This window comes from Cytobacillus gottheilii, from assembly GCF_900166665.1.
Taxonomy (GTDB): Bacteria; Bacillota; Bacilli; order Bacillales; family Cytobacillaceae; genus Cytobacillus; species Cytobacillus gottheilii_A.
On sequence record NZ_LT800494.1, the window covers coordinates 1384353 to 1442023 of the forward strand.

Here is a 57671-nt window from a genome sequence, read left to right on the forward strand (position 1 = left end):
AAAATTGATGGTGGAGGGAACTAAAGAAGGGGTTAAGTGCCCGCCAGCCGGGAAAATTGATGCTAAAGGGAACTAAAGAAGAGGTTAAGTGCCCGTCAGCCGAAAAAATCGGCGGTGAAGGGAACAAAAGAAGAAGCAAAGTGTCCGCCAGCTGTGAAATTCGATGGTGAAAGAAACAAAAGAAGGAGCATGTGCGCGTCAGCCGTGAAAATTGGTGTTGAAGGGAACCAAAGAAGGAGCAAATGGCCCGCCACCCCAAAAAATCCACCCCGACAGAAACAAAAAGCGCAGAAAAACACCCCCCATCCAAAATAAATGTATGATTCTCCCTCTTCTCTCTCACACTATCCAGTGAGGGGGCGACTTCAATGAATATCCCTATAAAGTGGTTTTACCGATTAGGGTTTTTGCTGCTTTTATTTATTGTTATTTTTGTTTTTTTAAAATTGAAGACATTATGGCATCCGGTGTTGGATATTTTTCTAGCTGTATTAATTCCGTTTATCATCGGTGCGTTTATTACATATTTGCTTCATCCGATTGTGGAGCGTCTGCATGAAACAGGGATGCATCGGGGTGTGGCCATTTGCATAATCTATATAATTTTCTTCGGAGGAATAGGATTCGCTCTGTATAAAGGAATTCCAGCCTTTATTCATCAGCTTAGAGACTTGGCGGAAAGTGCTCCGCAATTTAGCGAGCAATATCGAAGCTGGACTCAAATTATTCAGCAGAAAACTTCAATGTGGCCAGAAGGATTACAGACAAGAGTGGATAGCGGAATTACAGCGGCTGAGGAAACGTTAGACAAGTTGCTGACGAAGATCTTGGCTGTGCTGATGAATTTTGTCAATGATATTGTCATGATCTTACTGATTCCATTTATTTCTTTTTACTTGTTAAAAGATTATCCGCTCGTAAAAAAGGCGGTTTGGTATTTAACACCGCGCAGGTGGCGAAAAGAAGGACTGTTGTTTTTAAAAGATGTTGATAAGTCATTGGGCAGCTATATCCGCGGTCAGCTGCTTGTTTGTATCATCATAGGTTCCTTGTCAGCCATTTTGTTTTGGCTGTTTGGAATTAACTATTCCCTTCTTTTAGGTCTGATTATTGGCATAACTAATGTCATTCCTTATTTTGGTCCCATTATTGGAGCAGTACCGGCTGTCATCATTGCAGCAACCATGTCTACGAAAATGGTATTGATCGCCATTGGGATTGTGCTCGTTTTGCAGTTTCTTGAGGGTAATGTACTTTCCCCTTTCATTATGGGCCATAGTCTTCATATGCATCCGCTCGTGATCATGCTTGCACTTTTAGCAGGGGGAGAGGCAGCCGGAATCATCGGCCTGATTATTGCTGTTCCGATTCTGGCGGTCATAAAAGTCAGCCTTCTGCACGCCAAAAAGCATTTTTCAAAAAAGAGGGAGCGAGAGCCTGTGAAGCATTGACAAACCGCCTTTCTTATCGCTATAATGCGCTTATAAATGAATTTATACTGAAAACATATTGATGGAACAAGTATGTTATAGACCACTACATAGAGAGGGGATTCCATGGCTGGAAGAATCCCTGGGTGAAGGATAACAGAACGCTAATCCTGAATGCAGCTAATCCCTGCCGTTATCCGCGTTAAGGATCTGAGAGATAACAGAGGACATGCTCTGTTATTATCAGGGTGGTACCGCGAGTATAGTCCTCGTCCCTGTTTTGGGATGAGGGCTTTTTGTATTTTCAAAAGATTATAACTATGGAGGAATAAAGATGAAGAATTTATCAGGATCAGATATTCGCCGCCTCTTTTTAGAGTACTTTAAGGAAAAAGGGCATGCCATTGAACCAAGTGCTTCCCTTGTACCCCATGAGGATCCGTCCCTTTTGTGGATCAACAGTGGTGTAGCAACATTGAAAAAATACTTTGACGGCCGCGTAGTGCCTGAGAATCCGCGTATCACGAATGCTCAAAAATCAATACGTACAAATGATATTGAAAACGTAGGGAAAACAGCTCGTCACCATACATTCTTTGAGATGCTAGGGAACTTTTCAATTGGCGACTATTTTAAAGAAGAAGCCATTGAGTTCGCGTGGGAATTTCTTACGTCAGAGAAATGGATTGGCTTTGAAGAAGAAAAGCTTTCGGTAACGATTCATCCTGAGGATGATGAGGCATACAGCATCTGGCGTGAAAAAATCGGGGTTCCAGAAGAGCGCATCATTCGTTTAGAGGGGAATTTCTGGGATATCGGAGAAGGCCCAAGCGGTCCGAACACAGAAATCTTTTATGATCGCGGTCCAGAGTATGGAAACGATGAGAATGATCCAGAATTATACCCAGGCGGAGAAAATGAAAGATATTTAGAAGTTTGGAATTTGGTGTTCTCTGAGTTCAACCATAATCCAGATGGTACATACACACCGCTGCCAAAGAAAAATATTGATACAGGTATGGGTCTTGAGCGTATGGCCTCTGTTGTGCAAAATGTGCCAACAAACTTTGATACAGACCTCTTTATGCCAATCATCAATGCTACTGAAGAAATTTCCGGCGTGAAATATGGTGAAAACAAAGAGGCAGATGTGGCCTTTAAGGTCATTGCAGACCACATTCGTACGGTTGCTTTTGCGATTGGCGATGGAGCATTGCCATCCAATGAAGGTCGAGGCTATGTTTTAAGAAGGCTTTTGAGAAGAGCGGTTCGTTATGCGAAGCAAATTCAAATTAACCGTCCGTTCATGTTTGAGTTAGTTGACGTGGTCGGCGATGTGATGAAGGACTTCTATCCGCAGGTTTCAGAAGGAAAAGATTTTATCCAAAAAGTAATTAAAAACGAAGAAGAGCGTTTCCATGAGACATTAAACGAAGGATTGGCGATTCTTTCTACGGTTATAAAAGGTGAAAAAGAGAAAGGAAGTACGGTGATCCAAGGTTCAGATGTATTCCGCCTTTATGACACATACGGCTTCCCGGTTGAATTAACAGAAGAGTACGCTGAAGAGGAAGGCATGACAATCGATCATGATGGCTTTGAGCGTGAGATGGAACTGCAGCGGGACCGTGCACGTTCTGCTCGGCAGGATGTTGATTCCATGCAGGTGCAGGAAGGTGTACTTGGGGATTATAAAGAAAAGAGTGAGTTTGTCGGCTACGAAAATCTTTATAGCGAAGCAAACGTTTTGGCGATTATTAAGGATGGCCAATTCGCAGATGAAGCAGCAGAAGGTGACGAGGTTCAATTTATTTTAAATCAAACGCCTTTCTATGCTGAAAGCGGCGGACAAATCGCTGATAGAGGAACTCTGGAAGCTGAAGGAGTGACCGTACATGTAAAAGACGTACAAAAAGCTCCAAACGGACAAAATCTGCACCGTGCAGTCGTTTCAAAAGGAACGTTAAAGGTGAATAGTTCTGTGAAGGCAGTAGTGGATGCATTTAATCGCTCTAAGATTATTAAGAATCACACAGCTACTCACTTGCTTCATCAGGCATTAAAAGATGTTTTAGGAGCGCATGTAAATCAGGCAGGTTCCCTTGTTGAGCCAGATCGCCTTCGCTTTGACTTTTCACACTTCGGTCAAATTACGGCTGAAGAAATAGAAAAGATTGAACAAATTGTTAACGAAAAGATTTGGCATAGCCTTCAAGTGAATATTGAGAACAAAGGCATTGAAGAGGCAAAAGCAATGGGTGCAATGGCATTGTTTGGTGAAAAATACGGCAAAGTGGTCCGTGTTGTTCAAATCGGCGAATACAGCCTGGAGCTTTGCGGCGGATGCCATGTTCCAAACACATCTGTGATTGGCTTATTTAAAATCCAATCAGAAAGCGGTATTGGCGCAGGAACACGCAGAATTGAAGCGGTAACAGGTGAAGGTGCATATGCGTTGATGAACGAGCAAATCATTACCCTTAAAGATGCTGCTTCAAAATTAAAAACAAATCCAAAAGATGTTCCATCAAGAATTGATGTTCTTCTAGGAGAAATGAAGCAGATTCAACGGGAAAATGAATCATTAGCGGCTAAGCTGGGGAACATTGAAGCAGGAAGTCTTGTCGACATGGCGCAGGAAATCAATGGAGTCAAGCTGCTTTCCGCAAGAGTACAGGCTTCTGACATGAACAATCTTCGTAACATGGCGGATGACCTAAAGAAAAAGCTTGGTTCAGCGATTGTCGTTTTAGGCAGCGCAAATGAGGGGAAAGTAAATTTAATTGCTGGTGTAACAGAAGATCTGATTAAAAATGGATATCATGCTGGAAAGTTAGTCAAAGAAGTAGCTTCCCGCTGCGGTGGCGGTGGCGGCGGCCGTCCAGATATGGCTCAGGCAGGCGGCAAAGATCCTGAAAAGCTTGAAGAAGCACTGCAATTCGCGGCTGAATGGGTGAAATCCATTTGATCTTAGGCAAAAGTAGTGTAAAATGTAGGTAACCATCAGTGGTCAAGCTCTAGAATGTTGATTCTGTGCGTGACGACGAATATATCGCTCAAATGGTAAAGCGAGGTGTAAAAAATGAGCTCATTTGATAAAACAATGAGATTCAACTTTCCTGAGGAACCGATCGAACAGGATGTGAATGATGTCCTTTTCCAAGTGTATGGAGCGCTTCAGGAAAAAGGGTACAACCCAATTAACCAGATCGTCGGTTATCTGCTTTCAGGAGATCCTGCTTATATTCCACGCCATAAGGACGCACGTAATGTGATCCGCAAGCTGGAACGGGATGAAATTATTGAAGAACTTGTCAAATCATACTTGAAACAGCAGCGAGAGGGATAATCATGCGGACGATGGGATTAGATGTCGGCTCGAAAACAGTCGGCGTCGCAATAAGCGATGCGTTTGGATGGACAGCGCAAGGCTTAGAAACCATAAAGATCAATGAAGAAGAAAAGCAGTTTGGATTTGATCGTATTGGTGAAATTATTAAAGAACATGAAGTCAGTAAAATTGTTGTTGGCTTCCCGAAGAATATGAACGGTACTGTTGGCCCGCGCGGCGAAGCAAGCCAGTTCTACGGGAGCGAGCTTGAGAAGCTCTTCGGTCTGCCTGTTGTTCTATGGGACGAGCGTCTTACCACAATGGCAGCAGAGCGCGTACTTTTAGAAGCAGATGTCAGCCGAAAGAAGCGCAAGCAAGTCATTGACAAAATGGCTGCCGTCATGATTTTACAAGGCTTTTTGAATAGCCAAAATTAATGAGGTGAAAGAAAATGGATCACGGTGAAAAAAATATTACAGTAGTAGACGAAGAAGGCAACGAGCAGCTTTGCGAAGTGCTATTTACATTTAACTCAGACGAGTTCGGCAAATCATATGTTTTGTACTATCCAATTGGCGAAGAAGATGATGAAGAAGAAATTGAAATTCATGCATCTGCGTTCATTCCTAGCGATGACTATACAGATGGCGAGCTTCAGCCGATTGAAACTGATGAAGAGTGGGATCTTATCGAAGAGATGCTCAACACTTTCTTAGCAGAGCAAGAAGAAGAATAAAAAGAAAAAGCCTTCAGATTATATCTGGAGGCTTTTTTGTGCCTTCAGGAAATAAGTAGCAGCCAAGAAAAGTTTCTTTGACTTAGCTCATAGATAGAAGATTTAGGCAGTTTTCGCCACATTGATTTACGCTCTAGGATGCCCAAATCAACTGGTCTTTTGTCAAATAGAAAACTTGTCTAGATACAATAATCTTTTACAAAGAACAAAGTTTTAAAAAGGAAAGGGTGGTCGAAATTTGTTCATATCGACAAAAGATGCCTTAATTATTGGAGATTATTGTAATTTGTTCATGGGAATTGTAATAATTTGCGACTTCATTCCGAAAATATAGTATAATAATGCGAGATATGAGAGCAGAAGGGCACATCCTTGATTCTAAGAGGAAAGGTTTATAAAAAGAATAACAGCCGCCCGTTAAGTAGGAGGGAAAATCGTTTGTCATCAAATGAAACGAAAGATAAAAAATCATTTATTCGCCAAAAGTTGACTGAACGGCAAAGTGAAGCAAAAGTGGTAAGAAAGATTGTGTTTATCACAACAATTGTGTTAATTCTCATTATTGGAGGAATAGTTGGCGGAGGATATTTGTATATTAACTCAGCTATCAAGCCTGCGGATCCTGAAAACAATACAGAAAAGCAAGTTGAAATTCCAATTGGTTATTCTGTTACAGGAATTGCACAAGTATTAGAAGACAATGGAATTATTAAAGATGCTCGTGTTTTTAAGTATTATGTCAAGCTTAAAAATGAATCAGGCTTTATGGCAGGCACCTATGATATGAAGCCTTCAATGACTTTAGATGAAATTATCGGCAGTTTAAAAACAGGTTCAGTAATGGATGAGGTTGTATTCCAGATGACAATCCCAGAAGGAAAACAGCTTGAGCAAATTGCCGGCATTATTGGAGAGAAAATTGGCCAGGAAACAGAAGCTGTATTCGAACAGCTTAACGACCAAGCATTTATTGAATCATTAATGGCCGACTATCCAAATCTATTAACTGATGAAATACTAAATGAAAACGTCCTTTATCCGCTAGAAGGCTATTTATTCCCAGCAACTTATCCGTTCTATAAAGAAGATCCAACTGTAGAAGAAATGGTTACGGTGATGCTGGATAAAACCAATTCAGTTGTTAATGAATATGTAGGTGAGATGGATGCCCAGGGGATGACGGTGCATGAGCTGCTGACCATGGCATCATTAATTGAAGAAGAAGCAACAGAACAGGTAGACAGAGAATCTATCTCAAGTGTTTTTTATAACAGAATGGAAACGGGCATGCCGCTTCAGACAGACCCAACCGTTTTATATGCACATGGCGAGCATTTAGATCGAGTATTGTATGAACATCTAGAAATTGACTCCCCATACAATACGTATCAAAATACTGGACTAACGCCAGGTCCAATCGCAAATGCGGGTGTATCCTCTATAGAAGCTGCACTATATCCATCAGAAACTGATTACCTGTACTTCCTGGCAACAGGAACTGGCGAAGTGTTATTCTCTACTACATTAGATGAACATAACCAGAAGAAAGCAGAGCATATAACGAATCAGTAGAATACAATGAGTTTGGGAAATAAGGATTTAACACATCCATAGAACCGAATGGTAGGAAGGTCATCTTTCTATCATTCGGTTTTTTATTTATGATTATTAAATATATATTATTAACATGAGTGAAATGGAACGGAGGACACTCGACTCCTGTGGGCAATAGAGGAAAAGGTGAGACCCCGCAGAAGCTTTAGCTTCGAGGAGGCTCAGCTTCCTCCCCACGGAAAGCGAGAGTCCGAAGCGCAGGTGGAACGGACTTGTTAAAATACCCAAACCAAGATGTTGAATATTAATTTCGTTTTGTCCCAGCTACTTGTTTACATACATAGCGAGTATTTTTCATTTGCGTCCCTTGAATCACCAGCCCCTTGCACTTTTCTTGTTGTCTAGTTCCAGAGCCTAGCCCCTCGAGGTCTTAAGCCAATCCAGTCAAAAGGTCAAAGAACGACCTTCCGCCTGGCTCGTCTTAAGCTTGTCGGGGCTGACCGAGGCTCTTGCACTTTTCTTGTTGTCTAGCTCCAGGGGCTAGCCCCTCGAGGTCATAAGTCAATCCGGCCAGAAGGTTAAAGAACAACCTTCCGGCCGGCTCGCCTTATGCTTGTCGGGGCTGGTCAAGCCCCTTGCGCTTTTCGGAATTTATGGTAAAATAGTTGAGGTGTTTATAGAGTAGACGATAGCGTCAATCACGGTGTGGGCCGAATGGCTCGTTTTTTGCAAAAGTGCTGCTTTTGTACATGCTCCAGTGAACGCTATTTTTTCATGTCTAAATGGATAATAAGAGGTGAGGGCAGTTTGCAAAATGATAAGCTGCATACTTATATAGAAAAATTAACGAAGGAACGCTCTCCGCTGCTGATGGAAATGGAACAGTATGCAGAGGAAAATGGCGTTCCCATTATGGAATTGGTCGGAATTGAAGCATTGCTTCAGTTATTAAGAATTCAGCAGGCAAGCTCCATTTTGGAGGTCGGAACGGCAATTGGTTATTCTGCACTTCGAATGGCATTAGCTTTACCTGAAAGCAAAATTGTCACATTAGAAAGAGACGAAGAACGAATTAAACTCGCCAGGCAATATATCCAGCGATCAGGACGGGAAGAGCAAATCATTCAGCTGGCAGGAGATGCGCTTGAACTGGAGCAGGAGGTAGAGCATCATGGACCTTATGATGCCATCTTTATTGATGCGGCTAAAGGGCAGTATCAGCGATTCTTCGAAATGTATGCCCCATTTTTAAAAGATGATGGAGTCATTGTGACGGATAATGTTTTATTTAAAGGGCTTGTGTGTGAGGATGAGATTGAAAATAAGCGAATCCGCAGCTTAGTGAAAAAAATAAATGCGTTTAACGAATGGCTTATGTCACATGAAGATTACGACACTGTGATTCTTCCTGTTGGTGACGGAATTGCAATCAGTAAAAAGAGGTGAAGAATATGAAAAAGCCTGAATTATTAGTGACGCCTAAGTCAATTCAGCATATTGAAGAGTTAATTTCTGCCGGAGCAGATGCTTTTGTAATTGGTGAACAACGTTATGGTCTGCGGCTGGCAGCTGAATTTTCCAGAAAAGACGTGAAACAAGCAATCGAACTTGCACATGCTCATGGGAAAAAAGTGTATGTAGCCATGAATGCGATTTTCCATAATGACCGTGTAGCAGAGCTTGATGAGTATATCTCCTTTTTAGATGATGTACAAGCTGATGCTGTTATTTATGGAGATCCAGCTGTTCTGATGGCAGCGAAAGCAGCTGCGCCAAATATGAAGCTTCATTGGAATACTGAAACCACTGCGACGAACTGGTATACATGTAACTATTGGGGCAGAAAAGGGTCAAAACGAGCGGTTCTTGCCCGGGAAATTAATATGGATGCCATTATTGAAATTAAAGAACATGCAGAAGTGGAAATTGAAGTTCAAGTGCATGGCATGACAGCGATGTTCCAATCAAAGCGTTCCCTGCTAGGAAACTACTATGAGTATCAGGGGAAAGCATTAAAAGTTGAAAATAGAGCACAGGAAGAGAATATGTTCCTCCATGATAAAGAACGTGAAAACAAATATCCGATTTTTGAAGATGAAAATGGCACACATATCATGAGTCCAAATGATATCTGCATCATTGATGAGCTTCAGGAGCTAATGGAAGCTGGCATTGATTCTTTTAAAATTGATGGAATTTTAAAAAGTGAAGAGTATATTACTTTCGTAGCTGGATTGTACCGCAAAGCAATCGACATTTGCATTGAAGATCCGGACGCTTATGAAGACATAAAAGACGAGCTGCTGCAGCAGATTGAAGAAATTCAGCCGGCAAACAGATCGCTTGATACAGGATTTTTCTTTAAAGAAACTGTTTATTAACATAATTTTATAAGAATGTTGCTGTAACTGACCATTTGTTACCTGGAACGGAATGGCACGAGATTCCTGCGGAAGGAGTGGGAAGGTGAGACCTCGCAGGAGCTAGTGCCACGAGGAGCGCGCACCCGCCCTGCGGAAACCGAGCACCATGAAATGGGAATTAATTAGGAAGTATAATTACTGCAACAGCTTTTATTAGCAGAAGGAGGCAGCATATGACGACTTTGAGTGATAGAGTTTCAGAAATCGTCGATGGAAAGCGTGTCATTGTGAAAAAGCCAGAGCTTCTTGCGCCAGCAGGAAATCTGGAAAAACTAAAAATCGCTGTGCATTATGGAGCAGATGCTGTTTTTATTGGCGGTCAGGAATATGGCCTTCGTTCAAATGCAGGCAACTTTACGTTTGAGGAAATGAAAGAGGGCGTTGAATTTGCCCGCAAGTATGGTGCGAAAATATATGTAACAACCAATATTTTTGCACATAATGAAAATATTGATGGTCTTGAAGACTATTTAAAAGGATTACAAGAAGCTGGAGTGGCAGGCATTATTGTTGCAGATCCGCTTATTATCGAAACATGCCGCCGTGTAGCGCCGGATGTTGAGGTGCATTTAAGCACGCAGCAGTCACTGTCTAACTGGAGAGCCGTACAATTTTGGAAAGAAGAAGGCTTAGAGCGTGTCGTGCTTGCCCGTGAAACAAGTGCAGAGGACATTCAGGAAATGAAGGAAAAGGTTGATATTGAAATTGAAACCTTTATTCATGGTGCGATGTGTATTGCTTATTCTGGACGCTGTACGCTGAGCAATCATATGACAGCACGTGATTCCAACCGCGGCGGATGCTGTCAGTCTTGCCGCTGGGATTATGATTTATATCAGCTCGAGGATGAAAAAGAGGTTCCGCTTTTCACTGAGGTAGATGCACCATTTGCAATGAGTCCTAAGGATTTGAAGCTGATTGAATCGATTCCGCGCATGATTGAAATGGGCATTGACAGCTTAAAAATTGAAGGCAGAATGAAGTCTATTCACTATATTGCGACAGTTGTCAGCATATACCGCAAAGTGATTGACGCTTACTGTGCAGACCCAGAAAATTTTGTGATTCGGCCGGAATGGCTTAAAGAGCTTGATAAATGTGCGAACAGAGAGACAGCTCCAGCCTTTTTTGAGGGCGTGCCTGGGGTTCAGGAGCAAATGTTTGGCAACCATAGTAAGAAAACGAACTTTGATTTTGCCGGCCTTGTTCTTGACTATAATGAAGAAACACAAGTGGTTACACTGCAGCAGCGTAACTTCTTTAAACCGGGTGAAGAGGTTGAATTCTTTGGTCCGGAAATTGAAAACTTCAAGGTTGTTGTGGATAAAATTTGGGACGAAAAAGGAAATGAATTGGATGCAGCTCGTCATCCATTACAAATTGTACATTTCAAAGTGGATCAGCCCGTTTACCCGAATAACATGATGCGGAAGGAGATTTAACCAATGAATCGCAAACCAGTTGTTATCGGTGTAGCGGGGGGCTCCGGCTCTGGAAAGACAAGCGTTACAAAATCTATCTATGAAAGCTTTAAAGGGCATTCAATTTTATTGCTTGAACAAGATTACTATTATAAAGATCAGGGGCACCTTCCCTTTGAGGAACGCTTAAAAACGAATTATGATCATCCTCTTGCATTTGATAATGATCTGCTTATCGAACATATTCAAAAATTGCTTAATCATGAGGAGATCGCTAAACCGGTCTATGATTATGCGATGCATACAAGATCAGATGAATTTATCATGGTTGAACCGAAGGATGTTATTATTCTAGAAGGTATTTTAGTTTTAGAGGACGAACGCCTACGTAATCTCATGGATATCAAGCTTTTTGTTGATACAGATGCAGATTTGCGCATAATTCGCCGTTTGTTTAGAGACATTAAAGAGCGTGGACGTTCAATGGACTCTGTTATTGAACAATATGTGAATGTTGTGCGCCCAATGCATAATCAATTTATTGAGCCTACGAAGAGATATGCCGATGTGATTATCCCTGAGGGTGGTCATAATCATGTGGCGATTGACTTAATGGTCACAAAAATCAAAACAATTCTTGAACAAAAGTCTATTTTATGAAACAATAGCATAGAAAATGTAAGGAACATATTTTCTTAAAAGGATTGACACATCGTGTTAATGCTTTATAATGGATGAAATAATGCGCGCCCTTTTTAAAAGGACGCGCTCCTGTGCATTTTAACTAAAATGTGAACAGTGTACATACATTTTGACACAAATGCCCCTTTGGGTGTGTGAATACAGAAGGAGTGAAGATCTTGGCTACAGAAAAAGTATTTCCAATGACACAAGCTGGAAAAGAAAAGCTTGAACAAGAATTAGAACAATTAAAATCAGTAAAGCGTAAAGAAGTAGTTGAAAGAATTAAGATTGCCCGCAGTTTCGGTGATCTATCAGAAAACTCTGAGTATGATTCTGCAAAAGAGGAGCAAGCATTTGTTGAAGGCAGAATCACAACGCTTGAAAATATGATCCGTAATGCGAAAATAATTGAAGAAGAAGATATGAGCACAGATGGCGTTTCTTTAGGCCGTTCCGTTACATTCATTGAACTTCCAGATGGTGATGAAGAAACATACACAATCGTGGGAAGCGCTGAAGCTGATCCTTTCGATGGGAAAATCTCAAACGATTCTCCAATCGCGAAAAGCTTACTTGGACGCAAAGTTGGAGACGAAGTAACCGTTCAAACACCAGGCGGTGACATGAACGTCCGCATCGTTACCATTAAGTAAGCGGTTTTATTTTATTTTAATAAGTTTGAAAAAACAAAACCTCGTCAAAACTTTTGACGAGGTGTTTTTTATGTGGAGAAAAAGAGCTGTATTTATATTAGCTGCTTGTATAGTCCTGCTGTCTGTTTTGTTAGGAAGACTCGCACAGATCCAGTTGCTTCAAACTGAAAATTTTACAGAGAATGGAATCAATTTATTAGAGGCCAGTGTGCAGCAGAGATCACAAGAAATGATTCTGGATACCGGCAGAGGCAATTTTGTAGATCGTCATGGAGACCCGCTTACACATACATACAAACCAGTACTCATACTATTTCCTTTTTTAGCAAACATGGATTGGAATGTGAAGCAGGTTTCTGATATAACAGGAGCGTCTGAATATGCATTAAGATATGCGGTTGAACAGGCAAAGGAGCCAATTGCTTTTGGGAGTCCCAAGCCACTGGAGCTGACAAGTGTGCAAATGCAGCAAATCAACGAGCTGCAAATTCCAGGCGTTTTTGCGGTAGATAAGAAATATCATCTTCTGGATAATCCCGCTGAACAATTAATTGGCATTACCAGTATGAACAAAGAGGTTGTTCAGCAGCGATATCCTGACAAGCAGCTTTCTGAAGATACGATGGTTGGTGTAACCGGAATGGAGAAAAGCTTCGATGAGTTTCTGCTCCCAGAGGGAAATTCTAAGCTCGTTTATCATGTGGATGCCATAGGAGGACCATTGTTTGGGATCGATGTTAAATACGTTGAACCTGCAAACCCTTACTATCCGGTTAATATTCGGACGACACTTGATCATGATATTCAGGCTATAGCCGAAGAAGTTACAGACAAGCATGAAATACAGAGAGGCGGTTTAGTTTTAATCGATATTGAAACCAATTCTGTTCTTGCTTCAGTGTCACGGCCTTCTATTAATAAAAGTAACCCTTTTGAAGAAGAAACTGGGGGAACCGAAAATCTGATGGTGAAACAGCAAATTATGGGTTCTGTTTTTAAAACAGTTGTGGCTGCAGCAGCGATTGATTACCAACTGGCAGACTCCAGCCGCCTGTTTGATTGCAGCAAAACGATTACAGGAGAGCCTGATATGAATTATGATCATGGCATGCTGAATTTTAATGATAGTTTTGCGAGAAGCTGTAATATTACATTTGCCACACTAGCAAAAGAATTAAAAGAAATTGATCCGCATATATTGGAAGAGTATGCCGAAAAACTTTCTCTGACAGGCGGCGTTGGCTGGCATGGAGATATCTATCATTTTGAAGATTTTCATCAGCTGCAGGATGAAGATGAAGGCAGAGTGTTTTTATCAGATGATGCGAGAAAAGACAGTAATTTCGTCGGCTTAACAGGGATTGGTCAGCATGAGGTCCGCGCAACACCGCTTGCGGTTGCAAATATGATGGCAGCGATAGCGAGGGGCGGAAAAAAAGAAATGGTGCGAGTTGCTTCCGGAGTGGAATATAAAAATCATACGTCTCTGCTTGAATTTAAGGAGAAACCAATTGCTGGTGACAATCTCTCACCTTATACCGCAATCAATATGCAAAAGCTGCTTAGGGAGGTTGTGCTAGATGAAGAAGGAACAGGCAGATGGTTTCAAAACTTGCCATATGCTGTAGCTGGAAAATCGGGGACTGCTCAAACAGGTGCAATGTCAGGTGAAGTTGAGCTCCATAATAAATGGTTTGCGGGATATTTTCCATATGATCAGCCGAAATATGCTCTGGTAACAGTTAACTTGGATGTGCCTGCTGACTCAGGAGGGGTAAATCCGCTATTTGCTGAAATGGTGGAAAAGCTGTATGAATACGATCAGGAGAGCAGCTAATTTGAAAAAATGAAACTTTTGGACTGCCTTTTCCGTCATATATAAGTGCAGGAGAAGATTATAACTGGTGCAAATAGCCTGTGAAGTAGGAACCTTTTTGTTTTTGCTATAAACATGATAGAATGGTTTTCAGCACTTTAGGGTGCGGTCTTAGCATCAGTAAGAACTGCTAATAGAATGTCTTTTGGGAGGAGAACACGATGAAAGGCAATCACGAGGAATATTCCAGATACGGAAAACGATCAAAGCGTAAAAAAACCAATATTATTTTAAATAGTTTAATTGCAGTAGTGCTATTGCTTATCATCATTGTTTCCTATGCCGTTTTTTCAGGAAATGACAAGGATAATCAGGCAGCAAACGGGGCGGAAAATGAAGAACAGACAACAGAAACCAATGAAAATGAACCTGCGGACACCACAGAGAAGGTAACGGAACCATCTGACACTGAAGATGAAGAGACTCCAGAAGATCAGGAAACGTCTGGAAGTGAAAACGAAGAAAATGAAGAAGAAACTACTGATGAAGTAGCGCCAGCTGATTCCAGTCAGGAAGTGGTTACAGAGGGCAGTGAAGATTCCAATATCATTCGCACCATCGAAAATCCAGCGTGGCAGCCAGTAGGCACTGTGCAGACGGAGCACCCGGGTGCGGTTTATGACTCAAGTTCAGTGGACTGGCAGGAAAGCGTGAAAGCGATCACCTATGCGACGGGTTTAGCTGAAGAAAATATGACCATTATGTTCCTAGGCAATAACGGCGTCAATAAATCGGTAGCAACCGTTCGCTCGAAAGACCAAACTGAAAACTATCGTGTATATATTGATTGGATTGACGGAGAAGGCTGGAAGCCGGTGAAGGTGGAAGAGCTGCGGGAGATTCAATAATGATAGAGAATAGCCACTCATGTGAGTGGCTTTTGCTATTTAGGTGTAGCTCCAGTGACTAGCACCTCGTGGTGTCGAGGCTGAGCGAGCCACTTCCGCTTTTCTATATATCTTACTCCTGACGCCAGAGACTCGAGATGTCACCCCTGAGTGAACGCCTTCCACACTTTTCTTGCTACTTTGCCTTAAAATGCACAACCGCCGTAAAAAAAGTTTTCCCTTTCTCATCCACATGCATCTGATGGCCAACATGGTGAACGCGCAGCATTAAAGGTTTATTTTCCTCGATTTGGGCGTTGATTTTTGCCTCCAGTGTTTTTAGGTCGACGGCTTCGAAAAATTCCACTTTATCTTCAATATAGTCAAAATGAATATTCATGTGTTTAAGATCCTCTCTGTTATGATGTTATGCTTATTTTATAACAATAAAAATTTCTTGAAAAGAAGGGTTGATAATTGAAAGTTGCCACTTCTTGTGGTACATTGGGAACAAGTTTTGTTTTAATTCATAGTATACTCATAGGAATTATAAGTTTATGGAGAGTGAGTACAAAATGGGAAAAGAATTTCTGGAGCTTTTTGAAAATTGGGCAGATAGTTATGATGATACCGTTACAGGGCATGATATTGAATATAAAGAAGTCTTTAAGCATTATGATCATTTATTGGAGGAAGTGGCGAAACGCTCTTTTGGAAGGGTGTTGGAATTTGGTCCGGGCACAGGGAATCTGACTAGGAAGCTATTAGACAATGGCTTAACTGTTACGGGGATCGAGCCTTCTCCCGCGATGAGAAAAGTAGCACAAACCAAGCTAGCCGGTGAAGCTGAAATTCTCGATGGCGATTTCCTGCACTTTGCGATCAAAGGACAGGTGGACACGATTGTCAGCAGTTATGCTTTTCATCATCTGACAGATGAAGAGAAAGGTTATGCCATTAGCAATTATGGAAAACTTCTTCCCTCTGGTGGTAAAATAGTGTTTGCGGACACAATGTATGAAACTAAGGACGCATATGAGGAAGCAATTGCTTCTGCACAGGAAAACGGCTTCCATAATTTAGCTGAAGACTTGCAAAGGGAATATTACACAACCATCCCTGTTTTAAAAGCCTTCATGGAACAAAACAACTTTACATTAACATTTTCTCGTGTAAATGATTTTGTCTGGATTATGGAAGGAGTTAAAAAATAAGGAAGAGGTAATTAAAACAATGAAAATCGCAATTATCGGAGCAATGGAAGAAGAAGTAACAATTCTAAGAGACAAAATAACGAATCAATCAGTCGAAACAATTGCAGGCTGTGAATATACAACAGGTGAGATGGATGGAGCAGACGTGATCCTGCTTCGTTCAGGTATTGGGAAAGTGAATGCAGCAATGTCTACAACCGTGTTATTGGATCGCTTCAAGCCGGATTATGTGATCAATACAGGTTCTGCTGGCGGATTAAACCCAGAACTGAATGTCGGCGATGTCGTGATCTCTTCAGAAGTAAGACACCATGATGTGGATGTAACAGCATTTGGATATGAATATGGTCAGGTGCCACAGCTGCCTGCCGCTTTTACAGCAAATGAAAAGCTTGTGAAAATTGCAGAGGAATGTGCAAAGGAATCAGGCGACATTCAGGTAGTGCGCGGCTTAATCGCAACAGGAGATTCGTTTATGAGCGACCCTGTCCGTGTAGAGGCAGTGAGAGAAAAGTTTGAAGATCTGCAGGCAGTTGAAATGGAAGCAGCTGCAATTGCACAGGTTTGTCATCAATTTAACATTCCATTTGTCGTGATTCGATCTCTATCCGATATCGCCGGCAAGGAATCTGATATTTCATTTGACAAGTTTCTTGAAACAGCAGCATTGCATTCAGCAAACTTAGTCATGAGCATCACTTCTTCCATTAAAAATAATGGCTAAATAAAGGAATTGATTGGCTTGAACGTATATAAAAACATTCATGAATTAATCGGCCATACTCCTATCGTTGAAATTACTCAGTTCGAGCTTCCAAAGGCTGTCCGCCTTTTTGCGAAGCTCGAATTTATGAATCCGGGCGGCAGTGTGAAAGACCGCCTTGGCCAGGAGCTTTTACATGCGGCTTTTGCCAGCGGAGAGCTGAAGGAAGGCGGCACTGTGATTGAACCGACAGCCGGCAACACGGGCATTGGTTTAGCGCTTGCTGCCATCAAACATGAAGTAAAGGTTATCGTCTGCATGCCCGAGAAATTCAGTATCGAAAAGCAGGAAATCATGAACGCGCTTGGAGCGGAAATTATCCATACGCCAACAAGCGAAGGAATGGCTGGTGCCATCAAAAAAGCGAAGGAATTATTAAAAGAAATTCCTGGCTCTTACTGCCCGCAGCAATTCGCGAATCCGGCCAATCCAGACACCTACTACAAAACACTTGGACCTGAACTCTATAAGCAGATGGACGGCCAGTTGGATATTTTCGTCGCAGGTGCAGGAACCGGCGGCACATTCATGGGAACAGCCCGCTATTTAAAAGAGCAAAATCAAGAGATCAAAACTGTGATTGTGGAACCGGAAGGCTCTATTTTAAATGGAGGAGAATCTGGTCCCCACAAAACAGAAGGAATTGGCATGGAGTTTTTGCCGGACTATATGGATCCCGCTTATTTTAACGAGATTCATACCATTCTGGATATGGATGCGTTCGCCCGAGTAAAAGAGCTGGCACAAAAGGAAGGTTTACTGGTTGGGAGTTCTTCAGGAGCCGCTTTTCATGCTGCCCTGGAGGAAGCGAAAAAGGCACCGGAAGGAACCAATATACTGGTTATTTTCCCGGATGCCAGTGAACGATACTTAAGTAAAAAGATTTTCGATGGAGGGATTTAAATGAAAAGAAAAACAAGGCTGATTCACGGCGGTATCGCTGGTGACCCGCATACTGGCGCTGTATCTGTTCCCATTTATCAGGTAAGCACTTACAAGCAGGAGAGCGTAGGAAAGCATAGCGGCTTTGAATATTCGCGTACCGGCAACCCAACTCGCCATGCGTTAGAAGAACTGATTAAAGATTTGGAAGGCGGCCATGCCGGCTTTGCCTTTGGATCTGGAATGGCGGCCATTACTGCTGTTATGATGCTGTTTAAGAGCGGCGATCATGTTATTTTAACAGACGATGTGTACGGCGGTACTTTCCGTGTGATGTCAAAAGTGTTAAATCGCTTTGGCATTGAGTCTACTTTCGTAGATACAAGCAATTTGGACAATATTGAGAAGGCGGTTCAATCGAATACCGTTGCATTGTATTTAGAAACACCGACAAACCCGCTTTTGAAAATTACAGATATCGAAGGTGCGGTGGCAGAGGCGAAAAAGCATAATCTGCTGACAATTGTTGATAATACATTCTCAACTCCTTACTGGCAGACACCAATCGAAAATGGTGCTGATATCGTTCTGCACAGTGCAACGAAATACATTGGCGGCCATAGTGATGTTGTGGCAGGACTTGTTGTTGTGAACAGTGAAAAATTAGCCGAAGATCTGCATTTTGTGCAAAATTCCACAGGCGGCGTACTTGGGCCACAGGATTCTTGGCTGCTGATGCGCGGCATTAAAACACTGGGCGTGCGCATGGAAGAAACCGAGAAAAATACACATGATATTGTAGAGTTCTTAAAAAATCACCCTGCTGTTGAAAAGGTATTCTATCCAGGCTTAGAAGAGCATCCAAACCATGACATTGCCAAAAAGCAGGCAGACGGCTTTGGCGGAATGGTTTCCTTTGATGTCGGCAGCGGCGAAAATGCTGATAAGCTTCTGAAAAAGATTAAATACTTCACGCTCGCAGAAAGCCTTGGTGCGGTAGAAAGCTTAATCTCAGTACCAGCACGAATGACACATGCATCGATCCCGGCAGAACGCAGAGCAGAACTTGGTATTACAGAAGGGCTTGTGCGTATTTCAGTTGGATTAGAAGATGCTGAGGATTTAATTGAAGATTTGAAGAATGCGTTGGAAGATTAATTTTGATGCTTGAGACTCTCCTTAGCGGGGAGTCTTTTTTTAGCAGAAAGAGCGGGTGCAGCAACGCACCAGTCTTATTTACATAATTTACATATACTCTCACCCTGTCAGGCATGTTACAGTAGATTTATAGTTTTTAAGAGAGAGACATACACATCAACGGGGTGATGAGATGAAACAAAATGCAAAAGGTTTATATGAAAAAATGCTAGATTTCAAACGATTTGCGATCTCCCTTCTGGCTGTAGGCTCGTTTTTTTATTTAGGAATGATTTTGCCAACGGAACAAGCGCTGGCTGATTCACATATTATGACAGCAGCATCTGTCTTCTTTTTAGCAGGAGCGATCTTCTTTTTTGTGCGCTCACGTAAATGCCGTTCTTTACTTGCAGAAACTGAAGGCGGAGACGAATATTTGATGAAGAAATAGAAACGCCGGAGAGGCGTTTTTTTGTGCGCTTTTTTTGGGGAGAGTGTTGTGTGTGATGTTTTGAGTTTGGCGAATAAAAGGTCGTTTACGGCGAATATATGAAAATAACGGCGAATAAAAATTTTTGAAGGCGAATATATCTGTTTAACGGCGAATAAATTTTCTGGACGGCGAATATCTGATTTTTGAAACAGCTAATACATACGAAATGGTTGCTGCTTCTCGACCATTCAGTAGGCAAGTCAACATTTTTGCACAATTTTTCAAATTGTTGTTTACAAAATTGTTTTTTGTGGATATACTTACCAATGTAAGTGAAGAAATCTAAAAGGAGGTCGAAGAAAATGATGATGAAAAACGTTGTAATTGAACAATTGAATCAAACTTCATATGTAACGAATTCGACCGACTTGGACTGGATCGCTTAATTTAAATTTGTCTATCCATGCCGCAGGGAGATTCGTTTCCTGCGGCATTTTTGTGCCCTTTTGCCGCAGGAGCAGTATGCCCTGCGGCTTTTTGCTGCCCAAAAATAGGCTCAAGGATAGAAAAAAAGAGGAGGTGGTATGCATGACCCTAAATATACTGTTTTTCACCGTTACCATTCATAAGCGCAAGATGACAACAGAAGATGCTCTTCGCGAAGAAATGTGTCACAAGCTTATGGAAGAAAACCGTGATCGTCAATTCTCACTTTACGGCAGATTTTAATTTTAAACAAAAATACAAGGAAAGGCGGGGAATAAGATGTTATTTATGATGCAAGGCAGACTGGCAATATTCTATGTGGAGAAGGACTCCACCTAACGGCAAAGGGGAGTGGTATACATGTCATTGCATATACTCATTTTCACATTAGGTTTCAGGCGAAGAAAAACCAAGAAAAGTCACATGGATTAACAAAATGTTCACAACCCCTTTGATCCACCGGGAATCAGCTATGCTACATTAAAGGTAAGAAATGGTGATAAGGGGTGGAGGCATGTTTATAATCGTGATGGGATTGGTTATATGCGGATCAATTGGCTGCATTATCGCCGCCGAAGTCAGTGTGGAATAGAAGAAAAGGATCAGCACCCAAATGCTGATCCTTTTTTATTGCCGTCTATCCCTCGGAAAAAACCACAAAAATGCCACGATCGCAATCGCCGCAGCCATAATAAAAATCGGCCTTAGGGCAAATCCATTAAAAATAAGCTCTCCAGTTGAAGCCAATACAATGATGATGAGCGTAATGGCCAAGATAATTTTCTGTGCAGGCAAGTCTCTAACCTCTTTCAACTATGATAATTTAATCATACATAAAAAGGGGAGAGTTTGTCTAATGAGGCATAAAATTCAGCCTAGTGATTATACAATGCAGGTTGTCTGCATAAGGCATATTATTTTAAAAAATTATTGAACGGAAAATTTTTGCTGATAAGTCCGCTATGACTGTACAAAACAGCATAAACCCAAATAATGCTAATTAAAATATGAAGTAGGACAGACAAAAACAACTCTGCCCTCACATAGGAATTAGGTATAGGAAAAAGTCTTGAAAGCGGGGGTGGCAGAAATGTCCGGAATTTTAACAGCACTCGGATTTATGGTAAAGGAAATCATCTTCCTTGTTTCATACGTAAAAAACAATGCCTTTCCACAGCCGCTGTCAGCAGCAGATGAGAAAAAATATTTGCGGCTAATGGCAGATGGCGATGCCCATGCGCGCAATATGCTGATTGAGCATAACTTACGGCTTGTTGCCCATATTGTGAAAAAATTTGAAAATACAGGTGAAGATTCTGAAGACCTGATTTCGATTGGAACAATCGGCTTAATCAAAGCCATTGAAAGCTATTCAGAAGGCAAAGGAACAAAGCTCGCGACATACGCAGCCAGATGTATTGAAAATGAAATTCTTATGCACCTGAGAGCGCTGAAGAAAACGAAGAAAGACGTTTCGCTGCATGATCCGATTGGGCAGGATAAGGAAGGGAATGAAATCTCCCTCATCGACGTCCTCAAATCCGAATCCGAAGATGTCATCAACACCATCCAGCTCAACATGGAGCTTGAGAAGGTTCGGGAATACATTGATGTCCTCGATGGCCGTGAAAGAGAGGTTATTGTGGGGCGGTTTGGCCTTGATTTAAAAAAGGAAAAAACCCAGCGAGAAATTGCCAAAGAGCTCAACATATCCCGCAGCTATGTCTCCCGCATTGAAAAACGCGCGTTGATGAAGATGTTTCATGAGTTTTATCGGGCGGAGAAGGAGAAACGGAATAAGAATACTTAGGATATACAAAAACAGCTTTATCAAGGAAAAATCCTTGAAAAGCTGTTTTTTATTTCTCCCTATTTAGCATTGTTAAATTAAAATCCGGGGAGCTTTTCAAGAAGGGTTCATGCCCTTCTACCATGGCTTCAAGAATAGACGTTAGAAAAACAATATAGCACCACAATCATTCAGAGATTTATACAAATATTTATGGATCAAACCCAACGTGATATCTTAAGAAAATTCAGCTTGAAATAGTTCTAAAACTATTGTATTAGAACATGGAACAAGTCTTTAGGATATGGAACACAATACTATTGAAGCATCACATCAGATCATTGGACTGGTCTTGGGCACTGGTCTTTTTTGAAACATTCTTCGAGCCTGAGACTAGCTTTACTAACATGGAAAACATTATAATTACAATTACAAATTATAGTAATAATGGAAAAGAGATTTTAAACAATACTACCAAAAATATAGATTAGTTGTTTCAAATGGTTCATTTACCACACTTAATCCTTTGGTATGGAATGCAGGTTTTCTTTGTTAGGAGGTTTTTTTATGTTAGAAGTAAATACATATTTCGCTAAAAGTAAAGTTATGATTGAAGAAACCTTCGGAAATTATTCGGAAACCTATTATTCTGAGTATCCAAAGGCTTGTTATACAAATATAGAAGATACTGCGAGTGTACAAAAAATACTCGAAGAAGAATATATTGATTATATAAATATCTCGGTCAAAATTACACATAATGATCATATTTTACTTGGGTTTTTAGTTAGAGATATTGATTTATGGAGCGATTTATTGAAGGCTTGTGAGATTGTACTTGAAAACAAAAATCACATTAACGAAGTTCCTTTGGGTATAGAACCGGTTGTATTAAAGTTAAAAACAATAGGAAATCACATTGAACTGAATGTTTACCACGAGTACGATCCAGCTCGCCTAATTTATAATGGGACTGTTCTTAAAATTGATTTTTTGTATGCACTGTTAAATGAGAGTTTAAAGTATTATGAAAAACTTATTTCACTGCATGGAAAATTCAGAAGCGAAGGTAAATTTGATTCCCTAAAGGAAAAAATAGAACTTTTAAAAGCAAAAATATAAAGTTGTCTAGATAAGATAACTGCTATCCGTAAAAAGGAAAAGACGTAACGCCAAATTGCAAAGGTACTTAACATCTCGCGCAGCTATGTCTCAGCATTGAAAAACAGGTTTTATGAAAAAATCCCATGAGTTTTATCGGGGGGAGAAGGAGAAGTGGAATAAGGGTACTTAGGATAAAAAACAGCATTATCAAGGGGGCATCCATGATAATGCTGTTTTTTTAGTATATCTAGTTAAGCTTTTAAAAACAAAGTCTGCCTCTTATTTTGAGCAGATTATATCCCATCCACAAAATCTACTTCTTCTTAATAATCCCCACAATCTCTCTCCGCGCTTCCTTTGCCTCCGCAATCGGAAATACCGGATACACGTGATTCATTTTTTCTCCAACAATGGTGGTATGGTCAATTTTCAGATCTGTAAGTTTCTTGTCAAACGCCATAACATCCGGATAGAAAATCTCATGTGTGCCGACAAACATGGTGATCCTTCCCAGGCCTTTAGGATTTCCGTAGATAGGGCTAACATATGGATCTTTTGTATATGGCAATCCATCTGCCCAGTTTTCGCCCATTTTTTTTAGGTGATAGACTGCCAGCATTGGGTCGAGGTGTTCATATTTTTGAATCTCTGGATTGTTTAATGTGACATCCAGCCATGGAGAGAGCAGGATGATATCTTTTGGCTGGTCAATCTGCCTGTCCCGTAATGAGTAGGCTAAGCCTAACGCCAAGCCGCCCCCAGCAGAATCTCCCATAATAGTGATTTTGGATGAATCTGCTGACACGCTTAAAATGTCTTTATATAATTGCTCCATTTTTGAAATGGAGTCTTTATACTTATAGCGCGGGATTTTGGGATAGATCGGAAAGACGATTTTTGCATCTAATTCTTTGCTGATGTGATTGACTGCTTTTAATTGGAATGATAGTGGCTGAGCCGCGTATCCACCGCCATGGATATACAGGATTACTTTTTGGTTTGGATCTCTTTTATCATTCCATACAAAGGTTTGCATGTCGTCAACAGTGATTTCTTTGACTTCATAGTCTATATATTTTTGAGGATTTTCGTAAGGCTGATCACTGATATCACGATATTTATTTATAAAATTTAAGTACTCCTGCTCCGTTTTTGGTGTGTTTTTTGATAACGCAAGTAAGCGTTCAACGGTCCAGCTTGATAAGGATCTTTTTTCAACCAGACGTGTATAGCCATATAATCCGCCGATGGCTGCGGCAGCTAAAAGTGCTGCTGTTTTAAATTTATTCATAGGAATCTCCCTCATTTTAGGATGTGATTGACAATGAAATAGACGATTGAATACACTTGTTTTAGTGTTACACTTGTAACATCGATTTCATTATAGTTCACCTGGTTTATTTGATCAATGACTAGGAGATCGGACTGAACAGATAAGGGGGAATTGTAATGTCCGATGAGAAAACCGAATTACAGCGAATGGAAATCTTGAGGTTATCCAATCTTGAATCCAATCGGATTACGAAAGAATGTATTGAATCCGCGTTAGTGCTGTTAATGAAAGAACAGGAGTTTCATAAAATTTCGATCACGGATATAGTCAGGCGGGCAGGAGTTTCTCGAACAGCTTATTATCGAAACTATTCATCGAAGGAAGATATTCTCAACAGTATGCTGCAGGAGGTTGTTGATCAGACGGTTAAGGCGATGAGTTTGCATGATCCCGTGAAAGAGCCATTTGAGTTTTGGTATGCGATGTTCCAGTGTATCCGTCCTTATTCTGAGACATTTCAGCTGCTTCTAAAAGCAAATTTTGGTGAGTCCATCCTTCATCAGATTAATAGAAGAGTGGAAGAAGACATTGCTGAGGAAGATATCCTTGGACGATACAGTGCAGCGCTTTGGAACGGCGCTGCCTATTCGATTCTAACGAAATGGATTGAGTCTGATATGTTGCAATCAGATGAGGAAATGGCGGAACTATGCTGTGAAATAATAGACAATTTTAAAGCGGGACATCAGCATTAAAGGCAGCTGTCTTCATGATTTCCATCAGATAGCTGCTGGTTAATTGCTTGATCCGCCAATTGCAACGCTTTAAGTCTTCTTTCTAAAAGTGTTCTTTGCGGAGTGCCAGCCTTTGACTTGGCATAACTGCTTTCAACAGAAGGCGTTAAAGCAAGAAGAGTTTTACGGGCATCTTCTAAATCTGTCTGGCTGTATGTATGGGAGACTTCATTCCAAACATTTTCAAGCATAGCAAGCCCAATTTTACAGGCATCCAGCCGTTTTTTTACCAGAGTTGTATTTGCACCCTTTTGATTCATCTGGGCATAGGCCTTTTCCAGTTTTTTGATTGTTGATTGCATGGCTTTGAGGCAGTCGAATTGATCTTCCTTAGATATGATTTCCATGTTTGTTTATCCTTTCTATATTATTTTTAGTAAGGCAGATTATTTATAGGAATGGTGCGCCATATGTATGAAAGTATGGCGCTTAATATAGTTTCCCTTTTGTTACGATAACCCCTTTGCCTCCAACCATGACCCTTGGATCTTCTTCATTCATTAATTTTGTAATAATTTTTGACGGTCTTCCCATGCTATTTCCCTGAAGGAAAGTGTACTCCTGATTAAATTGCTGTAATACATGGTTTTTGAAAAGATAATAGGTTAATGCAGCGTTTGAAGTGCCTGTTGCGGATTCTTCATTAATGCCATAGAGCGGGCAGAAGTTTCTGCTCTCTGAAATCCCTTCTAATGCATCAAGAGTAAAGGCATGGACTCCACCGACGTTATGGATCTTTGAATACTCAGCAAGTGCTTTAAAATTAGGACTTAGAGCATATAAAGCATCCTTCGTTTTAATCGGAAGCATGATATCCCACAGACCAGTACTTGCAGACTGAGGTACTAGGTGGAAGTCTTTACTGCCTATTTGGCTTTCATCCAAGTTGAAGAGGTTCGCCAAATGAACATAATCATCAAATGTTTCCCCAAGCATAGGTTCAGCTTGCTCCATCATAATAAAAGATTGATTGATTTCAACAGCAAGTGTCCCCGCGAGTGTTTTTATAAAATATCTATTATTATCTTCAACATCGTTGTTCTCCAATAAGGCTGTGAAGGATGCGATTGTAGCATGCCCACAAAGTTCCACCTGGGAGGTCGGTGTGAAGTACTTAATTTCAAAATGGTTATGGTCTATTTTCTTAATAAATGCTGTCTCTGAAAAGCGAACTTCTGCAGCAAATTTCTGCATAAACTCTTCGTCTAAATGTTCGTGGATCACTACACCTGCCGGATTTCCGCCAAATCTTGTTTCTGTAAAAGCGTCAATTACATAATATAACAATTTTTCAATCTCCTTTTTTAGATATTTGAACAGCATTTCATTTTTACAGGATTTTAGCAAATACTTTAATAGAATAATTGTACCACTAGCAAGAAAAGGAAGGAATTCCCTCGAATATAATTGAAATAGTAACCTATGAAAAGAGAGGGAGTTTTACCATGCAACTGCATATAAGCAAAGAATCAAAAAGAGAAGATAAACAATATGTTGACGAAGCACTTTACAAGTTCAACCTAGAGCATTTTCCCAAGGATTTGGGAGGCAGATATGAAGAAATTAATCTATTTCTCAAAGATGATAATGGCAAGGTTTATGGTGGAATCTTAGCTGCAGTCTGCTGGAACTGGCTGGAGATTTATACGTTTATTTTAGATGAAGACATTCGGTACTCCGGGTATGGAACAACATTATTAACAGAAGTGGAGGCCATAGCATTGGATAAAAAATGTGATTTCATAAAAGTCGATACATTGAGTTTTCAGGCGCTAGATTTTTATCAAAAGAATGGCTATGAAGTGTTTGGCAGCATCGATCAGGTTGGAAGAGAATTTGTGCATTATTATTTAAAGAAGGACTTGCATATTAAATAGTTTAAGGAGAATGCAATGATAAAAGAATTGAAAGAGTCTGAGTTTTATAAGTGCAAAGAGCTGTTAAATGAAAATGGTCAGTTGGAAGCCAAAGCAATAGTTGAAGGCATAAATCCCGGCCGTATTTTTGTGGATGATATGGAATCACCTGCTTCCGGGCTGATCTGGCTGGGCAATAATGATGGTTTTATTTTTATTGGGAATGAAAGAAATGATGAGTTTAACACAGGATTAAATCACCTTATAGATACTGTCATCGCACCAGACGCCAATAAGGTTGGATTAATTTGGTTTGAAGGGGTAGGCAATCATCCGCAGTGGAACGCAACGATTGAAAAAGTGTTAGCCAATCGTCGTTTAGGAAGCTGGAACCAAAGGGTTTACACACTGCAGAAAGATGATTATAAAGCTGGCTGTAAACCCGCTATAGAAGAAGGATATAAGATCGTTCAAATAAGCGAAATATTTAATGATAAGCAGATAACAAATATCGATTTCTTGCATGCAAAAATTGCAGCGTACTGGGCTTCTAGTGAAAGTTTCTTTCAAAGAGGCGCAGGTTATTGTGTGGTTCATCAAAATAAAATTGTAAGTGTCTGTTTTTCTGGTTTTGTTGTTGAGCCGTTTCATTGTGTAGATATTGAGACTTTAGAAGAACATCGAGGAAAAAAGTTAGCACAGCTGGCGGCTAATGCTTTCGTTGAAGATTGCTTGAATCATAACTTTGTTCCGTATTGGGATTGTATGGAGTCTAATAAGCCATCAATCGCAGTTGCAGAAAATATAGGGTTTAAGAATGTGTTTAACTATATTGGATATGAATTTAAGTTTGAGGTTTAATTGTCTAAGTACTAAGGAATCCCTATATTATTCTGTTTAGATAATAAGCCGTCAAAAAAGCCCCCTCAATTAACCAACCTTAAGGGGCTCTTTCTCATCAGGATGCTGGCTGGATGATGAATCCTTCTTATTCAAAGCCATAAATAAGATCATGCCAATGATACAAAGTGTGCCTAGCCACTGGAAATAACCAAAGGGTTCTTTTAGCCAAAAGACAGTTGTTAAAACGGCAGCGAGCGGCTCAATGCTGCCTAGCAGACTTGATTCTTTAGGTGACAGGCTTTGCAGGCTTTCAATATAAAACCAGAAGGCGATCATGGTTCCAAAAATGATCACAAAAGCTAAATAGAAATAAGCTTCTAATGCTAAGCTATTAAAATTCATTTGCCAAGGCGGGTGGAGCAGGCTTAGGGCGCTTCCGCCAATGATCATCGCCCATCCGACTATAACGAGTGAATCAAATTGCTTCAGTAACGGGACGGCATTTAATGTATAAAAGGCAAGGGCGATTCCAGATAAAACACCCCAAATGATAGCAGGTGCTGGTACAGATAATTGTGAGATCGAGCCGTTTGTTAATAAGAAAAAACACCCAATTAAAGCGAGAGAAACAGTCAGCACATCTCTTTGGGTCAGAATGGTTTGTTTACTCAGCAGTAAATAGACGATAATCATAATGGGTGCTAAATATTGTAATAGTGTTGCAACGGCTGCATTGCCATGTTCAATGGCAGCCATGTAAGTGTATTGAACGGCAAGCATACCGAGTAATCCGAAGATCACCAAGTGAACAGCGGTTTTTCTTGTTTTCCATACTCCGATTATTTGGGAACGATCTTTTTTGAAATATTGAACTATTAAGAGTAAAAGACCTGCAATGAGCAAGCGGGTTGTGACTAGCCAATTGACGTCGATTCCATATTCAAATAGCTTCTTAGCTGCTGTACCTCCGATTCCCCAGAATATTGCTCCTGTTATAACTAGAAACATTCCCTTTCGTTTATTCATATTTGATTTTCCACCTCGAATATAAAAATAGTGATATAATACTTTAAATAATAAATGGAAAGCCTTAGGGATAATACTAAAATCGGTTCGTAAAATATCATGATATTGAGGCGGTTGTATGCAAATTATAGATTTTAGGATTGACCAAAATTTAAGAGAATTAACTGAACATCGTACAATGGTACTGCCGATTGCCTGTTACGAAACGGTCATTAACCAAAATGTTAATGGATATATACCGCTTCATTGGCATGATGAGTTTCAGTTTGTACTCGTTATAAATGGAGAAGCAGATTTTCACATCAATGAAGAGAAGATTACGGTGCAAGAAGGGGAGGGGCTCTTTATAAATAGCAGCTGCCTCCATAGTGCAGAAGAAAAAAACGATTCAGGCTGTGCTTATATTTGTTTAAATATTTCTCCGAGTTATGTACTGCCGCAAGAACTTTATGTCATGTATGTAAAACCTTACACTGAAGCAACAAATATACCTTATATTAGGTTGATTCATGCGGAAGGCTGGGCATTTAATATATTGGCCTCCATTAGAAAGATTCATCAGCTGATAAAAGAAACTCCTTCCTGCTACCAAATTGATATCAGTATTCATGTGAATTTAATCTGGAAAAACCTCATGATGCATGGCATTCAATTAGAATTTGAGCAAGCGGAAATGATGAAGAGTCAAAGAATGAAACAAATGTTAGATTGGATTCACTTCAATTACGCTGAAAAAATCCTGTTAGATGATATTGCAAAAGCAGGTCAATTAAGCAGATCTGAATGCTGCCGATATTTTAAAAAGATATTGAAAACCACACCATTGAACTATGTCACACACTATCGTATTCAAAAAAGCTTAACTTTACTGAAGCAGCCTGAATCGAATATTACCGATGTGGCCTATACTGTAGGATTTAATAGCACAAGCTATTATATTGAAAGGTTTCGCAAGGCAATGGATACAACACCATTAGCGTACAAAAAAATACATATATCCTGACTGACGACTGTCTTACTATAGTTAAAAATATATGAGAAATTAATAACCATAATTGGCTATTGTACGAACACATTAAGAAAATATGGTAAAATATTATCATGTACAATGAGCAATGCTGTAACTAAAAGCATAGTGTAATTTGAGTGTAGGATATTTATAAAAAAAACGCATATCCATGTATTGGTTGAATACGTTGTCTTTTAATTTCATCGATTTAGAGAAATTATATCTAGATAACAAATTTTCATAATAGAATCCATTTTGCAATAAAATGTTTACCAATAATCTGATGAAGTGAATTTTATATAAAAAGGATCTCATTAAAATAATATATTTTATGGACTCCTTAGATAATAAGAGACAACAGTATTGTGAGGACTTTTTAAAATGATCGACAATGTTTTACTACCTAGTATAAAAATTTATCGAATGTTTATTAGCGTTATAATTATCTTAATGAGTTCAGGGCTGATGTTAATCTATGAAGTCAATGACCGCACCATTACTACTTCACTGATTTTTCAGTTCATACTTGTGATCACGATTTCTATTCTATTTATTCTCTTCCCGAAAAAAGACTCAGGAAGATTTAGAGCTGGTATCATTCTTTCTATGTCTGCATATTTTTTCTTTATGTATTTACAGTTTCCTGACAGATTTGCTTCGTTATTAATGATTAGTTATCTTCCGGTTATACCTGTATTGTTTCTTCATACAAGATTATTTTATATCACCTTGGTAAGCAACATTACGATTACCATTAGTATTTTTCTCTATTTAATGATGTATGGTACACGCAGTATAGAAGAGTACACCTATTTGGACTATTCTGGGGTAGCCATTAACTTTATTGCATCTCAAATTTTTCTATTCTTTCTTTTCCAGCTTTTCAAAAAGAAAATGAAAGAACAGGAATTATATTATGTTCAAATGAAGGAAGATGAAAAGCTAAGGACCACTGGACAGCTGGCGGCAGCTGTTGCTCATGAAATTCGAAATCCTATTACGGTCGTAAAAGGATTTATCCAATTGCATGAAAGAGATGAGGATGTTCCTGAACATATAAAAAAGCATTACAATTTGATGTTGGATCAGCTTCAAGACGCAGAGACTGTAATTTCAAACTTTTTATCATTGGCCAAACCAGTAGAAACAAATACAGAAATTGTCTCGGTCAATCCTGCCCTTCATACCGTTATGGACCTGCTTAACACATATGCATTGATCGATACAATTCATATTGAGTTGGAGATTGAAGATGAATACGAAATTCAATGCAATATCCTGGAATTTAAACAATTGTTTGTCAACCTGTTAAAAAATGCGATTGAAGCTTCAAATCATGGTGATACAATCCAAATAAAAGTAACAGGGGAACAGGATACGGTAAAGATTGTTATCATTGATTGTGGCTCAGGAATGAGTCAGGAGCAACTGGAGCGGATTGGAACACCATTTTATTCATTAAAAGCAAAAGGAACAGGAATCGGTTTAATGATCTGCTTCAACATTATCCAAAAATATGACGGAACCATTCACTTTTGTAGCGAGGAAGGAAAAGGTACAGAAGTTACGGTTACATTTCCTATTGTAAAAGCATAGAAAAGTGTTAAGGTTCATTCAGTTGCATAATAAAAAGCTTGCATTTATATATATGATGGTAAACAGTAGAAAGAAGCTAATTAGTTAGCTTCTTTTTTAATATTCTTTTCACTGAGATAATTCCACGTGTAATATACAATCCAAAAAGGAAGTCCAATTAGTGTTCCGATCGGTTTTAAATGTTGAGGCAAAAAAATGACCAGTAGAATACCAACGATCAAAAATGGCGGCATTAATAGCCAATAGCGCTTACTTTTCTTTGTTTTAAACATAGAATTTTTCACCTGTTCTTTTATTTTTGATTTCTCTGTTCATCTATTGAGCTTGCTGAAAGAAGTCTTCCACATTAATTCTCCTTTTGAATTCGAGCATATATCCGTTAATGTACGATAAGTTTTTAATGTTATAAACTGGAAATGAATAGATATATAAATCCAATACAAAGTAAAAGATGAAATATAGAAAGCCCTAGCTTTTTTTCTGTCAAATACTTATAAGCAAGAGTAGTGTTAGAGATGGAGATGGCAGCATAACAAACAAGAAGTCCCAATTCCAATCTATCTGTTAGTGCAAATAAAATAATAAGTATGATTAATGAAAAACCAATAATTTTTTTCAGGGGGCTCACCTCTTAAATAATTGTCATTGTTCATTATCATAGAAGGAGAATATATGAATCGTAAAAAACGGCTTTATATCGTTATAATAGTTGCTCTGTTCTTTTTTATTTGGATGTTTTACTCAGTCAACCAGCCACCCAAGTGGGAAGGCGCTTCTCAAAATGGACAGTGGAGAGGGGATTATAATGGGATAGCATTTGCTCCCAAAGGAGATTGGGTTGGTTATCTTTATTGGAGTGGAGAGAAAGAGATTGTTTTAAGAGGTGCTAAGATTACTACAAACGGTGATGCCATCCATGTATTAGAGAACCGAAACGATAAGCTAACAAAAGAAAACAATGTCATAAACTATATTCATAGCTGGGAGTATTTTTCAAATCCAAGAAATGCTTCAATGACTGAAAAAGAAATGATTGAAAGCATGATGGTTAGTAATGTGATAACGACATATTTGCCCATGAGTGCCTCCTTTGCTTTCGAGAGATGGGTTTATTGTGCTTTTTCATTAGTCTTTTTAAAGAGGCTTCCTATGATCGCTTCAATTAATAGACCAGATGAAAGAAAGATCAAAAGGACACCATCTTATTTAGGTTACCTTTATTTTAGCACACTATATGGAAGAATTTTCAGAAAAAATAAAAAGAAGGGTCGTAATTTGAACCCTTCTGGTCATTAGAAAAAGATTGAAGTTTTGTTAACATATGCTCTTCTTTGTACAATTGTATGCTATCACTTCAAGCTGCTCGCTATAAACATGGAGGCATCCTGATTCATAAAAATAGCTTCTCCATGATGAAATGTGTGAATGTCAGTTGATTTAAATCCTGCTTCAGCTAACAGGTTTTCAAGATCCTCTTGTACAAAACCGTTATGAACTTTTGGATGCTGGATTTTGTCATTTTTATCAAAATCAACAATGATCAATTTGCCTTCATCATTCAGAATGTTAAAAAGTGATTGAAGGATTTCCCGGGTATTTGGGATATGAAGAAGCACCAGTGACATCACAACAATATCAGCTTTTATATCATCAGGCATTTCCTGAGTAAAATCTGAATAGAAAGTGCTGGCATTAGAAATGCCTTTCTGAGTGATTTTTGCCTGGGCAACATCCAGCATTTTCTGTGATGAATCAACGAGAAGGATAGATTTTACTAGAGGTGCTAACTCCAGCCCGACCAGCCCCGTTCCGCTTCCATAGTCGATTAATGATTTTGTATGGCTATTTTGCAATGCATCTTTCACTTCATTCGTGATGATTTTAGCCATCTCCATTCGCTCGGCTGTATCATACTTGTTCGCTATCTGCTCAAATACGTTTTCTTCCATCCTTATTCAACTTCTTTCTGCTAAAATAGTTATCGTCAGAATCAGTATAGCAAATAAGGAACATTTTTAGCCGTACTGGAGATTGAGCCTTAGAGCATTGATTTAAAAACAGCTTTGGTATTGAACTTTATCGCTTTTATGAAACAAATCATTCAAATCTCCGTGTAATAGTAAGAATAAATTAATTTTGATAAGAGAGAGTTGATTTAATTGGATAAGTCTATTCCAGAAAGAATACATATTATTGGCTCGATCGGGAGTGGAAAAACCACCTTAGCCAAAGTTTTGTCTGCTCAGTTAAACATTCCATATTATGAATTGGATAATATAGTTTGGAATAGGTTAAATACTGGAGATGTTAAACGAACTGAACAAGAAAGAGATGAATATTTAAGTTCAATACTAACCTCAAAAAACTGGATTATTGAAGGGGTTCATCATAAATGGGTATCCCCATGCTTCCAAAAAGCTGATTTAATTTTATTCTTGGATATTAATTTATCTACAAGAAGATTTAGGATAATTAATAGATTCCTTAAGCAAAAAATGGGTATTGAGCGAGCGAACTATAAACCAACTTTAAAAATTTTAAAAGATTTATATAGCTACAACACTGTATTTGAATATCGTAGTAAGCCAGAAATAATTGATATGCTTAGCCCATATAAAGACAAATTAACAATTTTAAATAGGAATAGTGAATTTGCAAACTTATTTAATTGAATGTGGTGTCTATATTCAAGAACGGCTGCCAAAGAAGGCGGCTTTTATTATGTAACAAACAGGAGAGGTTGTTGAACAAGTCAAGGCTATCAAATTAAAGTTAAAGTCACTTGGAGAATTTGCCTGTACGTAATCTGTTAAGCCTCTTTGATAAAAAAGGGACACTTAGCTGGTGTTTTTTTGAAAAAATTACGAAATGCTGTATATATTTTCTACCTTAAAACGTCTTGTATTCAGGAGGGGAGTAATGAATGAATTAAATAAGAACAATGCATTGAATACAGAACTGAACATCGTATATAAGTATTTACTTAAATTAGGGATTTCTCATGCGGATGCCGAGGATGCTGTGCAGGAAACTGCGTACAAATACTTACTGTATTACGATTCCATTAAAACTTCAAAAATACGCAGCTGGCTAATACGAGTAGCATTAAATTTTTATTATGATCAATGCCGAAAACAAAAGAAATATAAGCTTGATTTAGATGGGGACGCTGCTAAAGTAGTTGCAATGGATCAGCCAGAAGATCTCCTTCTTGAAAAAGAGCGAAATAATCAACTAGCATTTGCGATGTCCAAATTAAAGCCGCATTTTAGAGAATTATTATTGTTAAAGTACCAATCAGGCTTATCCTATAAAGAAATGGCAGAGCTGCTGGACTCAAATATTCATTCCGTCAGGACAAATTTGTTTAGGGCTAGAAAACAACTAGCCAAGGTTTTCAAGGAGGAATTCGATGAGTGATAAACATGTATCAAATGAAGAGAGTGAGAAAGAGATTAACTTTCTGAACAACCCTTCTTTACAGTTGGCTGTAAAAAGATCTAAGCGTAAACAAACATTTAAATATATTGGCATTACTGTTATTACAACAATTGTATTATTGTATGCATTAGTCAGTGGCAGCCAATATATTCTAAATCAGCGTATTGAAGATGACAACCACGATTTTCTTTTGGATCCTATTTATGGAGCAAATCTAACATCAGGCAGTCATTCTTATAACTATGATCTATTGAGTGTGACCGTAGACGAGAGAACTTTTAAAACGGTAGGAGGCCGCTCTATCTTATGGGATACGGAAATAAAAAAAATACCTTTATTCGGAAGGACAGAGACTCTTAGTAAAGGGAGTGGTAATGGTTATACTACTTCACTTGATCAAGAAGCTCAACGGCATATACGATATAATGATTTTAATAATGAACGAAGAATTGATTTTTATTATCCGGGTTTAAATTACGATTATTTACCTCACGAACTCGATATTGCTACTGGTCTGGATGAAAATAAGTTAATTGAAGTAGCAATCTCCTTTGATAAACCGATGACCTTAGCTGAATTATCCAAGCAGCTTGGCTATAAAAATGTAATTTGGTTATGGGTAGACACTTCGACCAAAGCCCAAATGAGTAGAATGGAAAATGAACTAGATAGTGATAGTTTAAAGACAAAAGGTGGCGGTGGAGCTTTTGGATTTGAAATTAATCCTCAAGAACCTTACTCCAGCCAATATGAAGAGTTCTTTATGAGAACACTGGAAGAATTAAAGAAAACAGGAGTCCGCAAAAGCCTAGTCAACGAAACTTTAAAAGGAATAGAGGAAAATACAGGTTTCACTGATGGGGAAATTCGTTATAATGGCGCAGTTGTTACTGGAACAGCAAAAGAGCTTGAACGTTTTCAAGATCTTCCTTTCATTCGTGCTTCGGTTCTCGGTGCTACAATTGATAAATATTGAAGGTTCATTAGAGATGTGGCTTTGAAAAATAGTTCGATCATCTGTAAAAAAAGTTTGATTAAAAATCTTATTTTGAACGAAAGAATTTTCTCTTGTTTTGCAATGAGAGAGATTAGATCGTGTTGGGTAAAGAAAAGATTGTGATAATTTTATTTAAACTATATGGTGTACTATTCATAAACAGCTGCTGATTCAAGCGGCTTTTTTATGTAACAACGGGGGCAGGTTAGTGTTGGAGGAATAGCCGATGTAGAAACAATGAAACTTTTGTTATATATAAGCGTATTAGTGTGCATGAGTAAAGAGGGGAACGCAATTAGGGTTTGTCATTGGCATTATTGAAAGAAATTGAGAATTAAGGAGGAAATTATATGTCACCATTTTTGTTAGGATTAATACTAGGTGCCTTTTTAGTTATAGGGGTACAACAAATTATTTACACTTTACTATGGGTATATACAGGGGAAAAGATTGGGATGTTGCGAAACATTAGAACCGCTATAAAGCATTTAAAGAATAAGGAAAAAGAGAAAAGTGGAGAAAATTATTAAGAAATGGTTGAATGCATTCATTATAAGTTTGATTATATGTCAGATTCCTTGAGTAAAGAGATTTCAACAAAATATAAGTGAAGTGATTTAGGTGATAAAGTGTTTCATTAATTACTTTCTATTTGTTGAAGTTATTAAGCTACCGGGTGCTTTCCTTAAGGAAAAGGGAAGCCTTTTTTTATGTCGTTAAAGGGGCAGTTTAGTTGAATAAAGGATGTTTTGATAATCCTAATCAGTGCTTCGTAATCTGTAATACATAGTAGACTCTTACTGAGCAACGAAACATTTTCAAAAATGGGGAAATCAAGATGAGTGATATGGTTATTGTAAAATTGTTCACTTAAACGAAACCATCAGGATTCAAAAGAGTATCTTTCTCTTGACCTTGGAGATTACTCCAATGTTAAGGTTGTATTCGAGGAGTGGTAAGCATGCAAATTAAAGATTTTGCAGAAAAATATCAATTGCAAACTGATACAATTCGTTATTATGAAAAAGAGAATATTTTAAAGCCAAAAAGGCGTGATAATGGTTATCGAGAATATGATAAAGAATGCGAAAAACAAATTCAGCTGATCATCGTGTTAAAAAAGTTAGGATTTACATTAAAAGAAATACAAGAAGTATTTATTCTTAGAAACGAAGCCATTTCAACCAGTTGTAACAATTCAACCGTTTTGTTATTAGATGAAAAAATAATAAAACTTGAAGAAAAAATCCAGTTTTATCAGCAAGCGTTAAAAATAGTGCAAACACTTAAAGAACTAGTAAGTGATGAGAAGTATTTAGAAAATAAAGAAGTTATTGAAGAATTGATAGACCTGTTTTTTAAGAGTGTACATGAAAGGGGGATGTTATGAAAATCAGTCAAGTTGTGCGCATTGAAAATGGAATCGCCCTAGCCATTTCGTTTTATATTTATACACTGTTAGACTTTCCAATCTGGCTGTTTTTTGTTCTTTTATTCATTCCCGATATTTCAATGATTGGCTATGCAATTAACAATAAAATAGGTGCAAATGTTTATAATTTGGGACATAGCTTTGTGTTACCTCTACTTTTAGCAATAGGTTACTTCTTCTTATTAAATGATTATTTACTTCTCATAATCATCATCTGGATTGCTCATATATTTATGGATAGATTATTAGGTTTTGGATTAAAATATCAAGCTTCTTTTAACGATACACATATACACAGGCTATAATGTATACAAGTTCTGAGAGATGATTAAGTTTATTAAGTAATCGTCTCTTCCTCGTATATGACACATACTGCGCAATGATTGTTTCATGAATTTAAGAAAATATGTCAAAATCGTTTGAACTATTTTGACATATTCTCCTCCTTTAGAGATAGAACTTCCCTTGCTGCTTCAATGAAAGATAATATAATCGGTGAAAGCCACTTATCTTTATGCCAAGCCATATGTGTATACACATCCAAGTTTTGAAATCGCCAAGGAAGAGCAACAAGTTCGCCACGTTCAACTTCAACTGCAGTTACTATTTTAGGAAGAAAGGCAATACCGATTCCCGAAATTGCACATTGTTTAATGGCTTCTGCACTTTGAAACTCTAATGATGAAGTACTATCAATGTCTCCCTTCTTAAACGTTCGGTCAAACATTGTTCGATAGGGACAACCCTTTTCGTTTATCAGGAACACCTCTCCGTGAAAATCGTCAAGCTGTAATGCAGTTTGTTTGGCAAGTGGATGATCTGGAGCAACGAAAAAGCGAAAAGTTTCTTCTGTCAATCGTTCTATTGCAAGTCCCGTTGATTGAATGGGTTCGTCCAGTATAAAGGTGACATCCGAGGTTCCCTCAAAGAGTGTTTGTTTGAGTTGATGATTTGGAACCGAGCGAAAGATGAGACGAACACCAGGATGCAGCGAACGAAAAAGCTTAAAGATATCTGGAAGTCGATAGGCGCAAACAACTTCGTTAGCACTAATCGTTAAGGTGCCACTTAGAATTTCATTGTCATGAACGACACTCCGAGCTTCGTCCAATTTGTTTAGAACCTCCTGGACGTGAGTTAAAAAACGTTTACCCGCAGTTGTGAGAACAAGCTGCTTTCCCAATCGATCAAAGAGACGAACACCTAGTTCTTCCTCCAATGCTTTTATTTGCATCGTTACATTGGAGGGTACGTAGTTTAGTGCTTCAGCAGCTCTACTGAAATTTAATGTTGTTGCCACCGTGTTGAACGTATTCAGCTGGCGCAATTCCACCATAATTCCTCCTTCGATTTTCAATATTATTGAATACTGCTTTTAATTATCTTCACTTTTATTGAAAGTAACACGACCTTATACTAAATACAAGAAATACATTCTAAAATGTTTGTGTTTCATTTAAAAAGGAGTGACAATTCAATGGATAATTATGAGATTTTCAATTTGGGTGATGTAACCTTACAATCGGGAGTAACGTTACCAAGCACTTTTCTTGCTTATAAGACTTATGGAAAGTTGAATGAAACTAAAGATAATGTTGTTATTTATCCAACTGCTTTTGGCGACCAACATGTTAATAATGAATGGTTGATCGGAGACGGCATGGCACTAGATCCACAGAAATATTTCATTATCGTTCCGAATCTAATAGGGAATGGCTTATCTTCTTCTCCAAGCAATACTCCTGCACCGTTCGACAAAGCTAATTTTCCGCAGGTAACCATCTATGACAATGTTCAATTGCAGTATCGACTTGTGACCGAAAAATTCGGCATTCAGAAAATCGCACTTGTAGTTGGATGGTCAATGGGTGGTCTTCAATCTTTCCAATGGGCAGCCAGTTACCCCGACATGGTGGATCGAATTGCCTCTTTCTGTGGAAATGCAAAGACTTGGCCGCAAACCTATGTGGTTCTCGATGGACTAAAGGCTGCACTCATGGCCTCAGTCGGCTCGGAATCTACTGAAATAAACCAGTTGACTTCTAAAGATATGCGTGCGGTGGGTCGTGTCTATGCTGGATGGGGGTTATCGCAAACCTTCTATAAAGAGGAACTTTATCGTGAAATGGGATTTGAGGAATTGGAAGAGTTTGCGGTTGGAGTTTGGGAAAATAGCTTTATGAGTATGGATCCCCACAATGTTCTAGCCATGTTATGGACAGGACAACATGCAGATATTAGTGCAAACGCAGCATATAACGGAGCGTTCGATGAGGCACTCAAAACCATTAAAGCCGATACTTATATCATGCCAGGAAGTACGGATCTCTTCTGTACGGCAGAAAATAACGAATATGAAGCTAATCTTGTACCGAATGCTGAATATCATCCTATCAAATCAGTCTGGGGTCATTTTGCTGGTCGTGGAATCAACAGAACCGATAATAAATTTATTGATGAAAATTTAAAACGCTTATTAGGACTTCGAAAAAACAGGTAAACTGTTTTAATATACTATAATTGAGAGACGGTTACCCTCGAATTAATCGTCTCTTTCTTTTACTCAAGGACTATTGCGTAGTACAACGATATTGGGCAGTAAAAGACATCCACTTAGCGCTAACTTGGTGAATATATATACATAAACAAACAGATGCGATTCTTCAAGTGAGAAAGATCGCTATTTTGTTTATTCAAGTAACGGGGCGGTTAGTGAAAGAAGCCCGAACGCTAACAGTTATAAATTAACCGTTGAAATTATGGTGATTCCAGGTTAAAATTTGTATAAATAGAAATATTTTGAAATGTATAAGATGAAAAGTTAGGATAGGAATTAGTAGTTACTTATCTCCCTGTAACAGAGAGCTGATGGGTGGTGGGAATCAGTACAAAGGTAAGAGCGAATTACCTCCTTGAGCTTTCTTTACGAACATAGAAGTAGTAAAGAACGGACGGACCGTTATTCGTAATGAGTGGAAGAGTTTTCTTCAATAAGGGTGGTACCACGTTAACCACGTCCCTTTTAATAGGGGCGTGGTCTTTTTATTTTATATTATTGGGGGTAGAAATAACTATGGATATAACTATTCGACATGCTGAGCAAAACGATTACGATTTATTGCTGCCTTTATTTAGTCAGGTTCATGAATTCCACGTTTTTGTAAGACCAGATTTGTACAAAGAGAATCCCACTCCAGTCGAACAAGAGTTTTTTGAAAGCCAATTGATTGATAGTAAACAGCATATTTTTGTGGCTACCATATGCGCTGATATAGTTGGCGTTATAGTGACAAAGGAAGAAGAAGTAACAGAAAATACTTTTGTTAAAGCGAGGAAAGTATTATATATAAAGAGTTTATGCGTTCTTGAAGCACATAGAAAGAAAGGTATCGGAAAAAAACTAACTAAATACGTTTTGGATTTTGGTAGATGCCTCAAAATTGATAGTATTGAATTAGGAGTATCCGAGGAAAATAAATCTGCCATTGAATTTTATAGGTCAATTGGGATGACAACGAAGAGTAGAAAAATGGAGATTATATTGAACTAACGGACGGGTGATTCGACGATCCTTTTCTTATTGTACAAAAGGGGCAGGTTAGCGTAAGAGGGGATTTACATTAATGACCTTGATGTCATATAATTTAAAATGTTAAGTTAATTAACTGTGTAAGGGAGGGGATTATTATGGCCAAATTTAAATTATATAGAATTAGACGAGTTACGATGGTTCCAAACCTCCCTTTAGTTTCAAGTATATAATTAAGAGTATTTAATTATCTAAGAAGACCATCGTAAATACGGAGGTCTTTATTTTATTTGTAAATTTAATTTTATCGGATTCCTATATTAAAAATAAGGAGCTAAAATGTATGCAAATAAGAAATTATGAAGCTGGAGATGAAATTGGTTGGGTTAGATGTAGAGCATTATCTTTTTTAGATACTGCTTACTTCGACAATGTATTGAAGAATAAAGAAATATACAATAATCCAGCTATTGAATTAGTAGCTGTTGAAGACGAACAAATTGTAGGATTATTAGATATTGAATATGAAGTCCAAGAGAGGACCGTTTGTTCAAGAGGAAATGGTCTCGGTGGAATGATATGGCATATTGCAGTTCATCCAGACTTTCAGAGGAGAGGTATAGGTACTCAATTATTAAATGCGGCAGAAAAAACAGCTAAAATAAAAGGGTTAAATCGTTTTGAAGCTTGGACTAGAAATGATGAATGGGTAAGAAACTGGTATATAAAAAGTGGATTTGACGATGTAGAATCGTACTTGCAAGTGTATATTGATGGTAACAAGGAATTAAACGGAGTCATTAAAAGTGAAATTTCTAACCTATTTCCTGTTCAAGTATATGCTCATTACGTTGGAAATGAAAAAGAGTCGATAAAGGAGAGTTTTCAAAGAGTACATGAATGTATTTGTTATGAAAAAATGCTAAGAAAGTGACTTCTTATCTTTCAAAGGGAGGAAGGGTTCATTTTCTCTATTTTAACTAGAGTTTAGACTGGTAAGCATTTATAAGCTTAAAGTTTGTGAAGTTATATACTTAAACTAAAGGGTGCTATTATCCAAGAGTCAGCTGCCCATTCAGGCGGCTTTTCTTAATTGGCAATAGGGGGCAGCATTCCTGTAATAAGTGAAAATTCACTGATGCTAGAAATGGGGCAGGTTATATTAACTATGAAAATGAATCTAAAGCTGCTGACTAAGCAGCTTTTTTTAGTTATTGTTCACTTTAATCGTGACTTCTTTTCTTTTATCCAATTGTTCTTCTCCCAAATTATTTACTGCTGAAGAATTGAAGCATTTTAATAGAGGAGAAACACCTTATGAATTAGTTAAGGAATATCAAAAGAAGTTAAGCCAGGCAACTGAGTTGATTTTTATATTTCCTGTCTGGTGGTGGGACTTACCTGCTATTTTAAAGAGTTTTATTGATAAAGTAATGTTGAGTGGATTCGCTTTCCTAGAGGAAAAAACAACAGGTGATCTGAAAGGGTTATTGACATATATAGAGAAAACAACTGTGATTTCAACTTCTACAACGGATAAAGATTATATTGAATCTGAAGGAGGAAATGCTATTCAGGGCGTATTCATTAACTGAACTTTAGCTGACCTGGGAATTAAAAATGAAAAAACAAAATGGATTCATTTTTCTGGTGTTAACTTAACAACAGATGAGAAGAGGAAACAATTTTTAAGAGAAATAACTCTAGATATTTGAAATAGAATGAACTGAAAAAATGCACGTAAATAAAAGCGTGCATTTACACAACAAGGAACAAAATTAAGAGCCAAGGTATGCACTGCTTGCATACCTTGGCTCTTTTTACATTCATAAAATATACTGCCGTTTAGCATTCTTTAATTGCCAAATATATATAATCTTTTTTAGTAAATCCATATTAATCATTTTATATAATCAACCGATAGTATAGTGGGAGATTCAAAAGTGAATTTGTGATTGAATAGGAGAAAATACATTGGGGAAAATCAGGAAAATTAATTTAAAGCTGGCTGCAAAGGTAAATATCATTGTCATATCAATCATTGTGGTATTATCAGCCGTTATTGGTTTTGTTGCGAATCATGAGGTAACAGAGGGAATTAAAGAATTTGCAACAGAGAAAGCAAAGGGAGATCTGGGATTAGCTTATCGGTATATCGATAATAAGTACCCAGGTGATTGGGAAGTTAGAGGAAATGAGTTATATAAAGGATCCGTCAAAATAAATGATAACTTTGAAATCGTCGATAAGATTGGAGAAGATACGGGAGATACTGTAACCATCTTTTTAAAAGATACCCGTATAACGACAAATGTTTTAATCGATGGAGACCGCGCGATTGGCACCAAAGCTTCTCCTGAGGTAGTGGACACTGTCATCATAGATCGTGAAAATTACTATGGTGAAGCAAATGTGGCAGGGAATATGTATCAAACGGCATATATGCCCCTTCAGTCTTCAACAGGAGAAGTGATTGGGATTTTTTATGTTGGTGCATCAGAAGAAATCATCAATCAAATCCTGTCTTCTTTTCTAATAAAATTTATTATTATTTTATTGATTATGGTAGCCATAGCTTTTGCTGTCGTTTATCTGTTCACTTCTAAAATGAAAAAGAGACTTGCCGCTATGACCAATGCCCTTAAAATGGCTGGGAATGGTGACTTTACAGCGAAAATTCAGGATCATTCAAAAGATGAGCTGGGCTCATTAGCTGTAAGCTACAATCAAATGTCCCAGAATCTTAAAACAATGTTAGATGAGGTGATTCAAACCTCTGAACAGCTAGCTTCTTCATCAGAACAGCTAACTGCAAGCTCAGAGCAGACGAGCATTGCTACAGAGACGATTACAGAATCAATTCAACAAGTAGCCAATGGTGCTGAGCAATCGGCAGTGAATGTGCAAGAAAGTTCATTGGCACTGGAAGAAGTGGCAAAAGGCATACATTCTATTGCCGAAAATGCACTAATGGTTTCTGAAGTCAGTAATGCTGCTGTCGAAAAAGCCAAAGAGGGCGGGGTACTCGTTCAAAATACGGTTAAGCAAATAAATGCCATTAACACATCTGCAGCAGCAAGCGGAGAAGTTATGAAAACGCTGGATTACAGATCACAGGAAATTGAAAAAATAACAAAAGTGATAACCGATATTGCGGACCAAACGAATTTACTGGCATTAAATGCGGCAATTGAGGCTGCCAGAGCGGGAGAACATGGGAGAGGATTTGCTGTTGTAGCAGATGAAGTAAGAAAGCTCGCAGAACAGTCACAGGCATCTTCTTCTCAAATCTCAGTATTGATTCGAACCATCCAAGAAGATATGGAGCAGTCAAGCAGGTCCATTGAACAAGTTTCTGAAGAGGTAAAAGAGGGGTTAGACATTGTTCAGCAGACAAGCATGAACTTTAAAGAAATTCTTGATCATATGGCAAGCTTAACAGAACAAACGAATGATATGGCAGCGACTTCTGAACAAATATCGGCTAGTACACAAGAAGTGTCAGCAACAGTTTCTGGGATTATTACCATATCAGAACAGACATCATCTCATTCACAAAACGTGGCCGCTTCCGCAGAGGAACAGCTTGCATCAATGGAAGAAATAGCCGCTTCATCAGCAGCGTTATCTCATTTAGCAGAAGATTTAAAAGTGGTTGTCAGCAGGTTCAAAGTATAGTTTTTGAAAGTAAATACTGCGTAATTTAGTGTAAGTTATTTATTAGACTAGAAGGTAAATAATCAATATTTAGAGTCTAGAATTAATTTATTGACAATTGTTTCAATTTCATTTATTATCCTATTAAATAAATGAAAAATTGAATATTTTCTTCTTATCCAGAGAGGTGGAGGGACTGGCCCTTTGAAGCCTCGGCAGCAGGTTCGTATGAACACTGTGCCAATTCCAGCAAGCGTACTGCTTGAAAGATGAGAAGAGGGTTTTTAAAACTCTCTTCTTAGGAGGAGAGTTTTTTCATTGTTTATTAATCCTACTTAAGTTATAGGAAAAGTAGATAATTAATGATCAGAGGGGCGAAGAGAGATGAAATATGGTTTTTGGCTGCCGATATTTGGAGGCTGGCTGCGCAATGTAGAGGACGAACACATGCCGGCAACTTTTGATTATGCTAAAAATGTGATTCAGAGTGCTGAACAATGGGGATATTCCACAACATTAATCGCGGAATTATATTTAAATGATATAAAAGGACCGGAGCATGATTCGCTTGAAGCCTGGTCTACCGCAGCTGCACTTGCTGCTGTTACTGAAAAAATCGAAATAATGACGGCGATCCGTCCTGGTTTTCATAATCCTGCTGTGGCAGCAAAAATGGCAGCTAATATTGATCAGATCAGCAACGGGCGTTTTACGCTAAATGTGGTATCTGCCTGGTGGGCTGAAGAAGCTCGTCAATATGCTGGGATTTTTACCGAGCATGATGAACGCTATGCACGTACCGAAGAGTTTATTGATGTGTTAAAAGGGTTATGGACGGAAGAAACCTTCCAATATTCTGGCCAATTTTACGATTTGAAAAATACAAAGCTTGCGCCAAAGCCTGTACAAAGACCTAACCCGATCCTTTATGCAGGCGGCGAAAGTGAAAAAGGCAAGCAAACCATTGCAGAAAAATGTGATGCATATGTGATGCATGGAGGAACGGTTGAAGAAATACAGCAAAAAATTGCTGATATGAAGGCAAGGCGTGCCCAAACTGGCAATGAGCCATTTAGTTCATTCGGAATGGCTGCCTATGTGATTTGCCGTGATACAGAAGAAGAGGCTTTTGCTGAACTTGAAAAGATCACAACCGTGAAGGATTCCAGTGCATATGCCGGCTTTAAAGATTTCACGACGAAATCACAATTAGAACAGCAGATTCAGCTTCAGGATTACTCTGTTTCCAACCGTGGCTTGCGCCCAAACTTAGTAGGAACACCTGAGCAAATTTCGGACCGAATTCTGCAATATGAAGAAAATGGTTTAGACTTGCTGCTGCTGCAATTTTCACCTCAATTAGAAGAGATGGAACGATTTGCAAAACAAGTTATGCCATTAGTTGAGCAAAAACGCAGTTTAATAAAAAACTAGAAAGGGGTCCCGAACATGACCAAAGTATATGTAATCCATGAAAATAGTGAGTGGACCGTCCACTTAACCAATAGACTAGAGGAGCTTGGTGTTCCTTATGAAGAATGGCATTTAGACGAAGGAACACTGGATTTATCTTCAGAACCCCCGGAAGGAATTTTCTACAGCAGAATGAGTGCTTCATCACATACTCGTGACCACCGTTTTGCCGCTGAGTTTTCCGGACAGGTATTAGCTTGGCTGGAAGCACATGGTCGTACAGTGCTAAATGGAACAAGCGCGCTGAAGCTTGAAGTGAGCAAGGTACTGCAATACTTGGAGCTGGAAAAGTCTGGTGTGAAAACACCAAAAACAATTGCAGCAGTTGGAAAACAGCAGATTTTAAAAGCAGCTGAAGCTTTCGCAGGACAGCCGTTTATCACGAAGCATAACCGTGCCGGCAAAGGGTTGGGTGTGCAATTATTCCAAAGTATTGACGCACTGAAGGCATATGTCGAGGGACCGGCATTCGAAGAGCCTGTTGATGGCATCACCCTTATTCAGCAATACATTCAATCACCGGAAAGCTACATCACCCGCTGTGAATTTGTCGGAGGCGAATTTGTGTATGCCGTTCGGGTGGATACATCTGAAGGCTTTGAACTCTGCCCGGCTGATGCCTGCCAGATTGGGGACTTATTCTGCCCGGTAGGAGAAGAGGTGGAAGAAAAGCCTAAATTCCAGATTATTGAAGGCTTTGACGATCGTATTATAGAAAAGTATAAAGACGTTTTGGCGCGAAATGATATTGGAGTGGCTGGAATTGAATTTATCAAAAACGCTGACGGCGACATTTACACGTATGATATCAATACAAACACCAACTATAATTCAGATGCTGAAGCAAAAGCAGGGAAATATGGAATGCTGGAATTGGCATCGTTATTGAAGAAGACACTGGAAGAACACTATTCAGTATCAGTAAATGTATAAGTTGTAAGAGACTGGTGCATAAGGATTTATTATGACTAAGATCCGAATGGTTAGGAGGTAAATCTATCTAATCATTTGGTTTTTTTGCAAAGAAAGAAAAAAGCACAACTAGCTTCATGTGCTAGTTGTACCAGTTTCCTGCGTGTATCTGCGAAGAGCTTCTGTTAGTTAATATCCTGAATCACTTTCTCCAGGAACTCACCCATTCTTTTAACAGCTGGTTCAGTAAAATCAAATTGAACTCCTGTTTCTTCATAAATAGCTGCAATCGATTGGTTATAGTCAGCACCAGCACCTTTTTTATAATCCTCAATTGCCTTTGCCGGGTCTTTCTGATAATTCTCCAGTAATTGCAGTGCGCCAAGCATTGAAATGGAGTATTCAATATTATAGAAAGGAACCTGGAAATAATGCAGGGTGCCAGCCCAGCTCATTCCAACTTCTTCTTCAAAGCCAGTTGTATCGACAGGGCTTAAACCGTACCGTTTAGAGATTTCGAAGTATTTCTCATCACGCTCTTTTGCAGTATGGTTTGGATTTGTATACATCCAATGCTGGAAGAGGTCCCCTGATAATGGGCCGAATAACATCGTAAATGCCCGTCTCAGCTCTTCACGCTGCGCGCTCTTAAAATCTTCTTCTTCCGGATAAAAGCGATCAAGCTTATCCAATAAGAGTAATTCCATTCCATGCGAATATAATTCAGCGACTTCCATGCGAAGCTGATAGTCTTCAGTAGGACCATGCTCAGAAAACTCAAGGTATCCATTGACCGCATGTCCCATTTCATGGATTAGGGCAATTAGTGAGAAAAAGGAAGGACTGAAGTTTGCAAAAACAAAGGTTTCTCCTGAAACAGGCAGGGAAGTACAGAAACCGCCCGGGCTCTTACCTTTTCGGTCTCCAAGATCTAGTAAACCATTTTCTCTCATATAATCGAAACGCTCAGCAAAATAGGCATCTGTCTTGCCTAACATCTCAGAAACGCCATCCATCAGATCAGCCACATCCATGTATGGTGCGTTTTTCATCAACTTAGCATTGTTATCCCAAGGTCGATATGTATCGACACCAAGCTTGGACTTGAACACCTCTGCCAGACGGTTCCAGGCGGGAATGATGTGCTTTTCAACATTTTCATGAAAGTCATAGCAATCCTGCACACTATACTCACGATTTTTAGCGACAAACATATAATCGCGATAATTCTCAAAGCCTGCATTTAAAGCGATCTGATGACGCAGCTGAACAAGTTCATCCATAATGGAATCCATATCTGGCTTGATTTGACGATAAGCTCCCATCATTTTGTGATAGGCTTTTTCTCGTACTGCTCTATCAAGATGATCAAGCTGTGATTGAATAAATGGAAATGGTTTTTCTTCACCCTCCCATTCAACGGTTAATCCTCCCATAATTTCACTATACTTTGTGTTGAGCTCTTGCTCTTTTACCATTAACGGAATATTTTCTTCCCTGAATAATTTCACTTTGGACTCCCGAGCTCTTCTCATTAAACCATATTGTTCTTCATTTAATTGACTAAAATAAGGAGAATCACACAGTTTCTCATTTAGTTTTGCTTCATATTTCATGATCAGCGGCAGAATCACTTGCTGGTCATGAAGATAAGTCGCCTTAATTTCCTCATCTTCTGTATTTCGGTTAAAATCAACTAAATGTCCTGTCATCGCTTCGTCAATTTTATGTATAAAAGTCTTTTCTTCCATCAGCCATTTTTCCAGATCAGAAACAGATTCAATCGGAACTTCAAGTAAGCTCTGAAACTGAGATTCTACCCCAGCGGCATCCTGTAAATTGATTAATTCTTTGTAATATTTATGACTTAATTCTTGTGCCATGATTGACTCCCTCTCTTTTTTAATAATTTTCTTAATATTATATTAACGGACTCTTGACTGTAAATCTAGTTTTTTTCTAAAGGATGGAGATGGGTAGTGTTTTGCTGCTTTTTGTTTTTGGCAAACATTGTTGCTATGAACTTAATGAGTAGAAGTCGATTTCCGCTCCAGGACGTTCGCTTTCCGCAGGGTGGGCCCCTGAGCCTCCTCGCGTCGCTTACGATTCTGCGGGGGCTCACCTGTCTCACTCCTCCCATAGGAGTTTCGCACCTTCTGCTCCAATCAACTAGTTTTTTTAGAACAGAAAACTTTTCAAAAACAACAATCTTTTAGAAAAAAACTTTGGTAAAAGTCTACTTGTAAGTGTGCAAAACTGTATACTGTCAACATGGAATATATTTGAAATTTTTACATATTCCTTTTAAAATAATAGAAAAGGAGTTGTTCTTCATGGAAATCGTTGTAGGTCTGCTTAGATTTATAGGAGAGATTTGTGCTGCGATCGCGACGGCAGCATGGAGTCGTTATCAAGAGAAATAATCCTTCTTAAACCTATAATTCAGTGGTTTAAATGATTATCTTACTCCTGGTGAATTTCGAGCGATCAAAGGCTGTCTGTATGCTCCATTTGAAGTGGAGTAATTAGAAGGATATCAAAAGGTAATGGTTTATTTTCACCGATATGCTTTTTCAATAGGTTGAGGCTGAGACTGTTAAAAGTCCAGCCTTTTTATGGTTAGTCTGAGAGACTTAAAATTACCAAAATGAGACCAGTAAATAAAAGAGGGGAGGAGATAGTTATTGATTTCCAAAGCCATGAAACCTTGTCACGAATAATGTTAACCAGGAAAAGGCCACTCAGTGCAACTAGATAACGAATATAATAGAATATTTCGCCCTGATTGCCTAAAGGGTTTCGATCGAGAAAAAAGTTAAATGCAATAAAAAGGAACACGATGTTCCAACTCATCTGCCATTTTGGAAAGTAATGTTTAATGGTTAAGAACAATACACCATTCGTGAAAATGAAATAAAAATACAACTGGAGATTATAGAGCATACCAAAAAATGTTCCTTCAACAACCATTTCTCCTAGAGAAAAGAGAGGAATGAACAAAAATAAATGACCGAGTAAATGATTTATGACAAATACAATGCCTGCTCCAAGCAAACTCTTTTCAATTAGCTCTCTCAACTGGTCCTCCTAGAATTTGCGTTTTTACTATATTATTACATTTGTTTTACTTAAAATGGAATCTTTTTTTCCTTATTTGCAGCAATCTGAACCTAAGTAATTATGAGAATAATTTTAAGTGCTTTTTCACTTAAATACCTCGTCCTTTACTGTAACCCATTATCTGATGATGAAAATCACCATTTAATGTTTTTTTTATAAAAAGGCTTGTTCTATGCTCAAGGGTACAAGCAGTTAAGAGAATAGAAGAATAGGATACATGGAGGTGATGTATATGGTAAAGATTTTCATAGATCCTGGTCATGGGGGCAGTGACCCAGGAGCAGTTGGAAACGGATTGCAGGAAAAAAATATAACCTTGCAGATTGCAACTCGTATTCGTGATATTCTTGGCAGCGAATATGAAAATGTGGAGCTGAGGATGAGCAGAACGGGTGATAGTGCTGTTTCATTAAGTAATCGAACCAATGCCGCTAATGCTTGGGGAGCCGATTTTTTGCTGTCCATTCATATTAATGCAGGCGGCGGGACAGGCTATGAGGATTATGTGTATCCGAATGTTGGTGCGCCAACAACCACTTATCAGAATATAATTCATGAAGAAGTGACAAAGTCTGTGGATTTTGCCAATCGCGGCAAGAAGCAGGCGAACTTTCATATGCTTCGCGAGTCAGCGATGCCGGCATTACTGACTGAAAATGGGTTTATTGACAATAGCAGTGATGCGGCAAAACTGACACAGCCATCTTTTATAGAAAGCATTGCTAGAGGGCATGTCAATGGTCTGGCAAGAGCATTTGGGTTAAAAAAAAAGCAAATAACACTATATAGGATTCAAATTGGTGCATTCAGTGACAAAGAGAATGCTGACAGCCTAGCAGCACAGGCGAAAATTGCAGGCTTTGAAGCATTTGTACTTGCTGAAAACGGATTATATAAAGTACGGGCAGGTGCCTTCTCTAATAGAAGCAATGCAGAGCAGCAGGTGCAGAGATTAACAGCAGCAGGGTTTGAGGCGTTTATTTTATAAATACTCTAATCATATAAAAAAGAGTAAAAGCATCATGTGCTTTTACTCTTTTTTAATGACCGTACGTTTGAAATCCTTGCCGCCGACAACTGGCAATCTAATGGTGTGTCTAAGTGGTTAAATACTTCCTTTATCCAAAATATGCACCCAAGATTCGCCGCCGTCAGTTGTTTGATAAAGATCGCGCATATAGGTTGTAAATGCGAGAGTACTCTTGTCTGTTTGACTTCCAGCTATATAGGTAATTGGATTATCATAAGCAAGGGATGGAATCTCCATTTTTATGCTTTCCATTGTCGCTAGATTGATGGAGTTGAATTGTACTTTTTCATTTTCCACAGAAGAGTAATATAAATGACTTTCTGTAAATGTAATGGCAGTTACCATAACCTCTTCTGTAATAAGCTTCATATTATTACCCTTATCCTCGGACAGATAAATTCCGCTTCTAGTGGCCATGGCCATCACATTTGGATCAGTTGGATGGGCAGCAATCATGCCTAATGTATCGGCGCCGAATCCATTTAATGGTACGGGTTCAAAGGCGTCAGGCTGTTCTGTTGAACGGAAAAGTCCTGGGTCCATCTCTGTTAAAGCATCACCGTTAATTCCGTAAATCATCTGAGTTTGATAGCCAGCGGTCAGAAATGGAAATTGGCCTTTTCCTTCAAAGGCAATATGCTCAATTGTCTCACCTTTGTCAATACTTTTAGCGATACCCATCTTAGACTCACCTTGCTGACCACTTGTAATAAATCCGTCTTCAACCGCGCTAAAGCCATAATAATCATGCTTTTTAGTGCTAGTTTCAAACCATTGTTCATCCTTATGTATGAGCAAACCTTTGTCAGTAGCCAGATATAGACCGTCATCATTTCCTGGATAACCAATTCCCTGAAGCTGGGCGATCTCCATGCTGGATGCATCTGAGATTTCAAAAGGAATATCTTCCTCTGCAGGCACCTCTGTCTCTTCAGCAGGCTGTTCGGTGTCATCATTTGATGAAGATTCCTGTTCTGTTTCATTCTCCGTATTTGTGCATGCTGCTAAAAAAAATGAAAGCAGCAATAATGGTATTAAAAAACGTTTCCAATTCATTTGTTTCACTCCAACTTTATTTTGCTTTATTCAATTGTTAGCATACCGATAACCATGTTAAGAAGCAAACATGGCGCATTTCATTCTGTATATTTAAAAAAATAAGCCCTGATAATAGAAATTTCGGAAAAATTAATTTATAATAAAGAAAGTATTTCAGCTGCCGAAGTAATACCTAGTTCTCTTTTAAGATCGCAGGCAAGTATACATAAATGCAGGAGGGTTTAATCATGACAACCAAAACATATTCAGAGGTATGGGACTTAGATGTCTTTTTTAAAGGCGGAAGTGAGTCTGAGGAATTCACATCACATCTTAGCGAAACCGAAAAACATATTGAGCAATTTAAACAATCTGTGCAAAGCTGGGAACCTTCAAACCATGCAAGTGAAAGCAGTCAGCTGATCCAGCTTTTGGAGAAATTTGAAGCAACATCGAAGAAAATTAGACAGGCTGGAGCGTTTGTCAGCTGTTTAGAAGCTCAAAATACAGAAGACAAGGCAGCAAACAAACATCGTGCAACAGTGACACGTCTAAGTGCAGCATTTCAATCCGTACTTACCGGTTTCGATGAAAAATTGACTTCTTTTGACCAAAATGTTTGGGAAGAAATTTTAAAAACGGAAGGGTTATCTGAACTTTCCTTCGTTTTGACAGAACGCCGTGAAAAGGCAGAAGAGAAGTTATCTGAGAAGGAAGAATCATTAATCAATGCCCTTGGTGTTGATGGTTATCACGGCTGGAGCCAAATGTATGATGTGATTGTTCGTACGGTCAAGGTTCCTTTCACAGAAAACGGCGAGGAGAAATTCCTGTCTGTTGGGCAGGCATCTAATAAATTTTCAAGCCCGGATCGTGAAGTGAGAAAAGCTGTGTTCAAGAGCTGGGAAGAGGCATGGGGAGAAAAGGCGGATTACTTGTCTAAAACATTAAACCACCTGGCTGGCTTCCGCTTAACAGTCTATGAAAAACGCGGCTGGGAGGATCCATTGAAAGAACCATTAGCGATTAACCGGATGGAAAAGGCTACACTTGATTCCATGTGGAATGTCATTTCAAGCTATAAAGCTCCATTCGTTAAGTTTCTTGAAAGAAAGGCAAAATTGCTCGGACTGGAAAAGTTGAGCTGGTATGATCTTGATGCTCCGCTTGGCGAGACAGAAACGAAGGTTTCTTATCAGGAGGGTGCACAATTTATTCTCGATCACTTTAGTAAATTTGGGGAGGAAATGACATCCTACTCAAGAACAGCATTCGAAGATAGCTATATCGAAGCAGAAGATCGGGCTGGCAAAAGACCTGGCGGATTCTGCACCTTCTTCCCTGAAACTGGTCAGTCTCGTATTTTCATGACGTATTCTGGAACACCTTCAAATATCTCAACACTCGCACATGAGCTGGGACATGGTTTTCATTCATACGCGATGAGAGATGTTCATACATTAAATCGCAGTTATGCAATGAATGTGGCTGAAACAGCGTCTACTTTTGCTGAGATGATTGTTAGTGACGCAGCGGTGAAGAATGCACAGTCAGAGGAAGAAAAGCTCTCACTTTTAGAAGATAAAATCCAGCGTTCTGTTGCACTGCTGATGAATATTCATGCTCGTTTCTTGTTTGAAACACGTTTCTATGAAGAAAGAAAGAGCGGCATGGTGAGCACAGAAAGAATCAGTGAACTGATGCTTGAAGCACAGAAGGAAGCATATGCAGGTGCATTGGATGAGTATCATCCAACATTTTGGGCATCTAAGCTTCACTTTTATATCACAGGTGTTCCTTTCTACAACTTCCCATATACATTCGGCTATCTCTTCTCTCTTGGCATCTATGCGCAAGCGATTGAAGAAGGCGCTGGTTATGAGGAAAAGTATATTGACTTATTGAAGGATTCTGCATCTATGAAAGTAGAAGACCTGGCACTTAAGCACTTAAACACAGACTTAACGAAGCCTGACTTCTGGGAAAAAGCTGTTCAGCTATGTGTAGATGATGTAGAAGAATTTTTGGCTTTAACTGAAAAGAAATAACATCAGCTAAAAAACCGCTCTATTAGGGCGGTTTTTGTTATTTCCCTCAGCTTTTGGGTAAAAGAAAGTCAGCGGATTTTCTTCACTTTCATCGTACTGATCATCATGAAAGATAAGATTAAGGTGAAAGATAAATAGAAGACTGGCGGTATATGTAAGATCATCAGCATGCTTATCGCTGCAAACAGACCAGCAGCGGTAATTGGCAATCCAATAAAATACTCGTCTTGATGAATCAGATGGTAACGGGCAAGGCGAATTGCCCCGCAGCATGCATACAGAATGGTGGAAACCATACCAATGATACCAAATTCATAAAGGGTTCCCTGATATAATAATAGTGCTGGTGCTATGCCAAATGATATAATATCACTCATGGAATCCAATTGTTTTCCGAACTCAGATTGAATTTGGAGTTTCCTTGCCAGCATCCCATCAAGAAAATCTAAGAGAGCAGCCAAAACAATGAACAAAATTCCAAGTGAAAGCTGCTCATCCATAATAAATATACAAGCAATACTTCCACTGCTAAGATTCAATAAAGTGAATATATTTGCGATTTGAGACCTGATTCTTTTTAATAAATGGTGGCTGTTTTGAAATGAAAGCATCTTTTCACTCCCTTGAACACATTACATAAGACCTTTTAACAACGAATACAATTGTCCTTATATAATAAATATTTTAAAGACTGTTATTTTATACGGTTTAAAAGCAGCAAAGTTTCAGGATGCTAGTATGCATACTTTATATAGCTGCGGATTTCATGCAGGATGACTTAATGACAAAAGATTGGAGCTAAAAGATGAAACAACCTATTTACAGATTTTTGATTGAGCTGACGAATGGCAGGATTACGTCTTACCTTCTTCAAAAGTTTGCACGTTCAAAGATAAGCAGGTTTGTGATCCCTTCGTTTTCAAGTACCTATAAAATTAATGAAGGTGAAATGGAAAAAGAGATAAAAGAATATCAATCGCTTCATGATTTTTTTATCCGAAAGCTTAAAAAGAATGCGCGGATCACGGATGCAGCAGAAGAAGCAGTTGTCAGTCCGGTCGATGCGGTAATAGAGGATATCGGCTTGATTGAAAGCACGCGAGAAATTGTTGTTAAAGGAAAGACCTATTCAATTAGTGAAATGCTTGGAAGTAAAGAAAAAGCGGATGTTTACGCTGGTGGTCAGTATATGATTTTGTATTTAAGTCCTAGTCATTATCATCGTATTCATAGTCCTGTTACAGGGACGGTCATGGAACAGTGGACCTTGGGCAGAAAATCATACCCAGTCAATCGGTTGGGGCTCAAATATGGCAGAGATACGTTATCGAAAAATTATCGGACGATCACGGAAATTCAGCATGAAGAAGGAAAGCTTGCGGTCGTTAAGGTCGGAGCGATGTTTGTCAATTCAATCGAAACAACGCATAATGGGGACATGCTTGAAAAAGGGAGTGAAATGGCTTACTTTACATTCGGTTCTACCGTTATTCTCTTGTTTGAAAAGGATACTTTTTTGCTTGATCAGAGCATTAAAGCACCTTTTAATATTCAAACGGGAAAAAGACTTGGCAATCTAGGCCATTATTCTGAGCAGGTTTAAATATAGAAAAAATAAAAGCCCTTTAAAAAGGGCTTGTCCAATTTACAAGTAGCAGACTTTTAGGATGAAGCTTTAATCTGGTTTGTTAGAGATCTCCGATGAATTTCAGTTTCAATTAATCTGATAAAGTCTGGGGAAAGTCTAAGCTCTTTTGCTTTATGGTACGACTCTATGAGCAGGTCATCTGACAGTTTGCGCAAAGTTGACTCACCTCCAATAATGTGTGCTTTGTATCGGTCTATTTAACTGGTTTTAAACATATATTAGTAGGTAATTTTGTTGTACCCTTACTTTACCAAATATAAACACATAGAACAACCGTTCTGTTATCCACAGTTTATAGTGGATAACCTGTGATTATTTTGTTTATATATGGGAAAATGATAAACGTATCATAGTGTATAATGTGAATAAAGTTATCCACAGATTGACTGCTGAAAATTTTGTCGAAAAGTATTTATGATTTATTCATAAATTTGCGGCAATTCAACATACTTATGGGAAAGTTATTTTATGCAAAAGATAAAGGTGAGATACTTATAATGAGAATGAAATTATAAGAAATGACCATTGGTAGCGGATGGAAGCTTTACCACTGCTAAAAAGCAGGTCCTGCCGTTAAGAAGATTCTTCTTAAAGCTCTATAACGGTTCAGAAAATATATTGACCATCATTAGATGATGTGACATAGTAATGCAGAATAAGAAAATTGAGGTGTGACAATGGTGTTGAAGCATTTTTTACCAAATCAGCATGTGAAGAGTATCTTTGAAATAACTCCGGATACGTTAGCTGAAAGAGGTGTTAAGGGAATTATTACCGATTTGGATAACACGCTTGTTGAGTGGGATCGTCCAAACGCAACCCCTAAACTGATTAAATGGTTTGAGGATATGAAAAATAGCAATATTAAAGTAACGATTGTGTCCAATAATAATGAAAATAGAGTAAAGGCCTTTTCTGAGCCGCTTAATATACCCTTCATATATCAAGCTCGCAAACCAATGGGACGAGCTTTTAGACGTGCATTAACAGAAATGGGATTACAGCAGGATGAAACGGTTGTGATCGGAGACCAGCTGCTTACAGATGTTCTGGGAGGAAACCGCAGCGGGTTTCACACCGTTTTAGTTGTTCCTGTTGCCCAAACAGATGGATTTATAACAAGGTTTAACAGAAAAGTGGAAAGACGCATCCTAAATTTCTTCAGGAAAAAAGGGATGATTCAGTGGGAGGATTAAATTTTGAGTGAACAATATGTTTGCATAGGCTGTGGAGTGAAGATACAAACAGATGAAAGAGAAGGCCTAGGTTATGCTCCGCCTTCAGCATTAGAAAAAGAGGAGATCATTTGTCAGCGCTGTTTCCGTTTAAAGCATTACAACGAAATTCAAGATGTAAGCTTAACAGATGATGATTTTCTAAAAATATTAAACGGCATTGGCCAAACAGATGCCCTGATCGTTAAAATTGTCGATATCTTTGACTTTAATGGCAGCTGGCTGCCTGGACTGCACCGTTTTGTGGGAAAAAATAAAATTCTTTTGGTTGGAAACAAGGTCGACCTATTACCGAAATCAGTTAAGCATAACAAGCTGATCAACTGGATGAAGCAGGAAGCGAAAGAGCTTGGATTAAAGCCTGAAGATGTTTTTCTGGTGAGTGCAGGAAAAGGCCAGAATATAAAGGAAGTAGCTGAAGCAATTGATGAGCTGCGGGGCGGAAAAGATGTATACGTTGTCGGCTGTACTAATGTCGGGAAATCTACGTTTATAAATCGTATTCTAAAGGAAGTAACAGGTGAAGGTGACATCATCACAACGTCTCATTTCCCTGGCACGACTCTTGATATTATAGAAATTCCGCTTGCTGATGGACAGGCACTGATGGACACACCTGGCATAATCAATCATCATCAAATGGCTCACTTTGTCGATAAGCGTGATTTGAAAATCATTACGCCGAAAAAAGAAATTAAGCCAAAAATCTATCAGCTCAATGAAGGGCAGACATTATATTTTGGCGGATTAGCAAGATTTGATTATGTCTCAGGCGGCGGCAAAAAGTCGTTTGTCTGTCATTTTTCAAACGAATTGCTTATTCATCGTACCAAAACAGAGAATGCTGAGGAGCTATATAAAAATCATGCCGGCGAAATGCTGACACCTCCGAGACAAGAGCAAATGGACGAGTTTCCGGAGCTTGTAAAACAAGAATTCTCGATTAAAGAAGGGAAGACAGACATCGTTTT

Annotated in this window: 59 protein-coding genes, 1 riboswitch and 1 other annotated feature (1 of these 61 only partly in view); of the genes, 45 read left to right on the forward strand and 14 right to left on the reverse strand. The window is 38.8% G+C overall.

Going from position 1 to position 57671, the window contains the following annotated elements; all coding sequences use genetic code 11:
- The first annotated feature begins 368 nt into the window (after positions 1 to 368).
- The 13 genes from B7E07_RS06715 to B7E07_RS06775 all read left to right on the forward strand — a co-directional run bounded on the left by B7E07_RS06715 (position 369) and on the right by B7E07_RS06775 (position 14956).
- Positions 369 to 1451 carry an AI-2E family transporter gene (locus B7E07_RS06715; RefSeq protein WP_080844785.1) on the forward strand — a complete coding sequence of 361 codons (1083 nt, stop codon included), beginning with the start codon at positions 369 to 371 and terminating at the stop codon, positions 1449 to 1451.
- Between the two features lie 313 nt (positions 1452 to 1764).
- On the forward strand, positions 1765 to 4398 hold the full coding sequence (gene alaS, locus B7E07_RS06720; RefSeq protein ID WP_080844786.1) for an alanine--tRNA ligase: 2634 nt from the start codon (positions 1765 to 1767) through the stop codon (positions 4396 to 4398).
- Positions 4399 to 4512: 114 nt separating this feature from the next.
- Positions 4513 to 4779 (forward strand): IreB family regulatory phosphoprotein, encoded by a 267-nt coding sequence (locus B7E07_RS06725; RefSeq protein ID WP_066443228.1) that lies wholly within the window; start codon positions 4513 to 4515, stop codon positions 4777 to 4779.
- A 2-nt stretch (positions 4780 to 4781) separates the two neighbouring features.
- Positions 4782 to 5198 carry a Holliday junction resolvase RuvX gene (ruvX, locus tag B7E07_RS06730; RefSeq protein ID WP_080844790.1) on the forward strand — a complete coding sequence of 139 codons (417 nt, stop codon included), beginning with the start codon at positions 4782 to 4784 and terminating at the stop codon, positions 5196 to 5198.
- Positions 5199 to 5212: 14 nt separating this feature from the next.
- Positions 5213 to 5497, forward strand: a complete 285-nt coding sequence (locus B7E07_RS06735) for a DUF1292 domain-containing protein (protein WP_080844792.1) — start codon at positions 5213 to 5215, stop codon at positions 5495 to 5497.
- Positions 5498 to 5935: 438 nt separating this feature from the next.
- A complete protein-coding gene (gene mltG, locus B7E07_RS06740) occupies positions 5936 to 7069 on the forward strand; it encodes an endolytic transglycosylase MltG (protein WP_080844794.1) in 1134 nt (377 codons plus the stop codon).
- A 756-nt stretch (positions 7070 to 7825) separates the two neighbouring features.
- Positions 7826 to 8497, forward strand: coding sequence for an O-methyltransferase (locus tag B7E07_RS06745; protein WP_080849125.1), 672 nt, complete (start codon positions 7826 to 7828; stop codon positions 8495 to 8497).
- Positions 8498 to 8502: 5 nt separating this feature from the next.
- Entirely contained in the window at positions 8503 to 9432 is a 930-nt protein-coding gene (locus B7E07_RS06750; RefSeq protein ID WP_080844795.1) for a peptidase U32 family protein, read from the forward strand.
- A 215-nt stretch (positions 9433 to 9647) separates the two neighbouring features.
- Entirely contained in the window at positions 9648 to 10916 is a 1269-nt protein-coding gene (locus B7E07_RS06755) for a peptidase U32 family protein (protein WP_080844797.1), read from the forward strand.
- 3 nt (positions 10917 to 10919) lie between these two features.
- Complete coding sequence (gene udk / locus B7E07_RS06760) at positions 10920 to 11555, forward strand: uridine kinase (RefSeq protein WP_080844798.1); 636 nt, start codon at positions 10920 to 10922, stop codon at positions 11553 to 11555.
- Between the two features lie 200 nt (positions 11556 to 11755).
- A complete protein-coding gene (gene greA / locus B7E07_RS06765) occupies positions 11756 to 12232 on the forward strand; it encodes a transcription elongation factor GreA (protein ID WP_080844800.1) in 477 nt (158 codons plus the stop codon).
- Positions 12233 to 12302: 70 nt separating this feature from the next.
- Positions 12303 to 14069, forward strand: coding sequence for a peptidoglycan D,D-transpeptidase FtsI family protein (locus tag B7E07_RS06770; RefSeq protein ID WP_080844802.1), 1767 nt, complete (start codon positions 12303 to 12305; stop codon positions 14067 to 14069).
- 200 nt (positions 14070 to 14269) lie between these two features.
- Complete coding sequence (locus B7E07_RS06775) at positions 14270 to 14956, forward strand: DUF1510 family protein (RefSeq protein ID WP_080844805.1); 687 nt, start codon at positions 14270 to 14272, stop codon at positions 14954 to 14956.
- A gap of 175 nt (positions 14957 to 15131) precedes the next feature.
- On the opposite strand, the gene B7E07_RS06780 is transcribed toward B7E07_RS06775, so the two are convergent.
- Entirely contained in the window at positions 15132 to 15335 is a 204-nt protein-coding gene (locus B7E07_RS06780) for a DUF2536 family protein (protein ID WP_080844808.1), read from the reverse strand.
- Between the two features lie 175 nt (positions 15336 to 15510).
- On the opposite strand from B7E07_RS06780, the gene B7E07_RS06785 reads away from it, so the two are divergent.
- From B7E07_RS06785 to B7E07_RS06810, 6 genes are all read left to right on the forward strand, one after another.
- The gene (locus B7E07_RS06785) at positions 15511 to 16149 is read left to right on the forward strand and encodes a class I SAM-dependent methyltransferase (protein WP_080844810.1); all 639 of its coding nucleotides are present in this window, start codon (positions 15511 to 15513) and stop codon (positions 16147 to 16149) included.
- A gap of 19 nt (positions 16150 to 16168) precedes the next feature.
- On the forward strand, positions 16169 to 16873 hold the full coding sequence (gene mtnN / locus B7E07_RS06790; RefSeq protein ID WP_080849126.1) for a 5'-methylthioadenosine/S-adenosylhomocysteine nucleosidase: 705 nt from the start codon (positions 16169 to 16171) through the stop codon (positions 16871 to 16873).
- A gap of 18 nt (positions 16874 to 16891) precedes the next feature.
- A complete protein-coding gene (locus tag B7E07_RS06795; protein ID WP_080844814.1) occupies positions 16892 to 17815 on the forward strand; it encodes a PLP-dependent cysteine synthase family protein in 924 nt (307 codons plus the stop codon).
- Positions 17816 to 18952 carry a bifunctional cystathionine gamma-lyase/homocysteine desulfhydrase gene (locus B7E07_RS06800; protein ID WP_080844818.1) on the forward strand — a complete coding sequence of 379 codons (1137 nt, stop codon included), beginning with the start codon at positions 17816 to 17818 and terminating at the stop codon, positions 18950 to 18952.
- Positions 18953 to 19124: 172 nt separating this feature from the next.
- Positions 19125 to 19382, forward strand: coding sequence for a YrhC family protein (locus B7E07_RS06805; RefSeq protein ID WP_066443250.1), 258 nt, complete (start codon positions 19125 to 19127; stop codon positions 19380 to 19382).
- Between the two features lie 570 nt (positions 19383 to 19952).
- Positions 19953 to 20093: a YrzI family small protein gene (locus B7E07_RS06810; RefSeq protein WP_080844821.1), complete on the forward strand. Its 141-nt coding sequence runs from the start codon at positions 19953 to 19955 to the stop codon at positions 20091 to 20093.
- Between the two features lie 384 nt (positions 20094 to 20477).
- Here B7E07_RS06810 and B7E07_RS23550 read toward each other — a convergent pair whose 3' ends face one another.
- The gene (locus B7E07_RS23550) at positions 20478 to 20663 is read right to left on the reverse strand and encodes a hypothetical protein (protein ID WP_218970403.1); all 186 of its coding nucleotides are present in this window, start codon (positions 20661 to 20663) and stop codon (positions 20478 to 20480) included.
- 277 nt (positions 20664 to 20940) lie between these two features.
- On the opposite strand from B7E07_RS23550, the gene sigK reads away from it, so the two are divergent.
- Both sigK and B7E07_RS06820 read left to right on the forward strand, forming a co-directional pair.
- Complete coding sequence (gene sigK, locus B7E07_RS06815; protein ID WP_080844825.1) at positions 20941 to 21660, forward strand: RNA polymerase sporulation sigma factor SigK; 720 nt, start codon at positions 20941 to 20943, stop codon at positions 21658 to 21660.
- 546 nt (positions 21661 to 22206) lie between these two features.
- Positions 22207 to 22761, forward strand: a complete 555-nt coding sequence (locus tag B7E07_RS06820) for a hypothetical protein (RefSeq protein ID WP_080844827.1) — start codon at positions 22207 to 22209, stop codon at positions 22759 to 22761.
- Positions 22762 to 23056: 295 nt separating this feature from the next.
- Here B7E07_RS06820 and B7E07_RS06825 read toward each other — a convergent pair whose 3' ends face one another.
- Positions 23057 to 24034 (reverse strand): alpha/beta hydrolase fold domain-containing protein, encoded by a 978-nt coding sequence (locus B7E07_RS06825; protein WP_176215123.1) that lies wholly within the window; start codon positions 24032 to 24034, stop codon positions 23057 to 23059.
- Between the two features lie 158 nt (positions 24035 to 24192).
- Between B7E07_RS06825 and B7E07_RS06830 the strand changes: the two genes are divergently transcribed.
- Positions 24193 to 24771: a TetR/AcrR family transcriptional regulator gene (locus tag B7E07_RS06830; RefSeq protein ID WP_080844831.1), complete on the forward strand. Its 579-nt coding sequence runs from the start codon at positions 24193 to 24195 to the stop codon at positions 24769 to 24771.
- Here the strand turns inward: B7E07_RS06830 and B7E07_RS06835 are convergent.
- Both B7E07_RS06835 and B7E07_RS06840 read right to left on the reverse strand, forming a co-directional pair.
- Entirely contained in the window at positions 24768 to 25157 is a 390-nt protein-coding gene (locus B7E07_RS06835) for a hypothetical protein (RefSeq protein WP_080844832.1), read from the reverse strand. The two genes, B7E07_RS06830 and B7E07_RS06835, sit on opposite strands and share 4 nt — an antisense overlap.
- Before the next feature lie 82 nt (positions 25158 to 25239).
- Positions 25240 to 26097: a PhzF family phenazine biosynthesis protein gene (locus B7E07_RS06840; protein ID WP_080844834.1), complete on the reverse strand. Its 858-nt coding sequence runs from the start codon at positions 26095 to 26097 to the stop codon at positions 25240 to 25242.
- Positions 26098 to 26255: 158 nt separating this feature from the next.
- On the opposite strand from B7E07_RS06840, the gene B7E07_RS06845 reads away from it, so the two are divergent.
- Positions 26256 to 26687, forward strand: coding sequence for a GNAT family N-acetyltransferase (locus B7E07_RS06845; protein ID WP_080844837.1), 432 nt, complete (start codon positions 26256 to 26258; stop codon positions 26685 to 26687).
- Between the two features lie 15 nt (positions 26688 to 26702).
- The gene (locus B7E07_RS06850) at positions 26703 to 27527 is read left to right on the forward strand and encodes a GNAT family N-acetyltransferase (protein WP_080844840.1); all 825 of its coding nucleotides are present in this window, start codon (positions 26703 to 26705) and stop codon (positions 27525 to 27527) included.
- Positions 27528 to 27596: 69 nt separating this feature from the next.
- Here B7E07_RS06850 and B7E07_RS06855 read toward each other — a convergent pair whose 3' ends face one another.
- Positions 27597 to 28535 (reverse strand): DMT family transporter, encoded by a 939-nt coding sequence (locus tag B7E07_RS06855; protein WP_080844841.1) that lies wholly within the window; start codon positions 28533 to 28535, stop codon positions 27597 to 27599.
- A gap of 118 nt (positions 28536 to 28653) precedes the next feature.
- Between B7E07_RS06855 and B7E07_RS06860 the strand changes: the two genes are divergently transcribed.
- Positions 28654 to 29538, forward strand: a complete 885-nt coding sequence (locus B7E07_RS06860) for an AraC family transcriptional regulator (RefSeq protein WP_080844842.1) — start codon at positions 28654 to 28656, stop codon at positions 29536 to 29538.
- 456 nt (positions 29539 to 29994) lie between these two features.
- The gene (locus B7E07_RS06865) at positions 29995 to 31140 is read left to right on the forward strand and encodes a sensor histidine kinase (RefSeq protein WP_218970404.1); all 1146 of its coding nucleotides are present in this window, start codon (positions 29995 to 29997) and stop codon (positions 31138 to 31140) included.
- 80 nt (positions 31141 to 31220) lie between these two features.
- On the opposite strand, the gene B7E07_RS06870 is transcribed toward B7E07_RS06865, so the two are convergent.
- Complete coding sequence (locus B7E07_RS06870) at positions 31221 to 31412, reverse strand: hypothetical protein (protein WP_080844845.1); 192 nt, start codon at positions 31410 to 31412, stop codon at positions 31221 to 31223.
- A 400-nt stretch (positions 31413 to 31812) separates the two neighbouring features.
- On the opposite strand from B7E07_RS06870, the gene B7E07_RS06875 reads away from it, so the two are divergent.
- On the forward strand, positions 31813 to 32436 hold the full coding sequence (locus tag B7E07_RS06875) for a hypothetical protein (RefSeq protein WP_080844847.1): 624 nt from the start codon (positions 31813 to 31815) through the stop codon (positions 32434 to 32436).
- A 53-nt stretch (positions 32437 to 32489) separates the two neighbouring features.
- On the opposite strand, the gene B7E07_RS06880 is transcribed toward B7E07_RS06875, so the two are convergent.
- A complete protein-coding gene (locus tag B7E07_RS06880; RefSeq protein ID WP_080844848.1) occupies positions 32490 to 33089 on the reverse strand; it encodes a class I SAM-dependent methyltransferase in 600 nt (199 codons plus the stop codon).
- Between the two features lie 210 nt (positions 33090 to 33299).
- Here B7E07_RS06880 and B7E07_RS06885 point away from each other — a divergent pair, with 210 nt between their 5' ends.
- From B7E07_RS06885 to B7E07_RS06910, 6 genes are all read left to right on the forward strand, one after another.
- Positions 33300 to 33812, forward strand: a complete 513-nt coding sequence (locus tag B7E07_RS06885; protein ID WP_080844850.1) for an AAA family ATPase — start codon at positions 33300 to 33302, stop codon at positions 33810 to 33812.
- Positions 33813 to 34059: 247 nt separating this feature from the next.
- Positions 34060 to 34560 carry an RNA polymerase sigma factor gene (locus B7E07_RS06890; protein WP_080844851.1) on the forward strand — a complete coding sequence of 167 codons (501 nt, stop codon included), beginning with the start codon at positions 34060 to 34062 and terminating at the stop codon, positions 34558 to 34560.
- On the forward strand, positions 34553 to 35557 hold the full coding sequence (locus B7E07_RS06895) for an anti sigma factor C-terminal domain-containing protein (RefSeq protein WP_080844854.1): 1005 nt from the start codon (positions 34553 to 34555) through the stop codon (positions 35555 to 35557). The genes B7E07_RS06890 and B7E07_RS06895 overlap by 8 nt, the downstream gene beginning before the upstream one ends.
- Before the next feature lie 371 nt (positions 35558 to 35928).
- Positions 35929 to 36108 carry a hypothetical protein gene (locus B7E07_RS06900; protein WP_080844856.1) on the forward strand — a complete coding sequence of 60 codons (180 nt, stop codon included), beginning with the start codon at positions 35929 to 35931 and terminating at the stop codon, positions 36106 to 36108.
- Between the two features lie 431 nt (positions 36109 to 36539).
- A complete protein-coding gene (locus tag B7E07_RS06905) occupies positions 36540 to 36968 on the forward strand; it encodes a MerR family transcriptional regulator (RefSeq protein ID WP_080844860.1) in 429 nt (142 codons plus the stop codon).
- Positions 36965 to 37315 carry a DUF4260 domain-containing protein gene (locus tag B7E07_RS06910; protein ID WP_080844863.1) on the forward strand — a complete coding sequence of 117 codons (351 nt, stop codon included), beginning with the start codon at positions 36965 to 36967 and terminating at the stop codon, positions 37313 to 37315. Before B7E07_RS06905 ends, B7E07_RS06910 begins: the two co-directional genes overlap by 4 nt.
- 119 nt (positions 37316 to 37434) lie before the next feature.
- On the opposite strand, the gene B7E07_RS06915 is transcribed toward B7E07_RS06910, so the two are convergent.
- Positions 37435 to 38343: a LysR family transcriptional regulator gene (locus B7E07_RS06915; RefSeq protein ID WP_080849127.1), complete on the reverse strand. Its 909-nt coding sequence runs from the start codon at positions 38341 to 38343 to the stop codon at positions 37435 to 37437.
- 144 nt (positions 38344 to 38487) lie between these two features.
- Between B7E07_RS06915 and B7E07_RS06920 the strand changes: the two genes are divergently transcribed.
- The 7 genes from B7E07_RS06920 to B7E07_RS06950 all read left to right on the forward strand — a co-directional run bounded on the left by B7E07_RS06920 (position 38488) and on the right by B7E07_RS06950 (position 46602).
- A complete protein-coding gene (locus B7E07_RS06920) occupies positions 38488 to 39510 on the forward strand; it encodes an alpha/beta fold hydrolase (protein ID WP_080844867.1) in 1023 nt (340 codons plus the stop codon).
- A gap of 314 nt (positions 39511 to 39824) precedes the next feature.
- Positions 39825 to 40034: a binding site (T-box leader), on the forward strand.
- Between the two features lie 49 nt (positions 40035 to 40083).
- On the forward strand, positions 40084 to 40560 hold the full coding sequence (locus B7E07_RS06925) for a GNAT family N-acetyltransferase (RefSeq protein ID WP_080844870.1): 477 nt from the start codon (positions 40084 to 40086) through the stop codon (positions 40558 to 40560).
- A gap of 322 nt (positions 40561 to 40882) precedes the next feature.
- The gene (locus tag B7E07_RS06930; protein ID WP_080844873.1) at positions 40883 to 41473 is read left to right on the forward strand and encodes a GNAT family N-acetyltransferase; all 591 of its coding nucleotides are present in this window, start codon (positions 40883 to 40885) and stop codon (positions 41471 to 41473) included.
- A gap of 295 nt (positions 41474 to 41768) precedes the next feature.
- Positions 41769 to 42134, forward strand: coding sequence for an NAD(P)H-dependent oxidoreductase (locus tag B7E07_RS06935; RefSeq protein ID WP_257391409.1), 366 nt, complete (start codon positions 41769 to 41771; stop codon positions 42132 to 42134).
- A 379-nt stretch (positions 42135 to 42513) separates the two neighbouring features.
- Positions 42514 to 44217: a methyl-accepting chemotaxis protein gene (locus B7E07_RS06940; protein WP_306807547.1), complete on the forward strand. Its 1704-nt coding sequence runs from the start codon at positions 42514 to 42516 to the stop codon at positions 44215 to 44217.
- Positions 44218 to 44368: 151 nt separating this feature from the next.
- A riboswitch (SAM riboswitch) is annotated at positions 44369 to 44472 on the forward strand.
- Between the two features lie 108 nt (positions 44473 to 44580).
- The gene (locus tag B7E07_RS06945; protein ID WP_080844876.1) at positions 44581 to 45630 is read left to right on the forward strand and encodes an LLM class flavin-dependent oxidoreductase; all 1050 of its coding nucleotides are present in this window, start codon (positions 44581 to 44583) and stop codon (positions 45628 to 45630) included.
- A 15-nt stretch (positions 45631 to 45645) separates the two neighbouring features.
- Positions 45646 to 46602, forward strand: coding sequence for an ATP-grasp domain-containing protein (locus tag B7E07_RS06950; protein ID WP_080844878.1), 957 nt, complete (start codon positions 45646 to 45648; stop codon positions 46600 to 46602).
- Between the two features lie 164 nt (positions 46603 to 46766).
- On the opposite strand, the gene B7E07_RS06955 is transcribed toward B7E07_RS06950, so the two are convergent.
- Positions 46767 to 48464 (reverse strand): M3 family oligoendopeptidase, encoded by a 1698-nt coding sequence (locus tag B7E07_RS06955; RefSeq protein WP_080844880.1) that lies wholly within the window; start codon positions 48462 to 48464, stop codon positions 46767 to 46769.
- 736 nt (positions 48465 to 49200) lie between these two features.
- Positions 49201 to 49659, reverse strand: coding sequence for a hypothetical protein (locus tag B7E07_RS06960; RefSeq protein WP_080844883.1), 459 nt, complete (start codon positions 49657 to 49659; stop codon positions 49201 to 49203).
- Between the two features lie 274 nt (positions 49660 to 49933).
- Here B7E07_RS06960 and B7E07_RS06965 point away from each other — a divergent pair, with 274 nt between their 5' ends.
- Entirely contained in the window at positions 49934 to 50689 is a 756-nt protein-coding gene (locus B7E07_RS06965; protein WP_080844885.1) for an N-acetylmuramoyl-L-alanine amidase, read from the forward strand.
- Between the two features lie 117 nt (positions 50690 to 50806).
- Here the strand turns inward: B7E07_RS06965 and B7E07_RS06970 are convergent, their stop codons facing one another.
- Positions 50807 to 51787: a F510_1955 family glycosylhydrolase gene (locus tag B7E07_RS06970; protein ID WP_080844891.1), complete on the reverse strand. Its 981-nt coding sequence runs from the start codon at positions 51785 to 51787 to the stop codon at positions 50807 to 50809.
- Between the two features lie 230 nt (positions 51788 to 52017).
- Between B7E07_RS06970 and B7E07_RS06975 the strand changes: the two genes are divergently transcribed.
- Entirely contained in the window at positions 52018 to 53817 is a 1800-nt protein-coding gene (locus B7E07_RS06975) for a M3 family oligoendopeptidase (protein WP_080844896.1), read from the forward strand.
- A gap of 68 nt (positions 53818 to 53885) precedes the next feature.
- On the opposite strand, the gene pssA is transcribed toward B7E07_RS06975, so the two are convergent.
- On the reverse strand, positions 53886 to 54428 hold the full coding sequence (gene pssA, locus B7E07_RS06980) for a CDP-diacylglycerol--serine O-phosphatidyltransferase (RefSeq protein ID WP_080844902.1): 543 nt from the start codon (positions 54426 to 54428) through the stop codon (positions 53886 to 53888).
- 194 nt (positions 54429 to 54622) lie between these two features.
- Here pssA and B7E07_RS06985 point away from each other — a divergent pair, with 194 nt between their 5' ends.
- Positions 54623 to 55420, forward strand: a complete 798-nt coding sequence (locus B7E07_RS06985) for a phosphatidylserine decarboxylase (protein ID WP_080844905.1) — start codon at positions 54623 to 54625, stop codon at positions 55418 to 55420.
- A 59-nt stretch (positions 55421 to 55479) separates the two neighbouring features.
- On the opposite strand, the gene B7E07_RS06990 is transcribed toward B7E07_RS06985, so the two are convergent.
- Positions 55480 to 55620 carry a sporulation histidine kinase inhibitor Sda gene (locus tag B7E07_RS06990; RefSeq protein WP_066443394.1) on the reverse strand — a complete coding sequence of 47 codons (141 nt, stop codon included), beginning with the start codon at positions 55618 to 55620 and terminating at the stop codon, positions 55480 to 55482.
- Positions 55621 to 56145: 525 nt separating this feature from the next.
- Between B7E07_RS06990 and B7E07_RS06995 the strand changes: the two genes are divergently transcribed.
- Positions 56146 to 56661, forward strand: coding sequence for a YqeG family HAD IIIA-type phosphatase (locus tag B7E07_RS06995; RefSeq protein ID WP_080844908.1), 516 nt, complete (start codon positions 56146 to 56148; stop codon positions 56659 to 56661).
- A gap of 3 nt (positions 56662 to 56664) precedes the next feature.
- Positions 56665 to 57671, forward strand: partial view of a ribosome biogenesis GTPase YqeH gene (yqeH, locus tag B7E07_RS07000; RefSeq protein ID WP_080844912.1) — the 5' portion only. 100 nt of this gene lie beyond the right edge of the window; the window shows 1007 of its 1107 coding nt (coding positions 1–1007); the start codon lies at positions 56665 to 56667; its stop codon lies off the right edge, out of view.

Coding starts and splice junctions, on each gene's coding strand:
- B7E07_RS06715 (WP_080844785.1), top strand. CDS start 369: ATGAATATCCCTATAAAGTGGTTTTACCGATTAGGGTTTTTGCTGCTT.
- B7E07_RS06905 (WP_080844860.1), top strand. CDS start 36,540: ATGCAAATTAAAGATTTTGCAGAAAAATATCAATTGCAAACTGATACA.
- B7E07_RS06775 (WP_080844805.1), top strand. CDS start 14,270: ATGAAAGGCAATCACGAGGAATATTCCAGATACGGAAAACGATCAAAG.
- B7E07_RS06930 (WP_080844873.1), top strand. CDS start 40,883: ATGCAAATAAGAAATTATGAAGCTGGAGATGAAATTGGTTGGGTTAGA.
- B7E07_RS06925 (WP_080844870.1), top strand. CDS start 40,084: ATGGATATAACTATTCGACATGCTGAGCAAAACGATTACGATTTATTG.
- B7E07_RS06755 (WP_080844797.1), top strand. CDS start 9,648: ATGACGACTTTGAGTGATAGAGTTTCAGAAATCGTCGATGGAAAGCGT.
- B7E07_RS06870 (WP_080844845.1), bottom strand. CDS start 31,412: ATGTTTAAAACAAAGAAAAGTAAGCGCTATTGGCTATTAATGCCGCCA.
- mtnN (WP_080849126.1), top strand. CDS start 16,169: ATGAAAATCGCAATTATCGGAGCAATGGAAGAAGAAGTAACAATTCTA.
- B7E07_RS06985 (WP_080844905.1), top strand. CDS start 54,623: ATGAAACAACCTATTTACAGATTTTTGATTGAGCTGACGAATGGCAGG.
- B7E07_RS06880 (WP_080844848.1), bottom strand. CDS start 33,089: ATGGAAGAAAACGTATTTGAGCAGATAGCGAACAAGTATGATACAGCC.
- B7E07_RS06975 (WP_080844896.1), top strand. CDS start 52,018: ATGACAACCAAAACATATTCAGAGGTATGGGACTTAGATGTCTTTTTT.
- B7E07_RS06865 (WP_218970404.1), top strand. CDS start 29,995: ATGAGTTCAGGGCTGATGTTAATCTATGAAGTCAATGACCGCACCATT.
- B7E07_RS06920 (WP_080844867.1), top strand. CDS start 38,488: ATGGATAATTATGAGATTTTCAATTTGGGTGATGTAACCTTACAATCG.
- B7E07_RS06750 (WP_080844795.1), top strand. CDS start 8,503: ATGAAAAAGCCTGAATTATTAGTGACGCCTAAGTCAATTCAGCATATT.
- B7E07_RS06805 (WP_066443250.1), top strand. CDS start 19,125: ATGAAACAAAATGCAAAAGGTTTATATGAAAAAATGCTAGATTTCAAA.
- B7E07_RS06855 (WP_080844841.1), bottom strand. CDS start 28,535: ATGAATAAACGAAAGGGAATGTTTCTAGTTATAACAGGAGCAATATTC.
- B7E07_RS06835 (WP_080844832.1), bottom strand. CDS start 25,157: ATGGAAATCATATCTAAGGAAGATCAATTCGACTGCCTCAAAGCCATG.
- B7E07_RS06830 (WP_080844831.1), top strand. CDS start 24,193: ATGTCCGATGAGAAAACCGAATTACAGCGAATGGAAATCTTGAGGTTA.
- B7E07_RS06955 (WP_080844880.1), bottom strand. CDS start 48,464: ATGGCACAAGAATTAAGTCATAAATATTACAAAGAATTAATCAATTTA.
- B7E07_RS06785 (WP_080844810.1), top strand. CDS start 15,511: ATGGGAAAAGAATTTCTGGAGCTTTTTGAAAATTGGGCAGATAGTTAT.
- ruvX (WP_080844790.1), top strand. CDS start 4,782: ATGCGGACGATGGGATTAGATGTCGGCTCGAAAACAGTCGGCGTCGCA.
- B7E07_RS06875 (WP_080844847.1), top strand. CDS start 31,813: ATGAATCGTAAAAAACGGCTTTATATCGTTATAATAGTTGCTCTGTTC.
- B7E07_RS06735 (WP_080844792.1), top strand. CDS start 5,213: ATGGATCACGGTGAAAAAAATATTACAGTAGTAGACGAAGAAGGCAAC.
- B7E07_RS06860 (WP_080844842.1), top strand. CDS start 28,654: ATGCAAATTATAGATTTTAGGATTGACCAAAATTTAAGAGAATTAACT.
- B7E07_RS06810 (WP_080844821.1), top strand. CDS start 19,953: ATGACCCTAAATATACTGTTTTTCACCGTTACCATTCATAAGCGCAAG.
- B7E07_RS06945 (WP_080844876.1), top strand. CDS start 44,581: ATGAAATATGGTTTTTGGCTGCCGATATTTGGAGGCTGGCTGCGCAAT.
- B7E07_RS06970 (WP_080844891.1), bottom strand. CDS start 51,787: ATGAATTGGAAACGTTTTTTAATACCATTATTGCTGCTTTCATTTTTT.
- B7E07_RS06800 (WP_080844818.1), top strand. CDS start 17,816: ATGAAAAGAAAAACAAGGCTGATTCACGGCGGTATCGCTGGTGACCCG.
- alaS (WP_080844786.1), top strand. CDS start 1,765: ATGAAGAATTTATCAGGATCAGATATTCGCCGCCTCTTTTTAGAGTAC.
- B7E07_RS06900 (WP_080844856.1), top strand. CDS start 35,929: ATGTCACCATTTTTGTTAGGATTAATACTAGGTGCCTTTTTAGTTATA.
- B7E07_RS06825 (WP_176215123.1), bottom strand. CDS start 24,034: ATGAATAAATTTAAAACAGCAGCACTTTTAGCTGCCGCAGCCATCGGC.
- B7E07_RS06850 (WP_080844840.1), top strand. CDS start 26,703: ATGATAAAAGAATTGAAAGAGTCTGAGTTTTATAAGTGCAAAGAGCTG.
- B7E07_RS06950 (WP_080844878.1), top strand. CDS start 45,646: ATGACCAAAGTATATGTAATCCATGAAAATAGTGAGTGGACCGTCCAC.
- B7E07_RS06895 (WP_080844854.1), top strand. CDS start 34,553: ATGAGTGATAAACATGTATCAAATGAAGAGAGTGAGAAAGAGATTAAC.
- B7E07_RS06890 (WP_080844851.1), top strand. CDS start 34,060: ATGAATGAATTAAATAAGAACAATGCATTGAATACAGAACTGAACATC.
- B7E07_RS06745 (WP_080849125.1), top strand. CDS start 7,826: ATGTCTAAATGGATAATAAGAGGTGAGGGCAGTTTGCAAAATGATAAG.
- udk (WP_080844798.1), top strand. CDS start 10,920: ATGAATCGCAAACCAGTTGTTATCGGTGTAGCGGGGGGCTCCGGCTCT.
- pssA (WP_080844902.1), bottom strand. CDS start 54,428: ATGCTTTCATTTCAAAACAGCCACCATTTATTAAAAAGAATCAGGTCT.
- B7E07_RS06780 (WP_080844808.1), bottom strand. CDS start 15,335: ATGAATATTCATTTTGACTATATTGAAGATAAAGTGGAATTTTTCGAA.
- B7E07_RS06820 (WP_080844827.1), top strand. CDS start 22,207: ATGTTAGAAGTAAATACATATTTCGCTAAAAGTAAAGTTATGATTGAA.
- B7E07_RS06965 (WP_080844885.1), top strand. CDS start 49,934: ATGGTAAAGATTTTCATAGATCCTGGTCATGGGGGCAGTGACCCAGGA.
- B7E07_RS06845 (WP_080844837.1), top strand. CDS start 26,256: ATGCAACTGCATATAAGCAAAGAATCAAAAAGAGAAGATAAACAATAT.
- B7E07_RS06910 (WP_080844863.1), top strand. CDS start 36,965: ATGAAAATCAGTCAAGTTGTGCGCATTGAAAATGGAATCGCCCTAGCC.
- B7E07_RS06770 (WP_080844802.1), top strand. CDS start 12,303: ATGTGGAGAAAAAGAGCTGTATTTATATTAGCTGCTTGTATAGTCCTG.
- sigK (WP_080844825.1), top strand. CDS start 20,941: ATGTCCGGAATTTTAACAGCACTCGGATTTATGGTAAAGGAAATCATC.
- B7E07_RS06725 (WP_066443228.1), top strand. CDS start 4,513: ATGAGCTCATTTGATAAAACAATGAGATTCAACTTTCCTGAGGAACCG.